The sequence below is a fragment of the Amycolatopsis bullii genome (assembly GCF_014654205.1).
In the GTDB taxonomy this organism is placed as follows: domain Bacteria; phylum Actinomycetota; class Actinomycetes; order Mycobacteriales; family Pseudonocardiaceae; genus Amycolatopsis; species Amycolatopsis plumensis.
The window spans coordinates 1-57,671 of sequence record NZ_BNAW01000050.1 but is presented as its reverse complement, the minus strand read 5'-3'; the positions used below and the strand labels follow the sequence as shown (position 1 = coordinate 57,671).

52 protein-coding genes and 4 pseudogenes (1 of these 56 running past the window's edge) are annotated in these 57,671 nt (G+C 67.7%); 30 read left to right on the top strand and 26 right to left on the bottom strand.

Going from position 1 to position 57,671, the window contains the following annotated elements:
* The 4 genes in view from IE317_RS36530 to IE317_RS36515 are tightly spaced (each overlapping or abutting the next) and all read right to left on the bottom strand, a layout consistent with a single transcriptional unit that may run on beyond the window.
* A protein-coding gene (locus IE317_RS36530) for a Wadjet anti-phage system protein JetD domain-containing protein (RefSeq protein WP_191315930.1) crosses the window boundary here: on the bottom strand, window positions 1–967 show its 5' portion. It extends 206 nt beyond the left edge of the window; the window shows 967 of its 1,173 coding nt (coding positions 1–967); it begins with the start codon at window positions 965–967; the stop codon falls past the left edge of the window.
* The gene (locus IE317_RS36525) at window positions 964–4,368 is read right to left on the bottom strand and encodes an ATP-binding protein (protein WP_191315929.1); all 3,405 of its coding nucleotides are present in this window, start codon (window positions 4,366–4,368) and stop codon (window positions 964–966) included. The genes IE317_RS36530 and IE317_RS36525 overlap by 4 nt, the downstream gene beginning before the upstream one ends.
* The gene (locus IE317_RS36520) at window positions 4,365–5,090 is read right to left on the bottom strand and encodes a DUF4194 domain-containing protein (RefSeq protein ID WP_191315928.1); all 726 of its coding nucleotides are present in this window, start codon (window positions 5,088–5,090) and stop codon (window positions 4,365–4,367) included. Before IE317_RS36520 ends, IE317_RS36525 begins: the two co-directional genes overlap by 4 nt.
* Window positions 5,083–6,591, bottom strand: coding sequence for a DUF3375 family protein (locus tag IE317_RS36515; protein WP_191315927.1), 1,509 nt, complete (start codon window positions 6,589–6,591; stop codon window positions 5,083–5,085). Before IE317_RS36515 ends, IE317_RS36520 begins: the two co-directional genes overlap by 8 nt.
* 112 nt (window positions 6,592–6,703) lie before the next feature.
* Here IE317_RS36515 and IE317_RS36510 point away from each other — a divergent pair, with 112 nt between their 5' ends.
* The 4 genes from IE317_RS36510 to IE317_RS44820 all read left to right on the top strand — a co-directional run bounded on the left by IE317_RS36510 (window position 6,704) and on the right by IE317_RS44820 (window position 7,810).
* A complete protein-coding gene (locus IE317_RS36510) occupies window positions 6,704–7,021 on the top strand; it encodes a hypothetical protein (RefSeq protein WP_191315926.1) in 318 nt (105 codons plus the stop codon).
* A gap of 34 nt (window positions 7,022–7,055) precedes the next feature.
* Window positions 7,056–7,295 carry a hypothetical protein gene (locus IE317_RS44830; RefSeq protein WP_229903086.1) on the top strand — a complete coding sequence of 80 codons (240 nt, stop codon included), beginning with the start codon at window positions 7,056–7,058 and terminating at the stop codon, window positions 7,293–7,295.
* 10 nt (window positions 7,296–7,305) lie between these two features.
* Window positions 7,306–7,506, top strand: a complete 201-nt coding sequence (locus IE317_RS44825) for a pyridoxal-dependent decarboxylase (RefSeq protein WP_229903085.1) — start codon at window positions 7,306–7,308, stop codon at window positions 7,504–7,506.
* Window positions 7,507–7,579: 73 nt separating this feature from the next.
* Window positions 7,580–7,810 (top strand): hypothetical protein, encoded by a 231-nt coding sequence (locus IE317_RS44820; RefSeq protein WP_229903084.1) that lies wholly within the window; start codon window positions 7,580–7,582, stop codon window positions 7,808–7,810.
* A gap of 500 nt (window positions 7,811–8,310) precedes the next feature.
* Here IE317_RS44820 and IE317_RS36500 read toward each other — a convergent pair whose 3' ends face one another.
* Entirely contained in the window at window positions 8,311–9,213 is a 903-nt protein-coding gene (locus IE317_RS36500) for an Abi family protein (RefSeq protein WP_229903083.1), read from the bottom strand.
* Window positions 9,214–10,752: 1,539 nt separating this feature from the next.
* Here IE317_RS36500 and IE317_RS36495 point away from each other — a divergent pair.
* Window positions 10,753–13,650 carry a tetratricopeptide repeat protein gene (locus tag IE317_RS36495; protein ID WP_191315925.1) on the top strand — a complete coding sequence of 966 codons (2,898 nt, stop codon included), beginning with the start codon at window positions 10,753–10,755 and terminating at the stop codon, window positions 13,648–13,650.
* A gap of 278 nt (window positions 13,651–13,928) precedes the next feature.
* Window positions 13,929–14,240: pseudogene (locus IE317_RS36490) on the top strand (AMP-binding protein); the annotation flags it as partial.
* A gap of 123 nt (window positions 14,241–14,363) precedes the next feature.
* Here IE317_RS36490 and IE317_RS44815 read toward each other — a convergent pair.
* Window positions 14,364–14,546: pseudogene (locus IE317_RS44815) on the bottom strand (AMP-binding protein); the annotation flags it as partial.
* A 285-nt stretch (window positions 14,547–14,831) separates the two neighbouring features.
* On the opposite strand from IE317_RS44815, the gene IE317_RS36480 reads away from it, so the two are divergent.
* From IE317_RS36480 to IE317_RS36470, 3 genes are read left to right on the top strand one after another with little or no spacing between them, the layout of a single operon-like run.
* Window positions 14,832–15,083: a hypothetical protein gene (locus IE317_RS36480; RefSeq protein ID WP_191315923.1), complete on the top strand. Its 252-nt coding sequence runs from the start codon at window positions 14,832–14,834 to the stop codon at window positions 15,081–15,083.
* Entirely contained in the window at window positions 15,080–15,655 is a 576-nt protein-coding gene (locus IE317_RS36475; protein ID WP_191315922.1) for an RNA polymerase sigma factor, read from the top strand. The genes IE317_RS36480 and IE317_RS36475 overlap by 4 nt, the downstream gene beginning before the upstream one ends.
* Complete coding sequence (locus tag IE317_RS36470) at window positions 15,652–16,887, top strand: tetratricopeptide repeat protein (protein WP_191315921.1); 1,236 nt, start codon at window positions 15,652–15,654, stop codon at window positions 16,885–16,887. The genes IE317_RS36475 and IE317_RS36470 overlap by 4 nt, the downstream gene beginning before the upstream one ends.
* A 371-nt stretch (window positions 16,888–17,258) precedes the next feature.
* Here IE317_RS36470 and IE317_RS36465 read toward each other — a convergent pair whose 3' ends face one another.
* Together IE317_RS36465 and IE317_RS36460 are read right to left on the bottom strand one after the other, a co-directional pair.
* Entirely contained in the window at window positions 17,259–17,531 is a 273-nt protein-coding gene (locus tag IE317_RS36465; RefSeq protein WP_191315920.1) for a hypothetical protein, read from the bottom strand.
* Between the two features lie 37 nt (window positions 17,532–17,568).
* Window positions 17,569–18,390, bottom strand: a complete 822-nt coding sequence (locus IE317_RS36460) for a hypothetical protein (protein ID WP_229903082.1) — start codon at window positions 18,388–18,390, stop codon at window positions 17,569–17,571.
* A 273-nt stretch (window positions 18,391–18,663) separates the two neighbouring features.
* On the opposite strand from IE317_RS36460, the gene IE317_RS36455 reads away from it, so the two are divergent.
* Together IE317_RS36455 and IE317_RS36450 are read left to right on the top strand one after the other, a co-directional pair.
* Complete coding sequence (locus IE317_RS36455) at window positions 18,664–19,326, top strand: hypothetical protein (protein ID WP_191315918.1); 663 nt, start codon at window positions 18,664–18,666, stop codon at window positions 19,324–19,326.
* Between the two features lie 22 nt (window positions 19,327–19,348).
* Window positions 19,349–20,476: a helix-turn-helix domain-containing protein gene (locus IE317_RS36450; protein WP_191315917.1), complete on the top strand. Its 1,128-nt coding sequence runs from the start codon at window positions 19,349–19,351 to the stop codon at window positions 20,474–20,476.
* Between the two features lie 283 nt (window positions 20,477–20,759).
* Here IE317_RS36450 and IE317_RS36445 read toward each other — a convergent pair whose 3' ends face one another.
* The 3 genes and pseudogenes from IE317_RS36445 to IE317_RS36435 all read right to left on the bottom strand — a co-directional run.
* Window positions 20,760–20,948: a diguanylate cyclase domain-containing protein gene (locus IE317_RS36445; protein ID WP_229903081.1), complete on the bottom strand. Its 189-nt coding sequence runs from the start codon at window positions 20,946–20,948 to the stop codon at window positions 20,760–20,762.
* Window positions 20,949–21,091: 143 nt separating this feature from the next.
* Complete coding sequence (locus tag IE317_RS36440; RefSeq protein WP_191315915.1) at window positions 21,092–21,940, bottom strand: hypothetical protein; 849 nt, start codon at window positions 21,938–21,940, stop codon at window positions 21,092–21,094.
* Window positions 21,941–22,975: 1,035 nt separating this feature from the next.
* A pseudogene (locus tag IE317_RS36435) lies at window positions 22,976–23,686 on the bottom strand (AMP-binding protein); the annotation flags it as partial.
* 139 nt (window positions 23,687–23,825) lie between these two features.
* Between IE317_RS36435 and IE317_RS36430 the strand changes: the two are divergent.
* The 5 genes from IE317_RS36430 to IE317_RS36410 all read left to right on the top strand — a co-directional run bounded on the left by IE317_RS36430 (window position 23,826) and on the right by IE317_RS36410 (window position 32,619).
* Complete coding sequence (locus tag IE317_RS36430; protein ID WP_191315914.1) at window positions 23,826–28,961, top strand: AAA family ATPase; 5,136 nt, start codon at window positions 23,826–23,828, stop codon at window positions 28,959–28,961.
* Complete coding sequence (locus tag IE317_RS36425; RefSeq protein WP_191315913.1) at window positions 28,958–30,106, top strand: hypothetical protein; 1,149 nt, start codon at window positions 28,958–28,960, stop codon at window positions 30,104–30,106. Before IE317_RS36430 ends, IE317_RS36425 begins: the two co-directional genes overlap by 4 nt.
* A 166-nt stretch (window positions 30,107–30,272) precedes the next feature.
* The gene (locus tag IE317_RS36420; protein ID WP_191315912.1) at window positions 30,273–31,220 is read left to right on the top strand and encodes an AbiTii domain-containing protein; all 948 of its coding nucleotides are present in this window, start codon (window positions 30,273–30,275) and stop codon (window positions 31,218–31,220) included.
* A gap of 135 nt (window positions 31,221–31,355) precedes the next feature.
* Window positions 31,356–31,610: an OST-HTH/LOTUS domain-containing protein gene (locus IE317_RS36415; RefSeq protein WP_229903080.1), complete on the top strand. Its 255-nt coding sequence runs from the start codon at window positions 31,356–31,358 to the stop codon at window positions 31,608–31,610.
* 16 nt (window positions 31,611–31,626) lie between these two features.
* Window positions 31,627–32,619 carry a hypothetical protein gene (locus tag IE317_RS36410; RefSeq protein WP_191315910.1) on the top strand — a complete coding sequence of 331 codons (993 nt, stop codon included), beginning with the start codon at window positions 31,627–31,629 and terminating at the stop codon, window positions 32,617–32,619.
* Between the two features lie 109 nt (window positions 32,620–32,728).
* Here the strand turns inward: IE317_RS36410 and IE317_RS36405 are convergent.
* A pseudogene (locus IE317_RS36405) lies at window positions 32,729–33,442 on the bottom strand (AMP-binding protein); the annotation flags it as partial.
* Window positions 33,443–33,623: 181 nt separating this feature from the next.
* Here IE317_RS36405 and IE317_RS36400 point away from each other — a divergent pair.
* The 7 genes from IE317_RS36400 to IE317_RS36370 all read left to right on the top strand — a co-directional run bounded on the left by IE317_RS36400 (window position 33,624) and on the right by IE317_RS36370 (window position 38,718).
* Window positions 33,624–34,337, top strand: coding sequence for an ESX secretion-associated protein EspG (locus tag IE317_RS36400; RefSeq protein WP_191315909.1), 714 nt, complete (start codon window positions 33,624–33,626; stop codon window positions 34,335–34,337).
* 46 nt (window positions 34,338–34,383) lie between these two features.
* Window positions 34,384–34,950, top strand: coding sequence for a DUF3558 family protein (locus tag IE317_RS36395; protein WP_191315908.1), 567 nt, complete (start codon window positions 34,384–34,386; stop codon window positions 34,948–34,950).
* Window positions 34,951–34,957: 7 nt separating this feature from the next.
* Window positions 34,958–35,524 carry a DUF3558 family protein gene (locus IE317_RS36390; protein ID WP_191315907.1) on the top strand — a complete coding sequence of 189 codons (567 nt, stop codon included), beginning with the start codon at window positions 34,958–34,960 and terminating at the stop codon, window positions 35,522–35,524.
* A gap of 212 nt (window positions 35,525–35,736) precedes the next feature.
* Window positions 35,737–36,102, top strand: coding sequence for a hypothetical protein (locus IE317_RS36385; RefSeq protein WP_229903079.1), 366 nt, complete (start codon window positions 35,737–35,739; stop codon window positions 36,100–36,102).
* 2 nt (window positions 36,103–36,104) lie between these two features.
* Entirely contained in the window at window positions 36,105–37,550 is a 1,446-nt protein-coding gene (locus IE317_RS36380) for a hypothetical protein (RefSeq protein WP_191315906.1), read from the top strand.
* A gap of 47 nt (window positions 37,551–37,597) precedes the next feature.
* Window positions 37,598–38,344 carry a PhzF family phenazine biosynthesis protein gene (locus IE317_RS36375; protein WP_191315905.1) on the top strand — a complete coding sequence of 249 codons (747 nt, stop codon included), beginning with the start codon at window positions 37,598–37,600 and terminating at the stop codon, window positions 38,342–38,344.
* Window positions 38,344–38,718, top strand: coding sequence for a YccF domain-containing protein (locus tag IE317_RS36370; protein WP_191315904.1), 375 nt, complete (start codon window positions 38,344–38,346; stop codon window positions 38,716–38,718). The genes IE317_RS36375 and IE317_RS36370 overlap by 1 nt, the downstream gene beginning before the upstream one ends.
* Here the strand turns inward: IE317_RS36370 and IE317_RS36365 are convergent.
* A complete protein-coding gene (locus IE317_RS36365; protein WP_191315903.1) occupies window positions 38,715–39,515 on the bottom strand; it encodes a metallophosphoesterase family protein in 801 nt (266 codons plus the stop codon). The genes IE317_RS36370 and IE317_RS36365 overlap by 4 nt on opposite strands.
* 37 nt (window positions 39,516–39,552) lie before the next feature.
* Complete coding sequence (locus IE317_RS36360; RefSeq protein ID WP_043776367.1) at window positions 39,553–40,347, bottom strand: HAD-IIA family hydrolase; 795 nt, start codon at window positions 40,345–40,347, stop codon at window positions 39,553–39,555.
* Between the two features lie 190 nt (window positions 40,348–40,537).
* Between IE317_RS36360 and IE317_RS36355 the strand changes: the two genes are divergently transcribed.
* The gene (locus IE317_RS36355) at window positions 40,538–42,313 is read left to right on the top strand and encodes a multicopper oxidase family protein (protein WP_191315902.1); all 1,776 of its coding nucleotides are present in this window, start codon (window positions 40,538–40,540) and stop codon (window positions 42,311–42,313) included.
* Window positions 42,314–42,358: 45 nt separating this feature from the next.
* Here the strand turns inward: IE317_RS36355 and IE317_RS36350 are convergent, their stop codons facing one another.
* The 5 genes from IE317_RS36350 to IE317_RS36330 form a co-directional block, all read right to left on the bottom strand.
* Complete coding sequence (locus IE317_RS36350) at window positions 42,359–43,426, bottom strand: sulfate/molybdate ABC transporter ATP-binding protein (RefSeq protein ID WP_191315901.1); 1,068 nt, start codon at window positions 43,424–43,426, stop codon at window positions 42,359–42,361.
* Window positions 43,423–44,187, bottom strand: a complete 765-nt coding sequence (locus IE317_RS36345; protein WP_191315944.1) for an ABC transporter permease — start codon at window positions 44,185–44,187, stop codon at window positions 43,423–43,425. Before IE317_RS36345 ends, IE317_RS36350 begins: the two co-directional genes overlap by 4 nt.
* Before the next feature lie 61 nt (window positions 44,188–44,248).
* Entirely contained in the window at window positions 44,249–45,061 is an 813-nt protein-coding gene (modA, locus tag IE317_RS36340; RefSeq protein ID WP_191315900.1) for a molybdate ABC transporter substrate-binding protein, read from the bottom strand.
* A complete protein-coding gene (locus IE317_RS36335; RefSeq protein WP_191315899.1) occupies window positions 45,058–45,462 on the bottom strand; it encodes a TOBE domain-containing protein in 405 nt (134 codons plus the stop codon). Before IE317_RS36335 ends, modA begins: the two co-directional genes overlap by 4 nt.
* Window positions 45,463–45,495: 33 nt before the next feature.
* Window positions 45,496–45,975 carry a MarR family winged helix-turn-helix transcriptional regulator gene (locus IE317_RS36330; RefSeq protein WP_191315898.1) on the bottom strand — a complete coding sequence of 160 codons (480 nt, stop codon included), beginning with the start codon at window positions 45,973–45,975 and terminating at the stop codon, window positions 45,496–45,498.
* A gap of 150 nt (window positions 45,976–46,125) precedes the next feature.
* Between IE317_RS36330 and moaA the strand changes: the two genes are divergently transcribed.
* From moaA to IE317_RS45340, 3 genes are all read left to right on the top strand, one after another.
* Window positions 46,126–47,133 (top strand): GTP 3',8-cyclase MoaA, encoded by a 1,008-nt coding sequence (gene moaA / locus IE317_RS36325; RefSeq protein WP_191315897.1) that lies wholly within the window; start codon window positions 46,126–46,128, stop codon window positions 47,131–47,133.
* Between the two features lie 10 nt (window positions 47,134–47,143).
* A complete protein-coding gene (locus tag IE317_RS36320) occupies window positions 47,144–47,395 on the top strand; it encodes a MoaD/ThiS family protein (RefSeq protein ID WP_191315896.1) in 252 nt (83 codons plus the stop codon).
* Window positions 47,396–48,266: 871 nt separating this feature from the next.
* Window positions 48,267–48,911, top strand: a complete 645-nt coding sequence (locus IE317_RS45340; RefSeq protein ID WP_191315895.1) for a transglycosylase family protein — start codon at window positions 48,267–48,269, stop codon at window positions 48,909–48,911.
* A gap of 649 nt (window positions 48,912–49,560) precedes the next feature.
* Here the strand turns inward: IE317_RS45340 and IE317_RS44800 are convergent.
* On the bottom strand, window positions 49,561–50,016 hold the full coding sequence (locus IE317_RS44800; RefSeq protein WP_229903078.1) for a MarR family winged helix-turn-helix transcriptional regulator: 456 nt from the start codon (window positions 50,014–50,016) through the stop codon (window positions 49,561–49,563).
* A gap of 54 nt (window positions 50,017–50,070) precedes the next feature.
* Here IE317_RS44800 and IE317_RS36305 point away from each other — a divergent pair, with 54 nt between their 5' ends.
* Window positions 50,071–50,520: a nitroreductase/quinone reductase family protein gene (locus IE317_RS36305; protein WP_191315894.1), complete on the top strand. Its 450-nt coding sequence runs from the start codon at window positions 50,071–50,073 to the stop codon at window positions 50,518–50,520.
* On the opposite strand, the gene IE317_RS36300 is transcribed toward IE317_RS36305, so the two are convergent.
* The 5 genes from IE317_RS36300 to IE317_RS36280 form a co-directional block, all read right to left on the bottom strand.
* Window positions 50,507–51,427, bottom strand: coding sequence for a molybdenum cofactor biosynthesis protein MoaE (locus IE317_RS36300; protein ID WP_191315893.1), 921 nt, complete (start codon window positions 51,425–51,427; stop codon window positions 50,507–50,509). The genes IE317_RS36305 and IE317_RS36300 overlap by 14 nt on opposite strands.
* Window positions 51,424–51,894 carry a cyclic pyranopterin monophosphate synthase MoaC gene (moaC, locus tag IE317_RS36295; RefSeq protein WP_191315892.1) on the bottom strand — a complete coding sequence of 157 codons (471 nt, stop codon included), beginning with the start codon at window positions 51,892–51,894 and terminating at the stop codon, window positions 51,424–51,426. The genes IE317_RS36300 and moaC overlap by 4 nt, the downstream gene beginning before the upstream one ends.
* Before the next feature lie 9 nt (window positions 51,895–51,903).
* Complete coding sequence (locus IE317_RS36290; RefSeq protein ID WP_229903077.1) at window positions 51,904–52,470, bottom strand: hypothetical protein; 567 nt, start codon at window positions 52,468–52,470, stop codon at window positions 51,904–51,906.
* Between the two features lie 44 nt (window positions 52,471–52,514).
* Window positions 52,515–53,903 carry an NAD-dependent malic enzyme gene (locus tag IE317_RS36285; protein WP_191315890.1) on the bottom strand — a complete coding sequence of 463 codons (1,389 nt, stop codon included), beginning with the start codon at window positions 53,901–53,903 and terminating at the stop codon, window positions 52,515–52,517.
* Between the two features lie 105 nt (window positions 53,904–54,008).
* On the bottom strand, window positions 54,009–54,188 hold the full coding sequence (locus IE317_RS36280; protein ID WP_191315889.1) for a hypothetical protein: 180 nt from the start codon (window positions 54,186–54,188) through the stop codon (window positions 54,009–54,011).
* Between the two features lie 89 nt (window positions 54,189–54,277).
* Here IE317_RS36280 and IE317_RS36275 point away from each other — a divergent pair, with 89 nt between their 5' ends.
* Both IE317_RS36275 and IE317_RS36270 read left to right on the top strand, forming a co-directional pair.
* Window positions 54,278–56,515: a helicase-associated domain-containing protein gene (locus IE317_RS36275; RefSeq protein WP_191315888.1), complete on the top strand. Its 2,238-nt coding sequence runs from the start codon at window positions 54,278–54,280 to the stop codon at window positions 56,513–56,515.
* Between the two features lie 56 nt (window positions 56,516–56,571).
* Window positions 56,572–57,135 (top strand): hypothetical protein, encoded by a 564-nt coding sequence (locus tag IE317_RS36270; protein WP_229903076.1) that lies wholly within the window; start codon window positions 56,572–56,574, stop codon window positions 57,133–57,135.
* Here IE317_RS36270 and IE317_RS44795 read toward each other — a convergent pair.
* A partial coding sequence (locus IE317_RS44795; protein ID WP_229903075.1) for a DUF742 domain-containing protein occupies window positions 57,132–57,671 on the bottom strand: 540 nt, incomplete at its 5' end. The genes IE317_RS36270 and IE317_RS44795 overlap by 4 nt on opposite strands.

Sequence of the window (57,671 nt, the reverse complement as noted above, 5' to 3'; positions counted from 1 at the left end):
CGGTGCCGAATCGCTCGTAGGTCTCGTAAGTCGCCCGGTCCATCAGGATGCTGCCGACTTCGACGCCATCCTCGCGCCAGCCGTTCAGGATCTCGTAGCCGTGCGTGTCGATGTCACCCCAGTAGCAGAGGCGGGGCGCGCCGGTCAGCCATGGGAACGCGGCCGCCGTCTTGCCGCCGAAGCCGTCGCCCTCCACCGCGATACCGCCCTCGACCGGCGGGAAGTGGAGGGCGGTGTCCTTGTTTTCGGAGATCACGACGACCTCGGGGCGGTAGGGCGGTGCGAAAGCGTCGCCGACCGTAGCGCTGTCGTGGTGGCGCCGGCCGGACTTGCGGTATTCCGGGTCCAGGTAGGTGAAGTGGATCCGAGCCGGATGCGGAGGCAGCAGGCCAAGTCCCTCCTGGCAGCTGAGCGCCGTGATCAAGAAATGATGAGTGTTCAACCACTTGGCATGCACCCCGGGCACGGGCACTTGCCGCGGCGTGAGCCCCGCGGCGTCGTTCACCTGGAACCAGCGAGCGACGGTCTGGAGGAGGTCGAAGTCGACGTCACTGTATTCGTGTACGGCCCGGATCACGGTGGCGAGGTTCTCCGCCGCTGGGAACGCGTCGGTCAAGCGCGCAAGCCGTTCTTGAGCCCGGCGACGCTTGACGTCCCAGCCGTCCCCGGCAACGGCGGCCGCCGCCTCGATCGAGTCGATTTCGACGTGGGTGGGGATGTCCTGAGTTGTGCTGTACACGCGTTTCGGAGCCGTGAGCAGCCGAGCCGGGCGACCGCTCATCCACTCGCGCCATTCTCGCCGCAGCGGTTCGTAGGTGGTTCGCCACTCGTTCTCTAGCGCGGTCTTCGTAGTCGTCCCCAGGGAGAAGCGGTGCGGCCAGGACACGGTCGTCCCCACCAGGTCGGTGGCCCACGTGTTGCCGAGCCTCCTGCGGATGTCAGCTGCGACGGCAGCGGGCGCCTTCACGCGGACTCCTCCGCCGCCAGCGCGCGCACGGCCCGGCGGGTCGTCGGTGGCAGTGGCTTCACCGACGAGTAGCCGCTGGCGCTCTTCGCCATGTAGAGCACGTGGTCGGCGTGCGGTTCGAGTGCGGTGAACTGGCCGTACGGCGCTCCGATGATCAGCTGGAAACCGAGCCCCTTCCACGCGTCGACGGCCCGGCCGGCGAACTCGCTGTCGGCCTTGACGAACCCTTCGTCGAGGAACACCGGTGCGAACCGCGGGCGTGCGTGGGCTTCGTCGCCCAACTGGAACCGGAGCGCGGCTCCGACGATGAAGGCGACCAGTTCCTGGGTCTCCCCGCCGGACTTGCCCCCGAGAGCTGCGTAGGTCGACCGTTCGCGGCCTTCGTCGTCGTAGGACACCGCGGTGATCTCGATGTGCTTGCGCACGTCGAGGAAGTAGTCGCGGTGGGACTTGCCGGGGACGTCTGTGCGGATGTGTCGCATGAAGCGGCGAAGCCGGGTGAACCAGTTCTGGACCTGCTCGTCGCTGAAGGTGTCGGTGTCAGCCCGGGAGAGGACGTTGAGTTCTCTCTTGAACTTGACGACGTCGTCACGGCGCAGCTCCCGGAGGTCGATCTTGAGCCGGTACCGGTGGGCGCCGAACGGGAGCCGGGCGAGGATCGCGTTGACCGGTTCGAGCCGGTTGCGGATGTCCTCGACCGCGAGGCTGAAGGCGCCGGCGAGCGGCACGAGGTCCTGGCCGGACCAGTCGGTGAGCCGCTTCGTCCACTCCCGGCGGCGTTCGTGCAATCCGGTCGCGGTGATCGTGTCGAGGATGCGCCGGAACGACGTGTGGTCCTCGACCGAGGTCGAGAGGCTGGGGTCGGGCCACCGTTCGAGGTAGTTGCGGAACGTCTCCTCAAGCGAGCGGGCCGCGTTGCCCGCCTTGTCGCGGGCCCCCTTACCGCGATCGGCGAGCTTGCTTTTCAGCCGGCCGGCACCGATCTGGAACCCGGCCCGGTCATCGACCGTCGCGACCAGCGCGAACTCGGCGGTCAGGAGCTCAGCCTGTTCTTCGGTCAGGGTGACGACCTGTTCACGCTCGATGCGCTGGATCTCGCCGACGACGTGGTCCTTGCGCTTGATGACTTTGCCGCGTTCCGCTTCCAACTTCTCGAGTCCGACTTCGAGGGCACCAATTTCCCGGCCGACGCTCGTCAACGCGTCCTTGAGGCGCTCGAGTTCCTCGCTGAGCGCCCGTAGCGCGTCGTCCGACTCGAGAAGAAGCTTCTTCTGCTCATGAAGTCGTTCGATATCCGCTCGGATGCTGTCCGGATCGATACTGCGCCACGCGGTCGCCAGCACGAGCTCATGTGCTGCCTTCTCGGTGTGAAGGCCGTTGAACTCGATCTCCACGGCTTGTCGTCGCCGGTCCAGGTCATGGAGGATGCCCTCGAGTTCGCCGAGCCGTTGCTTGATTTCGGCGACCCGCTCTTCCTTCGAAAAGCCGATCACATATGGGCCGCTGAGCTCACCATGAGCTCCGGAACGGCCTTGCCGGGTCTGGCCGTTGACTGTGACCCGGCGTCCCCCGCGACCGAGTTCTTCGGCGGTTTCGACGCATAGCGCGTCCGTGTTCGATGCGGTGATGCGGTCCTGCACCCATGTGGTGAAGGGCGTGTTCTTGAAGGCGAGCTTGCCCGACACGAACCGCGGGTCCATGTCCTCCGGTTCGAACTGTGCGAGGTCGATCCCTTCGAAGTTGACCCGCCGCGGCAGTCTGATGCCGTCGATCAGGCGGGAAACCCGGTCGAGATGCCGTACGTCGACGAGCAGAATCCGGGCGACGCCGAACAGCGTCGTTTCGACGGCCTTGCGCCACTGCTTGTGCTCGGGTCGGACGTCGATGAGCTCTCCGGCGAACGGGAGGTTCTTCGGTTCGATGCCGGTCGCTTCGGCGATCAGCATTCGGGCTTGGTGCAGGCCCGGGTCCATGCGCCCGTCGCGATCCCGCAGTGACCTGAGTTCTTCGCCGAGTTCCTTTCTCTCGTTGCTGGGCTCGTACAGGTCGGTGTAGAGCGCCGTTCGGCGTTCCTCGACAGCCTTGAGCGCAGACCCGAACCCGGCAAGGAAGTCATTCGCTCGCTCCTGCGCCGCACCGAATTCCGCCTCCGTGTCGATCCGCGCGCCGAGACAGGCAGTCAACCGGTCGAAGCTGCCACGCTGTGCTTCGGCAGCGAGGAAATCCTGCTCCAACACAGCGATGTCCGCATCGATCCGCTCGAGCGTCGCTTGGGAATCGTTGTCGCCGAGGTCGGTCTCGACAGCCAGCTTCTCCTTCTGAAGACGGGCTTCCCGCTTCTCCGCATCGGACTTCTGTTCCGATGTTCGCTTGTGCTGGTCCCGAAGGTCGTCCTCGGCCTCCTCGAGCAAGGTGTCCTCGGTAGTCAGCTTCCACAGCTCGAACGGGCTGTCTCCGGTGCGGTGGATCCCGAAGGTGTCGATGAGCCGGGCGTCCGCCAGCGCTCTTTCGCGTTCTTCGCAGAGTTCCGGCACCCGCGCCAGCGCCTCCGCCTTCTTCGCCTCGGTCGCCATGGCTTCGTAGGCGTCTTCGAGGTCCTTGAAGTGACCGATCGCCGCGTCGGCTGCCTGGTAGGTTCCTGGTGTCTCGATGACCATAGACTTGTACAGGTCGTCGACGGTGCGAACCTGCTGCCCACCTTGGATTCGGGCGAGCAGCCGGACGGCCTTGGCACCGTCACCCTGAGCCCCGATGCCGAGCCGTGTGAAGAACGCTTGGGAGAAGGCGCCGTAGGATTCGTGCATCTTCAAGTTCGGGAACCGGGCGGTCACGGCACGTTTGTCGAATTTTCCCTCGGCGAACTGTTCGAGTTCCCGCAGGTCGATGGCGCCGTCGATGGTGCACATCTTGCGGGTCAGATCGCTGTCTCGTGCAGCGGACCGCGGCACGTAGTACAGCCGCGCGAGGGTGTAGCGGCGTTCGCTGTCGTCGATGAAGGTCACCGCGAGGGCGCCCCAGGTCGCCGAGTCACGGCCGCGCAGAACCTGGTCGGAGAGCTCGCCGGTGCCGGCGTTCCGACCGGTGTCCAGTTTGCCGCGCAGGTACGAGACCAGGCTGCGTTGGTCGGCGCTGCGCGCCCGGCCGACGGTGGCGTCGTTCGACGCCCCGTTGAACGGCGTGTTCGCGTCCATGACCAGCGCGATGTAGCCGTCGAGCAGCGTCGACTTACCAGTGCCCGACGCACCGGAGAGCAGCGTCGTGGTGCTCGCGAACTCGACGGTGCAGTGGCCGTGGAACCCACCCCAGTTGACCAGCTGCAGCGTCTCGACCTTCCATTGCGCCGTTCCCTCGCCGGCTCCGGGAAGGTACCGGACCGAGGGCTGGGTCGCATCGGCCGTCACGACGTCATCTCACTCTCCGCCACAGCGGCATCGGCACGGTTCTCGTCGATGAGCCATTCCCACAGCTCGTGCAACCGGGACAGCGGCAGCAGCACCGCGATGACCGGGGAGACCCGCAACCGTGTGGGGTCGTTGGTCCGGGCGAGGACCTTCGCCTTGAGGAGGCTTTCAACCGCGTTGACGGCCTTCGCCTCGTCACCGGACCGGTTGGTCGCGGAGGCGGGGCGGAACGAGGCGACGTGGGCGATGAGTTCGTCCCGCTCGATGGTGACGTCGTCGTGCCCAGCAGCCTGCTCACTTTGGAACCGATGCCGGAGGAAGACCAGCATGATCGTCTCTTCCCGCGTGTACGCCGTGTCGTGCAGGAGCGTCGGGAACTCCTTCGCGCCGCCTTCCGCGACCGCCTGCCGCTTGAACGCGACCTCGAAGTGCCGGTCCAGGTGGAGGTCCAGGAACAGGTCGTTCAGCCGGGCTTTGATCGGCGCGGGATCCTCGCGGATGACCCGCCATTCCGCGGGGTGCTGCGCGGCCGAAATGAACCGGTTCTTGAGCAGGATCACCAAGGCGCGGCGCTGAGCGAGCGAGAGCCCACCCGTATCCCCCTCGAAAAGCGCGAACGTCGACTCGCCTTCTTCGGGCTCGATGGCGTCACCGGGTTCGTCGATGAAGCCGGTGTCGTCGTCGAACTCGGCGCCGGAAGAGCCGGCCGTTTCGTCACTCATCGCCAGCTCCTTCGAGCGACCAGCCATCGAGTGTCGCCGCCTCGTCCCGGGTGAGCGTGATGGCAGGCACCAGGAAGTTCCGGCGGTTCCCGTCTGGGCGGATCGCTTCGAAGACTTCCGGACCGGCGTCGTCCCGAAGAGCACCGATCCCGTTCACGACGTGCAGGAGTCCGAGCACCTCGACCGGCCGGCGCAGGCGCGACGGCAGCTCGTTGAACATCCGGCCGACGGTGCCCATATCGCCGGTCGCTAACGCGTCGACAAGGGCGAGCCGCAGTTCTTCCAAGGACGGACCGCCTCGCATGCGCAGCTCCTCGACGGTCGGTGGGTCCGGGGCGTCCTCCTCGACGTCTTCCAATGGTGGGGGTGGCGCCGCCGAGGCCGGATCCCACAAGCGCTCGCGGAAGTGACCGACCTTCGCGGTCGGTGGCAGGAGCCCGACCGGGACCGTCGCTCGAGGGCCGGCTGTCTCCATCCACGTCGCCAGTTCGCGGTCGATGCCGCGCAGTACCCGCCCCAGCTCACGCTCCTGGAGCACGTCGTGGTTCACGATGTGCTCCTTCAGCGTCGCGGTGAGCCGTCGGCGCTGCGCGAGCACGTCCTTGGTTCCCTGCCGGATCACCGCCTCCGCACCACGGATCTCGTTCAGGTCTTGGGTCTCTAGAACGGCCGCCGCGGGGTGCGCGAGGATCACTTGGACGTTATCCCGCAGCTCGAGCAGGAGCGCGTCATCGCGCAGCAGCACGAAGGCGCCGTCGAACGCCCGCCCTTCCGGCGTCGCCTTCACCAGCTCGTCTTGGTCGCGCAGGTATTCGTCGAGCACCTCGGCGACGGCGCGGTCCTCGTCACGAAAATCTCGGAGGATCTTGCGGTGCATGTCGAGCACCGACTCCTCGACGCGCTTGAAATCCGAAGGCAGTTGCCCGATCAGGTCGATGAGGTTCGTGTAGCCGTCCAACATCCGGTCGTCGGAGGCGGCGGCCACGTCACCACCCGATTCCAGGCGGTCACGCTCGGCTTCCAGCTCATGGATCTGCACGTTCAACCGCTCGATGCGTGCGTCGGCGTCCGGCGCGGCTTCGAGCGCCCATCTTCGGACGGTGTCAAGGATTGTCGTCAACCGCGACTCCGATACGAGCACTCGATCCCGGGACATGCTCTGTACGAGGTCGATCGCCTCCAAGGCGAACGAAGTCAGCGAATATTCCAGGCTTCCGTCCTGGGCGTTGTCCCGGAACAACCACTGGTCGTTCACCCACATGTTGCATAACGATCGTCCAGTCGTGTTCGGTGGCACATCGACGCCGTTCCCCTGCAATTCGTCGAGCAGAGTGTCGACCTGAACGTGCAGCCGGTCGGCTTGCACCGAACGACGATCGCGAGAGAAGGAGCACCGGAAGACCGCTACCCGGAACGCCGCCCACTTGCCGTCCAGCAGCCGGAGTGTGGGCCGTTCAAGGGCATCTCGCACCCGGGCGTGTTCGCCGACGACCTCGCTCACATACCCTCCCGTGCCGTGGACCCGAACCTCCCCGAGACGGTAACCCCGGCCACCGACATTTCGGTGCTTCCGCTTTCTTCGGTGGTCGCCAGTTTCAGGACGAGCGTTTCCCATGGCAGGCAATCGTTACGATCTCGTAGTACGGGAAGTGAATGTGCAACACGGCGGCAGCCGCGGACCAGCCATCCGGCCGATCCGAACCTGCATTCCGACCGATGCGGGTGAGGCCATCCACAAGCAGTCATCGGCGCCGCGTCTTTTCGATCTGATCACCGATGCGGAAGCGAAATGCCTGTTCAGAGTAGGCGCGCGGCCCGCAGGCAAGATCGTTTCCGCGATACTCTCCGGACTGCTGCTCTCATTAGCGCCAGGTATCGCCGCCGCGGACGCGCCGCAGTGGCGCCTCCGCCGGGACATCGCGAACTGCTGACCGTCGAGGACGCTCCGCATGTGCGACGGTGACAGTGCCTGCTGACTACGCGAAGCCCGACGGCCGGACCATCGACGTCGCGATAAACCTGCCGAAGGCCTCCGTCAGGCGTTACGGCGTTATCCTCTTCAACCCCGGCGGCCCGGGCGGCTCCGGGATGGAATTGCCCAATAACATCCTGCAGTCGCCCACGGCAGGCACCGCGGCACATCACAGCGTCACTCGCGCGGCCTGGCTGCTCGGACTGCCAGTGCCGGTGGTGGTCTCGGGCTGAGACGATTGACTTGGCCTCGTCGACGCTGGCAGAGATTCTGGATGCACTGACCGCGCTGGCGGTGGTGATCGCGACCGCCGGCACGACCGACACTGGACAGCTCGACCCGCTGGCCGGCATCGCCGAGATCTGCCGGAGGACGGCCACGCGGCTGAACGTCGATGCCGCGTACGGCGGGCCTGTTCAACGGGGCAGCTCCGACCCCGACTGAGCGGCCTGGACCTGGCCGTCTTGGTCACGCTGGACATGCACAAGTTCGGCTGGCAGGCCGTGGCGGCGGGGCCGTGCGCGGTCCGGACCTCGCGGACCCGGGCGCGTTCGCCATCTGCGCTGACTACCTGAACGCCGCCGACGACACCGAGGCGGGGCTGCCGGACGTGCTCGGCCGGTCGATCCGCACCTCACGGCGGCCGGACGCATTCCGGATGCTGGTGTCGGTGGACGCGCTCGGCACCGCCGAGCTAGGCGGGCTCGTGGAGCGGTGCTGCGCCACGGCGATGGGCTACACGAGCTGATCGAGCGGCACCCCGCGCTGCAGGCGTGGGCTGCTTCCAAGCTATCCACGGTCGTGTTCCGTCCGGCAAGGGCCGGTGACGCGCTCGTCGCGAAGGTTCGCCGGGTGCTCCTCGAGTCAGAGCCGCCGTGATCGGCCGGGCGACCCTGCCGACAGGGACCGGTGGCATGCCCGAGGTCCGGCTGAAGCTGACACTGCTGTACGCCCACACCACCCCGCCCGAATACCGACCGCTCCTGGACCTGATCGCGACGGCGGCGAAGCAACCGTCTTTCAAACCGTCGAACAGGTACCTCCCCGCTCACGTCGGCGGTCGCGGTGTCCGGCACATCTAGGGCGACGCCCCGCCGGCATCCGGGAGTCGGTCATCTCACAGCAACTGCCGGCGGCAATGCGGGACTTCCTCGGCTGAAGCAAGCCTTCGGCGGCGGCGCCCGGCGATCGCGCGCGGCAGTTCCGCGTTCGCGGTGTGACCTGATATGGCGCCCGCCATGAAGTGACTCAGGCGCCCCACAACGTGCTCGTGCTCCACCAGTCGCTCGCCGCTCCCATGTGCGTGAGTGAGACTATTGGGACAGACGGGAAGCTCTTCACCACAGCAGGCAAGAGCGTCTTCCTCCCCACCTGAAGTCGATCAAGAAGGAACTGAATCAGCGTCAGCTGACCGAAAGTCCGGTTCCACTCCGTCGTCGCCGCCTCAAGGTCTGGGTGCTTTCCACGCTTTGGCAGCTTCGGGGTGATTGTGTGAACGCGGTTAAGCAGGCGACCGTGGTGCGCGCACGTATTGCGGACAAGGTTCAGCGCCTTGAGCCAGCTCGTCAGCTGCGGCGCACTTAGCCCGCACACGTCGGCGATCTTGTCCTGGACGCCACGAGGCGCGAAGCCGTATAGGTACGCCAATGACCCCCAGTCAAGCAGCTCGACCGCTGCCCAGACTGGCAAGCGACCTCCATACTTTTGGTGGTGGTGCTTGACGAAATCCTCGCGGGACTGCTGCAGCTCTGCCTCGTACTTTTTGAGCCAACGGTCATAGCCGGCACCGCTCCGCGCCGTGGGCCCAAGCTTGCTGGGATCGAGGTGCGCGCACGGGTCGACTTTTCCCAGCTCATGCCCGAGCAGTGCTCGGATTGCCAGCTCGACGGGGGCAAGTGTCGAGAAGGTGGCCGCACGGAGCCTCGCGTCGAAGTCGTAGAGCGAGACGACGTCGCTTAAGCGCGCCCCAGAGTAGAAGTCGTCATGACGCCCCGTATCGGCTTGCTTGCGGAATGGATACCAATAGCCGCTGAGACGGTAGTAGCTGACTCGCCGCAACGTGGCAACGGCTTCGCGGCGGTCCCCGACATCCATCCCGCGCTGGGCGAGCAGCTCGACCTGCTGGTCGTAGTGTCGGTACTCCTTGACCACTCCGCCCAAGCACGCCTCCAGAAATAATGAAGACCGGCCCTGGACCTACCGAAGTAGGCGGAACCGGTCATAGTGTATCGAGCATAGCCCTGGTGCTAACGCGCCGCAAGTCTCACGTAGACGCTTGGCGCTGGGGGAGCCCGCTTAGTGATCCGTGGCGAATCGTGCCCGTCCGGAAATGATCACTGGGCCTGACCGCAGCCGGCGGCCGAGTGACGTGGTGCGCTGATGCCCTCACATGCAAGTGGGCGCCTTCGGCGCGCCTTCACAGGGCCCGTCTCGACGGCGTCGTTCGTATGCGCCCCGGCCGGCGGGCTGGCCGCGGACCGGATCAGGGCCAATCATGCCTCTCCCGCTCGTCCGGCTTCGACGCGGGATGCGAGTCGATCTCCACGACCGTGATCCCATCCTCGTCAATCCTGGCGAGCCGACTCCCGTCGCGTAGCCGACCGACGGCTGCGCAGGTCAGCGCTCTGCGCAGCCGGACCGCAGTGCTCGGATGCACGAGCTACGGTCCCGAGGCACAGCCGGACCGGCACGACCTGCTACGGGCACCGACAGCAGCGACAGAACCGGCCGGCGAGCCTCTGGAGGGTGGACCGGGAAGCCCGCTCGGAGCGCCGCGGCGGACTGCACTGCCGAGGTCTGGGGGCATCGTCCTGGCCGGCAACTCAGCCCCCAGGGCGTGCGGTACGAAACCCGTGGAAAATCGAGCGAGTCTTGCGGCCGTTCGGCCCCTCGGCGCGGGCGATGCCTACATCCCGCCTCCCGAACTCGATCTCTACGTGGCCGCCCAACGGCACGGCGCCGATCCGGTGCCGGTTCGCCACTGGTCCGCGCCGCGGGTCGCGGAGTTGAACGGAGACCGCTCGAGTCGTGCGGCTGCTTCGGGTCGCCGCAAAGGCCTGGACCCGAATGCGCTGATCATGTTGGCTTGGCTTCGCCGCCAAGCCGCCGAAGCCACCGCCAGCCCGGCACTACTCGATCACAAAACTCCGCTACACCGGAATGCCGATCACGCTGGTCCCCTCATTCAGCCCAATGACGATCGCGGCGAGACGGAGCTGATTGGCTAGAAGGTCCGCTGGTACGCTCCCTCCCGGCACCGGCGCCCCGCTGAGGTCGAATGCATCAATTCGAGCAACGCCACCGATGCCGCCCCGCCGGAGAGGTAAACGATGCGTCTGAACTGGGCGCACGTGACGAACGGTGCCTGCTCTGCGTGACGGCGAGCGGGCACCGTCCGTCCGTACGGCACGAGTGCGACCTCAGTCGACTACCCTCGTGCATTAGCTCAGCGCAGCGCGGGGTTTACCGTTGTCGGCGTAACCAGCGGCGGACGCGGCGCACCAGCAGGGACACTGTAATGGTGAACCCAACCAATGCCGTGCAGAACTTGAGCACGACAGTAATCTCGGGCAGCCACTGCCAGACAGTGACTATCGTGGACCACATCGGTAACCTCCAAGAGAAAGCGAACGACGACGTGGTCGACGGTGCAGCCAGCGGCGTTCAGCCCCGTCCAGATCTGGATTCTGGATGGCGGGCACCGTCGCGCGAAGGGCGGCCTTGATGCGTGACGAGCTACGTCGCCTCCACGAGTTGGCTGGCTCTCCCACGAAGGACCGGCTGAAGGAACATGCCGACGGGACCGGTCACAGCGTCAGCCGCGCCGCGCTGGCGGCGGTGACCATGAATACCGGCAGTGCGCCCCGGTGGGCGACGGTCGAGGCATTCATTGACGCCTGCGTCAGCTACGCCAGCGCTCGTAGACGGCCGCTGCCAAACCATGAGATCGACATGCTGGCCTGGAAGACAAGGTACGACCGGACCTACCCCGGACAGCGCAAGAATCGGACGTCGAACGTAGTCTCTATCGGGGTGGTGCCGAGCCTGGCGGGCTGCTTCCAACCCCGGGGCCTTATCGACGAACTTGCTCAAGCGACCAGGGGTGGGGGCACCGCTGTACTGTTCGGCTCTGCCGAGGGCACCACACGGCTGTTATCAGGGATGGCAGGGGTAGGTAAAACCCAACTTGCCGTCCACCTTGTCCACCAATTGCGTGAGACTGGGCAACTAGACGTGCTGGTATGGGTTCACGCCACATCTCGCCAAGCGATCACGGCCAGCTACGGCCAAGCCGCAGTCGATCTCACCATCCCCGGCGCTAGCGGCACCGACGCCGAACGGGACGCAGCCCGATTCCATGCTTGGCTGGCAAACAGTAACCGACGTTGGCTTGTGGTACTCGATGATCTGATCACCCCGGCGGCCGCTAAGGGACTTTGGCCCCCGCCCTCGTCCAATGGTCGAACAGTGGTCACTACTCGCTTGAGGGGATCAGCGCTGACTGGGCAGGGCCGATGCCTGGTGCCGGTTGGCGTGTTTACTCACACCGAAGCCATCGCCTATTTACACGCTCGGCTAGACGACCACCCCGAACTTGCAGACGATATCGATGGGCTTGCTGTAGCGCTGCAACATTTACCACTCGCTCTATCCCACGCCACAGCCTACATGATAGATGAGCAAGTTTCTTGCAAGGATTACAAGCGAAGACTCTCCGACCACCGACACCGACTCGACGATCTCGCTCCAACTTCCGAGGACCTACCCGACGACTACTTTCACACCGTCGCAGCAACAGTATTCCTATCCACTCAGGCGGCGGATAAACTGCGCCCTACTCACTTAGCCTTACCTTTACTACAGCTCGCCAGCATGCTCGATGGCGGCGGATTTCCTGTGTCCATTTTAGCGACTACTGCGGCTATCAACTGGCTTTCCTGCGCCCGTGCGTATTCGTCACACGAGAACGACAACTTCGATCTTGGTGAGACTGAATTTGAAACCATCCGCTCTGGAGTGCGAAGCCTTCACAGATTAAACCTAGTCAACATTGAAGCCGACTCGGTTACAATCCACAGCCTCGTCCAGCGTGCCATCCGCGAACAACTCACTGACGACAAAGTCGCCGAGTGCGCCTGGGCAGCCGCCGATGCGCTCCTAGAGACCTGGCCGAACCCCGAACTCGATCCAACATACGCACAGATGCTGCAGGCCAACGCTGCCTCTATTTGCGAGAATGGCAACGACGCATTATTTACATCCGGAGCACATCAGGTACTCTTCAGAAGAAGCGATAGCCTGTACACCTTTCAAGGTGCAGTCCCCGCAGCAGCCGCCTATCATCAATTATTCGAACACTGTCGGCGCATCCTGGGCCACGACCATCCCGACACCCTGAAAACGCATGGCCTGTTTCTACATTGTCGGGGTTCGTCTGATCCCGCTTTCGCAGCACAAGCCCTCGAACAACTTGTAGCCGAGTTCCCGAGGATCCTAGGCCCAGACCATCTCGACACGCTGGGCATTCGCAATCTGCTCGCCTACTGGCAGGGCAGCGCAGGCGACCCGGCCGGTGCAGTACGAACACTCGAACCCCTCCTCGCGGATTTTCTGCGACTGCTAGGCCCAGACCATCCCGACACACTGACGACACGTGTCAACCTCGCGAAGTGGCGCGGCGAGGCAGGCAACCCAGCCGTAGCCGTAGCCGATTACGAGCAGCTAGTCGCTGACCGGGCTCGAGTACTTGGATCCGACCACCCCAATACCCTCGATACCCGAAGTCAGCTTGCTTGGTGGCGCGGTGTTGCGGGTAACCCGGCAGGGGCCGTAGTAGATTACGAGCAGCTACTCGTTGACAGGATCCGAGTACTCGGGTCTAACCATCCCAACACCTTGACCACCCGCTCCGACCTCGCGAACTGGCGGGGCAAAGCCGGCAACCCGGCTGACGCCGTGGCACTTCACGAGAAACTACTCGCCGACTGCGAACGCTTGCTTGGCGCGGATCACCACGACACCTTGACCACTCGCTCGGACCTCGCGACCTGGCGAGGTCGGCTCGGCGATCCGGCTGGCGCAGCCGTTGACTATGAAGAACTTGTCACCGACTCGCGGCAAATACTCGGTGACGACCATGTGACGACGTTACTCCTGCGTGGTTCCCTCGCCCACTGGCGCGGTGAGGCCGGCGATCCAACTGGTGCCGTAGCACTCTACGAGAGGCTGCTTGCTGACTACCGACGAGTGCTCGGTCCCGGCCACCCGAAGACTCTCACAGTCCGCGGCAACTTCGCCCATTGGCGTGGTAAGGCTGGCGACCCAACCGGTGCCGTGGCCCTATACGAGCAAGTGTTGGCGGACTGTTCATCCCTCCTGGGGACCGAGCACGGCGACACTCTGACGATTCGAAGTCGACTCGCCAATTGGCGTGGCAAATCCGGGGACCCAGCCGGCGCCGTCGTCGCATTCAAGCAACTACTTGTCGATCAAGAACGAGTCCTTGGCCCCGATCACCCCGATGTTGTCGATACCCGCGACAAAGTCGCCTACTGGCACGCCGACACATCAACAGGCGATGACATTTAGCTAGCTGGCGCCGTCCGCCACACAACAAGACTGGACGAGCCGTACTCAGCGCGATCGCATTGCCAGGCAGACTTGCGCTCGATGCGCCAGCGAACTGCCGTCCGACGTACTGAGTCGCATGGATTTGTCGACACTCCGGACCCCCGCCAAACTAGCTGCCGCCCCGGAACGATACGTAGCGAGAACTCGCCTGCGTCACCGTGCCACCACGACAGCAGGCGAGCTCGGGGTGGCAAGGCATTCACGGTCGACGCACCGGCACGAGGACATCGCTCCCATCGGACTATCCGGCCATGGTCGAGGAGGTTCGAGAGAAGTGCGCCGCGCTGGAGCACGTCGTGATCCTGGGCGGCGAGAGCTGGCAGGCCTTGAGCGACGCTGGCTGGCAGGGCGATCCCGCGGTGCTGGCCGAGAAGCAGGCTGCGCTGTCTCCGGATGACCCGATCAACATCCAGTACACCTCGGGCACGACGGGCTTCCCGAAGGGAGCCACGCTCAGCCATCACAACATCCTGAACAACGGCTTCTTCGTCGGCGAACTGTGTGACTACGATCACAATAATCGTGTTTGCATATGTGTTCCGTTCTACCAATGAATCTTACCGGATAAACGGAGTGATCCATCCGTTATTGGGTCCAATGTATGCCGCGCTGCAGTTCTCGGGGTAGTTGCATCACGATTGTTCCGCTCATGGACGAAGCCTGGTCTGGTGGACGCAGGTCCACTCCCACCGGTTCGGCGACCAAATCCCCACCCGGTCACCCTTGTCGATCCCGAGGGAGAGCAGCCCGAGCGCGACAGCGTTCACCTCCGCCGCGAGATCCCGATAGGTCCACCTGCGGCCGAGCTGCAAGACTTCGCGCAGGTCAGCGCTCTGCACGGCCTGGCCAGCCATGGCTCGCACGCGCGAGCTGCAGCCCTGAGCCACAGCCGGACCGGCATGAGCTGCTACCGGCACCGACAGCATCGACGGAACCGGACACCACGTTCGCCGCCGATCGCTCGGAGGGCAGACCGGGAGACCCCGCTCGGAGCGCGGACTCTACTGCCGTCGTCCACCCGGTTCTGCAGGAGAGCGGAGCTAATCAGGCAAAACAGAACTGGTCCAAGATTCTTTTCCGAAAGTGATTCTCGGGCGGGGGCCACGTCGGTATCACCATCGACAGGAAGGAGGCCGATCATGGACTGGGACCCCTCGGACACGGATTTCATCCGGATCCCACGCCCGCGTAGCGTGGCGCGCGTGCTGCTCGACGTGGTGCGTCTTCGCACAGCCCGGGCGATGGCCCGCGAACGCAACGATGCGATCAACGCGGTCGCGCAGGTCATGATCCGCTCTGGCGGCAATGCGCGGGTAGTCAGCCGAGACCCGGCCGGCGACTGGTCGATCACGGTTGGGGCAGTACCGGCGCTGCCCGCGGAGCACACGTGACCGACGACGACCAACCGGATATCCCCTTCTGCCGGGCCGCGATCGCAACCGTCGTCGGCGACCACCTCGGGAAGGCGGTGGCCATCGTGCGGCAGATGGGGCTCACCGACGGCACCGCCGAGGATATCGTCCAGCAGTGCCTGATCGAGCTCATCCGGACCTGGGAGCGCGAAGGCGCGCTCAACAACCCGGAGTTCCTGCTGTTCGCCACCGCACGGCGCCGGACGATCGACGAGTTCCGACGCCGCGGCCGGCCGAAAATCGCCTTGATTGACAGCGCCGATCTGGCTGAGCTGACCGCCGAGCAGGTGAAGGACATGCCGGAGTTCCTGCCCGGCATCGACGGGCTGTTCACCACCACCAACGTGATCATGGCGCTGCGGGCGTTGCCCGTGCGCCAGCAGGAGATCCTCCTGCTGCGCTTCGGCCTCGACCTGGACATCAAGACCGTCGCCGCGTTCATGGCATGCACGGTCTCCGACGTCAAGAACGCCCAGGCCCGTGGCTTGGCGAAACTGCGGAAATCCCCCTATCTGAACGGATACCCGACCCTGCCGGAGGTGCACCAGTGACCCCCACGACGCCCGACACCGGTCACGGCGGCGATCGCCGGTTCGACGTCGACAACCTCATCGCCGCTGCCAGGGCCGCGGACGCCGCCGAGATCGCCGCTCACGGCCGGGTCCTGCGCACGATGGTCGACGACACCGTCGTCGCATACCGGGCCTTCGAGATCGGGGTCTGGGAGACGATGCACGACAACCACGCCAAGGCGCTGCGGTGGCTGCGCATCGCAGTGGACAGCGACATCGAGGAAGCCGAGCCTCTGCTCCAGATCTGCGCCGAGGTCCTCGATTCCATCCCTCAGCGGCGCGACGCCGCCCAGGACGAACGCGATGACCGACTCGCCGAAATTCAGGTCGAGCTGACGCAGAAGACTGACGTGTCGACCGCCGCGGTAACAACGCCGATCTACGACTGGCTGATCGCCCGGATGCACCACGATCACGGCGAGCTGTCCCGGACGGAACTCCCCGAACCGTCGGAAAGTCAGCAACACGATCCCAAACCCGCCGAGCCCTGCTCCCTCGAGTTCCGATTTCAGCCGGGCAGCCGGTGGAGCTGGACGTCACAGCGACCAATGCCCGCGCTCCTGCAGACTGCGTGCGACGCGTTCACCACCGATCTGACGCCCTGGCCCTGCGTGTCCGGTGCTTTCGAATCACTGCGGACGCCAGGCGGCCTCGTCGGCAACGGCTGGAATGGCACGGCGCGGCAACTGCTAGGGCGGGTTCAGTGGGCAATCTGGAACACGAGGGGCGACGAGCGCACGGACCCTCGGCGCCAGTACCTCAGCCGCCGGGACGTGCGGTACGAAGCCCTGAAGATCGAGCGGATCTTACAGCCATTCGGCTGTCCCGGCGCAGACGACGCCTATGTCCGGCTGCCCGATCTCGACCTGTACGTGCCCGATCAGCGGCACGGCGACGATCCGGGCGCCGGCTCGGCGCTGGTTCGCGCCGCGCGGGTCGCGGAGTTGAATGGAGACCTGGCTCGAGCCGAGCGGCTGCTTCGGGTCGCCGCAACCGGCTGGGACCCGAATGCGCTGATCATGTTGGCTTGGCTTCGTCACCAAGCCGGAGACCACCACGAAGCCAACCTGCTTCTCCGGCAGGCCGCCGAAGCCACCGCGGCCAGCCCGGCACTACTCGATCACGAAACTCCGCTACGCCGGAATGCTTGTCACGATGATCCCTGCATTCAGTCCGACAACGATCGCGACGAGACGGAGCTGATTGGTTAGCAGGTCGGCGGGTGCGATCCCTCCTGGCACCGGCGCCCTGCTTGGATCGAATGCATCTAGGTCGAGCCAGGAGAAGGCGGCGCCAACTGGGAGTTCACGAGGGCCGCAACACCTTCGGGCGAACCAGCTTCGCGCTCAGTGTCTGGGCCACGGGATAGAGATGCCAGCACTGCGGGGTCGCCCTGCAAGCCGGCATCAATCGCCAGGCCGTCCGCTTGCGGCATCGTCGGCGGCCTGGTTCGTGCAGAACGTGGCACCAGCCGCCCGGCAGCAGGTGGACTGCCACACGATGCTGGGGACGGTCCCCGCTCGGCGCCGGCGCGATCATCATCTCCGCGGGCTCGCCGAGGCCAGCCTGTGCAGCGAGTGTCCTACTCCTCGGCAGCCCGCGTGAGCGCAGCCGGAGCAGGATCCAAAGGCCGTCGGCCATCAGAGATGGTGAGTTCCGATGGTCCCCGGTGGGATGTGGTTGGGGTGCTGGTATCGCGTTCAAGGCGAAACTTGAGATCAACGCGTTTCTCGGCTCGCGCGTTGATTTGTAGAGAGCGCAGCTTGGCGTTGTGGTCGAGCCGGACCACAAGCCAACATCCAAGGGCGGCGAGGGCCAGGACGCCAACGCAGACCACGATCGCGATCACGACCATGAGGTACACCCCTCTCCGTGTTGGTCTCGGCCGGTGCTCACGGCTGGAGGTTCTGCGCTTGTGTGGACGGGACGTGGCCGAAGTTGGGTACTTCGGCAGGCTCGACGCGGACCCAGCCGTCGTCGTCCTGGTAGACCGCCGTGATGCCGACCCGGGCGAGCAACTCCAACAGGTCAGGACGAGGCCGTGTCGGCACGAGCAGTGCCAGGCTCTCGGCCTCGACGAAGCGTGCGCCGTCGAGCAAGGTGCCGATCCCGTTGCGCACCTGATCACGGGTCACCTGGACCCTCACGTCGACCAGTTCGCGGCTGGTGCGGTTCCACAGAATCGGGGCGAACGGTTGCGCTTCTCCCGGCGGAAGTATGCGCAGGGTGCGGACGTCATGTCCGGCTCGTTCGAGATGGAGCATGTACTGATCGACCAGTTCGGCTCTCTCCGCGCGGGTGCTGCGTCGAAGGCGCTGTCCCGTTCGAGGGATGAAGCGAGCTTCTTCCAGGACCGGGCCGGTGGCGGGCACATAAGCAGCTTTGGGGAGGTCGATGGGCAGTTCGCCGAGTGGCTTCAGCTGGAAGACGATGAGCTGGCGCAGCAGGTGGGTGTTGATCTCGTCCGGGGCATCGACCCGATAGTGGCCGGCGTACTGGAACTCGCCTAGATACGTGGCGCCGGACCGGCCGATCGCGAAGCCTTCAAGGGTTCGGCCGTCGCGCCGGTGGTTCAGGATGGCCTTGTTTCCCTGGGTGAACTGCTGGTCACCGCCTTGGCCCTCGCCTGTGTAGTGGACGAAGCCATCGGTCCCCCACCCGTCGAAGCCGGAGGAGTCCGGGCGCGGGGACAGGGTGACGAAGAACATGACCACGTTGGCACGACTGGAGGGACTGATCCCGCTCTGCGGCCTGCCGCCGAACCGCTTGTGGATCTCCGGACGAGACAGCTGTGTCCCCGGAGTCATCCCTGCCAACACTACTTACTCCTGACTTTTACCCCTGACTTCTAGGGTAAATATACACAGGTACTGGAGCCAGTGTGGAGGCCTCCGTGAGAGCCAGCTGCAGCGACTCGCCGGAGTCAGCAATAAATGCGACCTCGATCGAGGTGTGCTCTATAGTCGCCTTGACTCTGAGGAGGCCGCTTGACCCACGCACATGCCCTGCCGGATCCCGATGACCTGGACGCGTGGCTGGCCTGGGCCAACCAGCAGCTCGAACCGCGCGACCTCACGGTCGACCTGCTACATCGTGTGGTCGAGAGCAGCCAGCGTAAGCGGGATGCGACGAGTCGGCTAGCGCCCGCGCAGACGCCTGGTCAGGACCAGTGGAGCGAGGCGGTGGTCAGCTTCCGGGAACAGACTGGCTGGGATCTGGACGAGGTCGACGGACTGTCCCGCACGTGGCACCCGTCGAGGACCTTCTACGTCGTGGTGCGTGCCGGTGATGACAACACCGGCCTGTTCGGCCGAACGCCCAGTCCGAAAACCCGGTTGCGCAGCGTTCTGAGTGACCTGATCGACGAGGTTCCGCACACCGCGCCGCTGTTCGACGTCATCAACGCCGGCAAGTCGGCGGCGGCGTTCCCGGACCGTCCCGAGCTGTGGCTGTTCATGTACTCCTACCGCGACGGCGTCCTGTACTCCGAGCTGTCCCGGCCGGCTGAACGCCTTGACAACAAGATCACGAAGTACCATCAGCAAATTCCGCTGCCACCGCTGCCCTACACGCGCGCCGACACTAGTGTGATCATCACACCGGACGACGATCTGGACACCGGACCAGACATCGACGTCCAACCCATCTAGTGCTCAGGAGCGGAGTTCTCGCGTGTCCGTCTCACCGTCACGCCTCACGCTGGCGCGCAAGCTGCGCGGCTTGACTCTGGCCGAGCTCGGCCGCATGACGGACCTGAGCCCACAGACGATCAACCGCTGGGAAAAAGAGCATCAAGACCCGACTCCGGAGTGTCTCGACCGCCTGGCCGAGGCACTCCGGCTCCCGGTCGAGTTCTTCACACAGCCGGAAATCGAACCGATCCCAGTCGAAGCGGTCAGCTTCCGCGCGTTGACCAAGACCCCGGCCTTCCGACGTGAAGCCGTGCTCGCAGCCGGCGGCATCGCCCGAGAGATCGCAACTTGGATCTCCGCGCGCTACCGGCTGCCTGCACCCGACGTTCCGTCGCTCAACTTGCCCGTCGATGCCACACTGCACGACGTCGAGACCCTCGCCCTGCGGGTTCGCAGCCAATGGGACCTCGACCAACGGCCGATTCCCAACATGATCCATCTTCTCGAGGCACACGGCGTACGGGTCTTCTCATTGGTGCAAGAAGTGCGGGACGTCGATGCGTTCTCCCTGTACATCGAGAGTGAGCCGTTCGTCTTCATCGACACCGGGAAGACCGCGGAACGGCAGCGTTTCGATGCAGCCCATGAACTCGGACACCTCGTCATGCACCAAGGTCGGGAACGGGTCCAGAGTCGGGAAGCCGAACGCCAGGCCGACCGATTTGCCGCTGCGTTCCTGATGCCCCGAGCCGATGTCCTTGCCCACAACCTCCGCAACGCCAGCCCCGACCAACTCATCGAAGCCAGTCGTCGATGGCGCGTGTCCGCCATGGCGCTTGCCCACCGCCTCAGCGAACTGGGGCTGCTTACCGAGTGGGGCTACCGCAGCACGTGCGTCGAGCTGGCCAAGCGTGGCTACCGGCGCAGCGAACCCGGCAGCCACCTCGTCCCCGAGTCATCCCAAGTGCTCGAGAAGGTGCTGGCACACCTCCGATCCAACGGTACAGGGGCCAGGGCGATCATTGAGGACACGAAGCTGACCTACGAAGAGTTCAACAGGCATGTCTTTGGGTTGGCGAAGACGGTGAACTTCGGGGGCGTCGCCGGGACCACCGTGACAGCTCGACAGAGGACCCAGCATCTAAGAGTGGTAAGTAGCCGCCCCTAGGAACTGCGGCCCGTAGTTGTATTCACTGTCGTCGATCCCCCGGTTCGATGAGGCGTTGAAGGTCGGCAGGGCCAGGCGGCAGTGTGACGGTGGACCGTGCCTAGGCGGCGTTGAGCACCTTCAACTCCCACGCGCCGCCACGCCGGACCGACACGGTGGCTGGTGGGGTGGTGACGCTGCGCGCTGATCGCCCCCCGACCACCCGCGCAAGGTCACCGAAGAGGGTCTCGTGCACCTGTTCGCTAGCAGCGAGGACCCGCGCGTCTCGTCCGGTCAGCCAGCGCTAGTGGGTCGAGGCAGTGACGATCTGGTCCCGGCCGCGGTCCTTGGAACGGTAGACCGCGTCGTCGACAGCCAGCAGCACCGTGGTCAGGTTGGACCCATGATCGGGGAATATCGCGGCGCCGACCGACGCCGTCACCGTGATAACCGAGTCCTGCAGGTCTGCTGGATCGAGGCTCGGCAGCAACACCAAGAATTCCTCTCCACCCCAACGGAAACCCCTCAATCACACATACTAAACCGGCAGTGCACTCGGACAACCGAGCCAAAAACCAGGATGGCCAGCTGACGAGCCCGACCGATCGACGCTGCGCTGGCCGCCTGACGACCACGTCATTTACCCGATCGACCGAGTTTGACCTTTGGAGCGTAGTTAGCTGCAACAGCGCTGTTCATCTGGTCGAGTAGCTCCCGAAAGCGTCGGCACTCCGCGACGTTGTCCTTCACGCCAAGCCCACGTCGCGCTTGATCGAACCTCTCCGTGAAGCTGTCATAGCTGTCTTGGATTTTCTTGATACATTCCATGACCGCGACGTTCCCAATAGCCAATTTTGCGGTAGTTCTCGCAATAAGGAACTCCCTGTCGGCGACGTTCAGTTTCTCCGTGTGACGGGCCACAATCTCCGCCAGTCCTTCGTCGTGGACCTTCAGAGCCATGTACTGAACGCAGTATTCGGCTGCCCGGACCCAGGGTATCGCTGCGGCCAACATCGCAGCTGCGTAACCAAGCTCCTCGCGCCGTCGAGAGTCGGCGGCATCGGCCTTGGCCCGTTGTTGGGCGAAGACGTGCGTCGCCACGGCAGCGAGAATCGCCGAGAGGACAGGCAGGATCAGGGTGATCACGGTCTGCGCTGTGGAGGGCGAGGGAGGCGGATTGACGATTACATCCGGAACCGGCGGATTGACCACGATGGTCGGAGGCGGTGGTTGCTGCATCTCCCGAACCCTAGCTTGACGCCGTGGGTTCAAGACGCCCCAGGTGCGCAGGTCGCCGATGCTGACGGTGTCGACGTCGATGCGGTCCGGCGCAATCGCCTTGACGTCGGCCAGCAGGGCGACGTTGCGGCCGGTACCGAGGACACGGGTGCGGCCCAGCGCGAGCGCGACCAGGCAGGCACCGAGCCCGACGGTGCCAGAGATGCCCTCAATTGCACGTGTAGTCGTTGCAGTTCTGGTCTTCACCGCGACAGCAGGCGCGGCAGGCCCCGCAGGACAGGCCCGGTTTGACCTCGCGAACCGGCTCGGTGATCTGGGCCGGCACGACGTCTGGCTGGCGACGGTGTGCCGGTCATGGGCAAGGCCCAACTGGAGACGGGGTTGGCCGCGTTCAAAGCCGCTCCCGCCGCGATCCTCGGTCTCGCCAATCGTTACGGCGGCCTCGGCATCCCCGGCGCTGCTTGCCGCATCGTGGTGCCCGACGGGAAGCCGGACGCTGCGAGCCGGTGGCTGAGCACGGCCCCGCGTGGAGTGCACACCACAAAAGGCTTCCCGCGGCAGGCGACGGGCGACTTGGTGTACACACCAAGAGCAAGAAAGACTAGGTGGCAGCGTCTGGCTCGTCGGACAAACTCGGGCCGGACACCGCCTCCACCTGAGTGGACCGGTTGAGTCGCAGCTGCATCGGCGGGTGAAGGGCTTCAGCGATCCGGGGTACATCCTCCGGACGCGCCTTTGCGGTGAGCGTCCTGGCTGTCAACCACCTAAACAGCGGGTGCGTCATAGCCCCAAGTGCTGCACCACTACCCGCGAGGATCGCCACCAATTCGGCTACACCAGCCATGCATCCACCCCGTCTGCCTGCTCGACCAGGCTGACAAAGCGAACGCCAAAGCCTGGTCGGCGTTTCCACCGGACAAGCTAAGGGGCCCGAATCTGCCTTAGCACGACTTTCGTTGGTTGAACGCTGTTTCTGGGAGGGGGCTACTTTACCCAGACGTCCAGCCTGCCGCAGGCGAGACGCTACCAGATTGGCGCGGTACACGGCGCGTCGCTGTGGCGTACGCACCACAGAAGGGCATCCGCCGTGGCTGGCCAAGACGCAGTAGAGCGAGACTGCCGATCGACTCATCTCCGCGTTCGTATTGGCGACGCCCGGCGGATTAACCGCTCCGCCGAGCCCATACAGAGCCGCGATAGGTCAACACGGAGAGGGGTCTCGCCATCCCCTCCGCAAGGACAAACGGAGCGAACAATCCACTTGAACCTGCAACTTCACTGGTAGAAGGGAACACATATGCAAACACGATCATTGTAATCATAGTCACACAGCTCGCCGACGAAGAACCCGTTGTTCAAGATGTTGTGGTGACTCAGGGTCGCGCCCTTGGGGAAGCCCGTGGTGCCCGAGGTGTACTGGATGTTGATCGGGTCGTCCGGGGACAACGCGGCCTGCTTCTCGGCCAGCACCGCCGGATCGCCCTGCCAGCCGGCGTCCACCAGCGCCTGCCAGCTCTCGCCACCCAGGATCACGACGTGCTCCAACGCGGCACACTTCTCCCGGACCTCCTCGACCATCGCCGGGTAGTCCGACGTCTTGAACGCGTCCGACGCCACCAGCAACTTCACCCCGGACTGGTTGAGCACGAACTCCAGCTCGTGCGACCGGTAAGCCGGGTTGATATTGACCAGGATCGCGCCGATCTTCGCGGTCGCGTACTGAACGCAGGTCCACTCCCACCGGTTCGGCGACCAGATCCCCACCCGGTCACCCTTGTCGATCCCCAACGACAGCAGCCCGAGCGCTACAGCGTTCACCTCGGCCGCGAGATCCCGATAGGTCCACCGGCGGCCAGCGTACCGGTCCACCAGCGCGTCCTGATCCGGGAACGCGGCGACCGTGCGGTCGAAGTTGTCACCGATCGTGTCACCCAGAAGCGGGGTCTCGGAGATCCCCGAGGCGTAGCTCGGCAGGGCGGGCGCGTCAGGCATGGTGCCTCCTGAAGTCGGCAGTGACTCCGGCCGAGTCTAAGAACACGGACGCCGGGGAGCCATCCGCACACCACAGCGAGATGCCGGACACCGTCCGCATACTGTGGACGAGCACGTTCCCAGCCGAGGAGGAGATGCCGTGGATCTGCGGCCGACCCACCGCGGCTACGCGTACCAGGACGCGTTAACAGCGATCTACCTTGTCGATGTCGCCCTCGGCGAGGCAGACGAAGTGGTCGTCGACACCAAGCTGTTCGACGGCGACCGGTTCGACGACGTGACACGTAAGAGCCGCGACGGATCCCGGAAGCGGATTCAGATCAAGCACTCCGTCGAAGAGCGCGCGCTGACTGTGGAGACCTTCACCACCGAGCGGCGGAGCTTGCGGGTGGACTTGCTCTTCGCGTCTCTCGATCAGGACTTACGGGATCATCCGGACACCGAGTACCGGCTTGTCTTGACTGACATCGAGCCGGAAGATTCCGACCTGACTGCGGTGCTCACTCCTGTCTCCCCCAGCAACGACCCAGGACCCGCGTTCTCCGGCGTGCCCAGTACCCGGATGAAGTTCGACGCCGAGGCGCTGCTCGGTCACCCCCGCTGGAGCAGGAAGCTAGTCGGCACGAGCGAGGACCTCGTGCGGCGCGCGTGCGCCCAGCTGGTCGTGGACGTAAATATGCCGGGGATCTCGCTGGACATCCACTCCCCCGGCCCGGTCGAGGCAGTGCTGCTGCGCCGCGTCTCCGCCGAACTCGGCGCGGGGCGTCCGCCGAACCGCGACGTGTCCCCTATTGAGGTCGCGCTATCGCTCATCGAGGCGGCGAAGGCCGCGCGCAGCGGAACCGGGACCGTCACCTTGACCTGGTTGAGGCCGCGGATGGGGTTGGTCGTCGACTTCGGCGCCGTCCAAGAAGGCAATCCGGTCGATCCGGCCGTCGCGATCATGCGCCCGGACGTGCTCTCCGCCCTCATGGAGACAGCGAAAGGCATCTCCGGCGAGGGTGGCGTGCTGCTGCTCACCGGAGATCCGGGAGCCGGCAAGTCGTGGTTGTGCGAACAGGTGGCCGGCGAACTCCGCCCGGAGTGGATCGTGGCACGGCACCACTGCTGGCTGGGCTCAGAGGACGCCGAACGCGACAGCCGTGTCCTCTCCGAGGTCGTCATCGGCAGCCTGCTCCGGCAGTTGGAGGCCGTCTGCCCCTCTTTCTTCCGAAACCTCCGGCCCCGGTTCGCGGCCACGAGTGAGGCGCTCGGCGCAGCACTCAGGGGAGTCCGGAGCGCCATTGCGGATCGTCCGATCCTGCTGATCGTCGACGGACTTGACCATGTCACCCGTGTGCTCGGCCAAGTCACCGGTTCCGCGTTCCATGTCGCGACCGACCCGGCGCGTGCTCTCGTCGACGAGCTGGTCACGGTGGATCTCCCGGCGAACGTCGTTCTGCTGGTCGCCAGCCAGCCCGGCGAGCATCTGGCCTCACTCGACGGCCGGTCGATCACCGCCTCACCGTTGACGCGTGAAGACGTCGGCGCGCTAGCGGATCGGCACGGCGTTCTGCTACCGAACGCTGGTCAGGACGCCGAAACCGTCGTCGACTTGATCCACACGCGTTCCCGCGGGAACGCGCTGTACGCGACCTATCTGTGTCGCGAGGCAGAAGGGCCAGACCCCCTCGGCCGGTTGCGAGCCGTCCCCGAGTCGGCGAACGACCTCGACGCCTATTACCGGTACCTCTTCGACGGGCTCACCATCGACCAGCGCATGGCCGTGAGCCTGCTGGCCGTCTGCGACTTCGCGGTAACGGCTGAAGAACTGCAGGAGATCTTCCCGCTCGCGCCGATTCACGCTGCCTTGACAGCGGTCGCGCCGATCGTCTCGCGACAACCCGGCATTGGTGGCCTCAAGATCCACCACGAAAGTTTCAGCCGCTTCATCCGCAACGCGACGCCTGCCACCATGCTGGCGACGGCTCGTGGGAACGCGGTGGAGTGGTTGGCGGGGCGTGGGTTCTTCATCGACGCGAGGTCCTTCCGACACCTGCCGGAGCTGTTGGCCGAGCTCGGCCGTGACGATGAGCTGAAGGCCTTGGTCCAGGTCGATTTCGTGTCCCGGGCGATCGCTGGCTTTCAGCCGCCGTCGGCTCTCACGGCCGTTCTGGGCACCGTGGCCCGACGGGCTGCCGCCTTGCTCGACTGGCCGTTGCTGGTCCGATGTGTCGAGCTCCGGCGAGCCGTCGGTACGTACGACGACAACCTTCCCGACGGTGTCGCCGGCTACGGTGACGTGCTTGTATCCCTGCTCGGCGCGGACGCGATCGCTGCGGGTCTGCTGTACGACGGTGAGCTGACCATGCAGGCTCGGTGGGGGTTGCTGTTGTGCGCGGCAGTCGATCGAGCAGGTGGGGCCGCGCCGTGGGAGGCCTACCTCGCTGGCTGGGAGGAACAACAGAACGACAACGTCGCCTACGGCGAGGAGAGCGACGCAGATGTCTCCGTCGCGATTCTGCGTGGTGATCTACGGCTCGCAGTCCGGCGCTCCGCGGATGACGAACAGGAGCAGCTCACAGCCGAACGTATAGCCGAAATCATCGATGACGAAGATCACGCGACACTCGATCGGGTGCTCACCGTGTTCTCCGACTGCGTCGATTACGACGTCCTGTTCGAAGCGGCACCTCAGGTCGAGAACCCGATCGCGCGGGCGAGGGTCCGCTTGCACCTCGCGGATCTCGCGACGGCTCCGGACGTCGCTGCCGGACTCGCCGTCCGAGCTTGGGCCGACGCGCCCGGGCTTCGACCACAGCAGATGCTCCGGCTCGGTGTGCCGCTCGAGGACATCGTCAGCGAGCTCCTCGGGCCGGAAGCCGAGGAGACGCTCGAAGCCGCAACCGCCGATATCCTCAGCGATCCACACCCAGCCAGGGCGGTCGCGATAGGGCACTGGCTGGATCTGCTTACTGTCGCACAACACCATGATCACGGACTACCGCCAAAATTGCTCCCCCGGCTTGACGGGGTTGGCTTCTACCGCGCGTGGCTGCGTTTCACGATCGCACTGCTCGGGTTAAACGGGGACGTGGCTGCCGGCGCTGTCGCTCCTCAGGCTGCGTCGGCTGCGGTCCGAACGGCCATTGAACAGCTCGCGATGGCCGCCGAGCCGTTCACGGGAAAGCCCCGAGCGTGCGATCTTTGGGACATCCGGCACCACGTCCACGACACCGTCCAGGCCGCCGTGGCTCTGCTGTCCGGCGAGGACTTGGAGCCGGCCCTCGGTTCGCTCGTGGCCATTAGTGACGGCACGACCACTTCGCTGTCCGGCATGGCGACGACCGGCCCGCTCCACACCACGGATCTGCTGGCAATTCTCAGCCGGACTGTCGACCACTCCGGCGCCGCGACCGTTCACACTCTCATGCGGCGGCTGCGTGAAGAGCGTGGCGCCCTGAACGCGATCTACGGCCAAGAGGCAGAGTTCGAGCTCGAGATGGCGAGGATCAGCCTTGACGCGGGCGACGTCGGCGAGGCTCATTCGTGCTGGGAGCGCGCCTCGCACCTGCTCGCATCCTACGGAAGCCATAAAGATCCGACGATCTACGAGCTGCTCGATCCCTTGCCGGAGCTCGCCACCGTCGATTCTCGCCGCGCGCACAGCTGCGTGGCCCGCCTCCAACCCTTCACTTATCTGGTCGCGGCGCGCACGGATGGCCGCGACACCTCTAGCACACCGCTTGCCTGGTGGCGCCAGCTCACAGCTCAGGACCCTCGGGCCGCCGCGAGCATGGCCGCCGAAATCCTGCTCACCGAGCCCGGTCTGCCTGACAGTCGTGCGGCCGCGGTCCACACCGCCCTGCTCGACGAACAGAGCGACACGGCGGACGCCGTGGTACTCGCCGCGTTGAGGATCGCAGCCGGCGCGGAGGGCCGGCACCTCCAGCGCGACACCGCCCTTCTTGCCCGGCTCGCCGACCTGCCCGACGATGACCAGGCCCGCTCCCGCGGCGCCTTGCCCGTCATCTCGAACGCCGTCACCTCCACTTATGACGATCAGCAGCTCGGGTACACGCTGAACGCTGACCCTGCACCGATACGCGACCTGGACCGGCTCGCCACGCTTCTCGGGGGGGAAGGCGTGGCCCTCCCGCTCGACGTGCCGGCGACCAAGAACCAGCTCACCGGCCGGCGCCATGCTCGGTCCATGATCGACGCGGTCCGCTCGCGACAGCGCCCATTTTTACCCCCCGGTGCCGCCGGTATCCCGGCCGCGCTGCGCGATCACGCGATGACAACTCGCGAGACGGGGCCCGACTCACGTCGCCGGGCTCTCGATTCCTTGGTCGCCGCGCTCGGTTGGCGCCTGCTCGAGCTTGCTGCCGAGGGGCGCGACGATGTTGTTGTCGCGCAACTGCATCGCATTTCCGAAGAGATCGACCGGCTTCGCGACAGCGCGGCCTTGACCGAGATCGCCGAGGGTCTCGAGCTGCGCCGGGAGATCGATCCGGAACGCTTCGACAGGTTGGCCGCCACCGCTTTCACCCTCGCCTTCACTCGTACTCCTGGCCGGGGTGGCTGGCTGACCTTTGCTGGACGCAGCAGGCTCGATCTGTGGGAACGCGCTCATGCTTTAGACGCTGGAACAGCATCCGCCGTCCTCGCTGACGAGGTCGTCGCGACCATTTCGGGTAAGGACCACTACACCATCGGCGTCACGCAGGCACTCGTCGCGGCCTTCTCAGCGCGACGGCCGAATGCCTGCAGCTCGGAACACGCTGATCCATTTTCCTGCTGGGATGCAGCATTCGACGTGATCTCGCACCGCCTACCGGGGGAAGTAGATCTCAGCACCAGCACGTACCGCCCCGGACCGGAGTCAGCCACCCAGGGTGAGGTCGATTCGGCGCTCGCCACTTTGGCGCTGGCCACCGTCGCCTTGCCCGACCGTGGAGACCGGCGACGCGCATTGGTGGCCGCCGCAGTGCTCGGTACGAGACCCGAACTGCTGCAGGCAGCCGCTACTCGAGTGCTCGGCGCGCCTATCGGCGCCGGACCGGTGACCTGGCTGCTTAACGTGCTGAGAGAGCAAGCTCAGCACTGGCCGCTCACTGACGGGCTGGTCGCCAGGCTGATCGACTTGACCGGCACAGAATTTCTGTCCGTCCGAACCGAAGCTGCCTCGATTTTGACGGACGCCGGCCATACACCGCCCGGACCTCCAGCGACACCCGCCCATCCTCGCCTGATCGAGACACCGACCGACACCGAAAATGGGCTATCGCCATGACTACCGGCCACGAAGATGTCGCTAAGTACCTCGTTCAGGAGCGCCTGGCGCACGTCCTTGAGGACGTCCCGATGCTTGGCCGAGCGGCAACCGAACTCACCGCGGTTGCCTTGGCTGAACACGCCGACAACCTCCTCAGGGAGCAACTCGAACGCCTCCGCGGTCGGGGAAGCCAGCGCATTCCGGATGCGTATTTCGCGGACGAAGCGGCCGCTGAAGACTCGCTTCAGCGAGCGGCCGCTGGTCTTCGTGCGGCGATGGCGCAGACCGGCGCTCTGACGGACCCGCACCGCTTCGAACGGGCTTGGACCGACTACTTGACCGACGACGACCAGCTGTCTGTTCGCGCGGAGCTCGCCCGAGTACCGCGTCCCGCGACCCGACCTGAGGCGCTGACGTGGTCACTGACATCGGCGCCCTGGTTCTCTGAACGTGACAACGACGACGCGTGGCCACCCTCCGGCATCGAAGCCGTCGCGCACCTCAGGAGCCTGCCCGGCGATCCACCGCCGTTGGCTGAAGTCGCCGACGGACCGCACGCCGGTTGGCTCCAGATCGGCTTGGTCGAGGCGCACCATACGCCGGCTCGCAGCTACCCTGCGCAGCCGGAGCGCAAAGTCCTCATCGTCGCCGGATTGGAGGTCGTCGACGCCGCACCGCCGGCCGGATCCGCGCCGTTCACCGACGCTCCATGGCAGCTGTGGACCGTGCCGTGGGATGAGCTCGGGTTGCGCGCCGAACAACAACTACCGGCTGGCGCGTTTCCTGCGGCTGCGCTTACGAACGGCGGTCGGCGCGCGCGCCGCGGCGGTAACAACGGGCCTGGCCTCCCCCTACTTCTCCTGGCACCTGCCCCTTATCTACTGCCTGTACTCGGCCTGCGCCCGACGTCGGGATCGTTCAATGGCTTCAGCTTGAGTGATAGCGACGGCCCGGGGATGGTGTGCCGCCAATGGCGAGGACACCTCGTCCACGACGGCAATTACGAGCCGCTCACCCCAGCGGTCGAAGGCTGCGATCTGATCCTGCGCCCAGACCTGCTGGCCCGGCTCCAAGAACTCGCCTGCACCCGTCGTCTGCAGGTCGGGATCGACATCTCCTTCCGGCCTAAGTCATCCGACCACGGTACGGGCCGGATTGCCTGACCCACCACGCCCCGCGCGCCAGCCGAACTCCGCTGGCAGCCGACCAACCGCATACCTTGTGTCATCAGATTGCGCCGCTCCGTGCAACACTGAGCAGGTCACTACATCGCACTGACTACGGCGCGCCTCTGATCGTGCGATCGCCGCGGCTGGAAAACTAATCGTCATGGCACAGAGCTTGCTCGCGCGGATCGAGGCTGGGGTACTCAACAACGAACCGCTCCCGGACTTGCTGCAGAAGTGCATCCTGCTCGGCGGCAAGGCCGGCTCCGAGAAGATGCGAGACTGGGCTCGCCAGGAGCTAGGCGGCTATCCGGGCATCCCGGCTATCCCGGAGTACCGGAAGCTGCACGCGCAGGTGAAGGTCGTTCTCACCAATCCCTCGGGGTACAACCCCCAGACCCAGTCATTCTCGACCGGCCAGCTCCCAGACCGCCTGCGAGAGTTTCTGTCGAAAATTGGTGCTCCCCTCGAGCAGGTTCCGCTGGGCATAGGAATCGGCGATCTGGACGCGATGGCCAACAGTGGAGACAGCGAACACCGCCTCGTCCCGTGGTGGTCCGACAACATGCTTGCTCTGCTCAACGAGCACTATGTCAACAGGGAGACCACCACGGCTCGGGATATCTACTGGTCACTGTCTAACACCGCCCTCAAGGGCTTACTGGTGCAGGTGCGCACTAAGCTCGCCGAGCTGGTTGCCGAACTCGACGTACTCACACCTGACGACGTCCTGCCGACAAAGGCCGCCGCCGATGCAGTCACGATCTTCATCCTCACAGGTGACCGCAACGAAATCAACAACGTGCGCCAGGACGTCTCCGGTGGCACGGCGATCGCTTCCCACGGCGAGGGGAATTCGGTGGCCGTCACCGGCGACGGCGGAACTGCGACCGGCAGCCAGACCGCTGGCGGCGACGGCTCCAGCGTGATCGGCAGTCAGAACGTCAGCGGCGAAGGCAACACGGTAACCGGACGTGACTCCAGCGGGACCGGGCCCGAGAAGAAGGAAGGCTTCTTCAAACGATTCCGCAAACGCGGGATCATTGTTGGGATCGCAGGCATCGTCAGCGCGATCGTTGCAGTCCTGGAATGGGCACCCTGGCAACGCTGACTGCACGATATGTCCGGGGGCGATCGATATCCTGCACTCGGTGTTGCAGCTGGCTACCAGTTCGGCCGCAACGGCCCGACTCCGGTGCAAAAAATGTCCGACTGCGCCACTCAAATCACCGCTGATGCCGCGCTGATGACTTTGCTCCACAACGTCGTCGAAGCCGCCTCCGACGACGACGGCTGCGCGCCACTGTCCTCGGTGGGCAACATCGTCACCAAACAACGTCCGGACTTCGACTCCAACACCTACGGCTACGCCGAACTCAGCGACTTGACCACCGCGGACCACCCAGTTCGAGATGAACCGCCGCAGCCCGGCGACAGCAAGCCGACCGTCATCTACGTCCGCGACCGGCGTCTCCCAGGCCACACCATCCTGACCGACTGAGAGGGTCTCCGCTCGCATGAAGCCGCTCACCGACGCCGTGGCGACGTTCGCCGCTTGGTTCACCTCCGACCACATCGCGTTGGTCTCCCTCATCGTGGCAGCACTCGCGCTCGGCGCTTCGTTCTGGGGAACGCTCGTCTCCCGGAAAAACGTCAAAGTTGCCTTACGCAGCGCAGCAGCCGCTGAAGAACAAGCAGCGGCAGCGATCGACCAGGCCCGCGTTGCATCCCAGCAGTCCTCCCTCGCCCACGACACCGCGGAAGTCGACGCGCTTTCCGCCGCCAAGGCCCGCATAGACGAGGCCGCACCGAACGTCACCGTCGTTCTCTCTCCGATGGACGACGCACCTCGCCTGGTGCCCCGCGACGAGCAGATCCCCATTCCCCATCCCCCGGTCGAAGAACCTAACGAACGCACGCTGGACTACGACGAACACCGCAACGATAGCGTTTACTTCGTCCACTGCGGCATGCTGATCAACGACGATGTTCGAACCGTTCGAATTCACTCGACCTACGCACGGCTTTACGCCGGCCGTCACCCCATCACCGGCGCCGACATCCCGCTACCCCTCTGGTCAGCCGCCGAGCGCTGCCACGTGCTGGAAGCGGGCCAGACGGCGCTGTTCGAGCTACGCGTGGAAAAACGGGTCGATGACATCGTCGAACAAGCCGATCAGAGAGACGACCAAGGCGACGAACGTCCATTCTCACGCGACCAGATGATGTTTCTCCCTGGAGCTCTCGACGAACCGCGACTGATCGTCACTATTTCGACCTATGCGAACCCGTTCAAGGAACGCTACGGCTCCGACATGAGCGCACCGCTGATTATGCGATCCTACGGGCACGTCCAGGTCGTGATCAAACGCGAGCCGACGTACCCGAAATCTTTCAAACACATTCACGCCGAGCTACTCCGCGACGACGAGAAGCTGCGATCGCTGGAGTACTTCGACGAGCTCCGACGGGCACTCGACCGCCGCGAACAGCGCGGTGGCACAATTTGACTATGCCCGCAAGGCCACCGAAAAGCCGCAGTAATTCAACACCGAGAGACATTACCGCCACTTCGCAGTTACAAACGGATCAAATACTCCGCTTAAACCTGTGACTTCAGTGGTAGAAGGGCACCGGGATGCAGACCTTGTCCGCTTCCGTGTAGTTGCAGAGCTCGCCGACGAAGTAGCCGTTGTTCAGGATGTTGTGGTGGGACAGCGTGGCGCCCTTGGGGAAGCCCGTGGTCCCGGACGTGTACTGGATGTTGATCGGGTCGTCGGCCGACAGCCCGGCCTGCAGGTGCGCCAGCCGCGCCGGGTCACCTCCGCGGCCGGCGTCGATCAGCGCCTGCCACCCCTCGCTGCCGAGGATCACGACCTGTTCCAGCGCCGCGCACTTCTCGCGCATCTCGTCGGCCATCGCGGGGTAGTCGGACGTCTTGAACTTGTCCGACGCCACCAGCAGCCGGATCCCGGCCTGGTTGAGGACGTACTCCAGCTCGTGCGCGCGGTAGGCGGGGTTGATGTTGACCAGGATGGCGCCGATCTTCGCCGTCGCGTACTGGAGGAATGTCCACTCCGCCCGGTTCGGCGACCAGATCCCGACCCGGTCGCCCTTGCCGATGCCCTGCGCGACCAGGCCCAGCGCCAGCGCGGTCACCTCCGCGGCCAGCTCCCGGTAGGTCCACCGCTTGCCGGCGGCCCGGTCGACGAGGGCGTCACGGTCCCCGAACGCGGCCACCGTCCGGTCGAAGTTGTCGCCGATGGTGTCCCCGAGCAGGGGGACTTCGGAGGTCCCCGAGGCGTAACTCGGCAGGGCGGGCGCGTCAGGCATGGTGCCTCCTGAAGTCGGCGGTGACTGCCGCCGAGTCTAGGAATCAGGTGGCGGGTCAGCCAGCGGGTGGCCGGACTCCCTTTTCTCGTCGTCGGCGGCGGCAGGGCGGCCGGCCGGGTGAGGTTGCCGGGGACGGGCGTTCGTCAGCTGGAAATCCGACGGGTTCCGCTAGGCTCGAACCGTGCCGGAGGAATTCTCGCTGGGCTTGCCGGAAGTCATCGCCGCGATCCGCCGCACGGGCCTCCCGCAGCACTGGCACCCGTTCGAGATCCGCAGCCCGGGCCACACCCTGGAGGAACACGACCGCATCCTGGCGGCGGCGTGGGAGTCGATGCGGGCGCGCGGGCTGGCGGGGCCGGAGAAGCTGGACATCGAGGTGGAGCAGACGCTCCGGGCGTGGACCCAGCCGGAGGTGCTGATCATCGTCCGGGCGGCGGAGGTGGCGGACGGGCGCCAGGTGTTCTACCGAGCCACTATCGGCCACGGCCTCGGCGTCTACTCGGAGCTGGTGCCGGACGGGATCAATTTCGTCCAGATCCGCCCCGACCACCTGGTCGACGCGCTGGTCGGCATCCTCCCCCGCTACGGACCGCTGCCGGTGGCCCCGGTGACGTCGACGGTGGGCCCGAACCGGCCGCCGGACGCGGAAGCGTTGCGCGAATACGCCCAGTGGGCCCCCCACCGCCACGGCACGTTCGAACTGTCCACCCGCCTGGGCCAGGGCAGCCTCCGCCCGGTGGGCACGGTGACCTTCGTCGACACCGACGCAGGCCGCTACCTGACCTTCACCGACCCCCTCCCCGGCGGCGAGTCCCGGCTGAGGTTCACCCCCTCGGACGGGGGACACCTGAGAGGGTGGTTGCACGAGCGCATCGCGGAGACGACCCACCGGTGACCGGCGTCCTCGCCTCGGTGCGTGATCTACCCGTAGTGTTCAGGTCGTGACCCGAGCAGTTCGCCTTCGCGCCACCGTCCTCGTCCTGGGCATGTTTGCCTTTGCGCTGAGCGCCTGTGACAGCAAGGTGGGGGGTACGCCGCAGGCTGCGGACACGCCTTCGAGCAGCGCCTCCACGACCAAGCCGAGTGGCGCTACGGGCGACAACCCGTTCGGGGACATGAAAGCCTGCCCCACCCTCGACCAGGCGCTCAGCGGTCAGGGTTACTCGTTCTCCACGCCGACCACGGCCGACGCGAAGCGAAGCTGCACGACCGAAAAGAAGACCGGCGACGAGTCGATCGGCGTAACCCTCTCCTTGCACGCCGGTCAGACGATCAACGAGAACATCGCGGACCCCAGCAAAGCCTCGACCGGCACGGTCAACGGCCGGTCCGCCGTCCAGGTGCGGGAACCCATCGGCGCGAAGGGGCAGTGTGCCATCGCGATGGAGGTCAAACCGCAGTCACGGGCTGCCGTATCGGTGACCCTGAGTTTCGGCACCACCGACCAGGCCTGCGCGGACGTCAACGACATCGCGACCAAGGTCGAGCCGCTCCTGCCCCGGTCCTGATTTCGCGATGCGCGACGTGCGAACCGAGACGCGGCCGAGCTTCAGGCACCGGACTGCCTTGGCCGGTTTCGTCCTGCTCGCCCTGAGCGGCTGCGGAAGCGAAATCGCAGGGAACCCCCGAGCAGTTGACACGCCTTCGGGAAGCACGCCGGCGACGCCCCCGCCCCGCACAGGAAACGACCCGTTCACTCAGCTGAACCCGTGCAAGCTCCTCGATCAGGCACTTACGGGGCGGGGCTACTCCGCCGCGAAGCGGAGCGATGTCGATGCGGCTCACAACTGCGACGCGAAGAAGACCGACTACGGCACAATCGGCCTTGCTCTCCAGCCCGGGCAGACGATCAACCAGACCATCGCCGACCCCGGCAAGGCCGTGGCCGGGGACGTCAACGGGCGACCTGCCGTGCAGGAGCGCGAGGCTCTCGGGGGCACGGGTTCCTGCGACATCTCCATGGAGGTAGCACCGAACTCGCGGGCGACGGTCTTGGTCACCCTCCAGACAGCGGGCACCGATGAGGCATGTCGGCTGGCCAACGACGTTTCGACGAAAGTAGAACTGCTTCTGCCGAAATAGCGACGAGGCGAACAGTGACACGAAGCGCAGTCACTACTACAGTACTAGCTCGACACAGAGGGTGATGGACGTCGCCCGTGCCTTGGGAGGGCTCGATGGCATCAGGAGCACAGTTCGGGGGGCCACCTCCCACGACACCAGCTGGCGACGCCGGGAACAACTTCCTGTCGAACCTCCTTGACGTTCCGCTGGACACGGAGGGCGCGAAGCGGGTGAACGAAGGCGCCCAGCAGTTCAAAACCCTCGCCGAGAGCGGCGGATTCACGATCAACGAAGCGGGTTTCGAGCATTACCGCAAGGTGTGCGACACCTTCATCGACGGGTACAACAGCATCCGTCGCGACCTCCACGTACTCAGCCTCGCTGCGCAGATGGGTGGCAGTGACTACGCCAAGCAGGTAGCGAGCTTCAACGTCAAGGTCGCGGTGAGCGACCACGAGTCGCTCGTGCCGAACCTCGAGCTGCTCTCCGAGGGGTTTAAGCAGGTCCGCGAAGCACTCGAAATCGCTCGCAAGAACTACCGCGAAACCGAAGACGCGCACAGCCAGACCTTCGCCAAGCTCCGCGGAAGCGAGTGACCATGGCTCACGAGCACGCGGAACATCGCCAGTACGAGGGCGATTTCTACGCCCAAACGCAGCAGAAGCTGCAGCAGAACGTGCAGCACTTCGGTGCCGAGGATCGGGGTGAGGCCAGCACCGGGGTCACGCCTCAGACGGAGAACCAGGCAGCCCAGTACTCCGTGGAGCAGGGCAAGGTGCTGCTGCAGAACCAGGCGACCCGGGGCGACGCGCCCGCGCCTGGCCAGAACTACGCGGCCAGCTCACACGAAGACCTCTACAACATGGTCCACGAGAACATGAGCCCCGGCGACCTCGATGATCGCGGCCGGGTCGCGAACAAGCTGGGGAACTGGCTCGCGGACGTCTCCAACGCCGCGAACGAAGCCGTCAACTCGAGCGAAATCCAGTGGCAGGGCGATGGTGCCGCGAAGGCGCACGGGTTCTTCCAGAACACCGCCAACTACACCGCCGAGACGGCCAACGCCGCGCAGCTCAGCTCCAACCGGTACTCGCAGCAAGCGGCTGCCGCCGACTATGCGCAGAAGAACATGCCGGAACCGACCGGGTTCAACCAGCAGACCGAAATCGCCAACGCCACCAAGCAGTACCTGGCCGGTGATGTCGTCGGCGCGACGCAGACGATGAACAACGTCGCCGCCAAGCAGCAGCAGGCCGATGCCGCGCATCAGCAAGCCGTCCAGGTGCTCCAGAACCTCGACTCCACCTACCACGAAACCGCCAGCACCCAGCCCACCTACACCCCGCCGCCCCAGCTCGGGCAAGGGGATTCCACCTCCGCCAGCGGCTTCCACGGCACCGGCAGCAGCGGCTTCACCGGCACCCCCGCCATCGGCGGCACCGGCCCGGGTACCGGGCCCGGTGGCACCACCGGAACCTTCGTCCCCGGCGGGCCGGCCGCGACCGGAACGACCGGGCCAGGGCCGACCCCGGGCCCCAACCCGCCCGGCACCGCCTACATCCCTCCGGGCACGACCAGCGGCACCGGCACCTTCAACAGCAACAGCAACTTCCGCGCCACCCCCGCCGCCGGGACGTTCGGGCGTCTGACGCCCGATGGGCTCGCCGTGCCCGGGACCACCGCCGGCGGTGGCTCGCCGAACAGCGGGGACACCGTCCGCGGGAAGAGTGCCGGGCGGGCCGGGACCGGGTTCGCCGGGTCGCGGGTGTCCGGCAGTGCCGGCACCGCTCCCAAAGAAAGCGAAGGCGCCAAAACCGGGAGCAAAACCGGCGAACGGCTCGAGCGCGGAGCGACCGCGGCCGCCGCGGCCAAGGGCAAAGGCGGCACCGGTGCCGCCGCCCCGGGTGCGGCCGGCAAGAAGAAGGACGACGACAAAGAGCACAAGAACAAGTACGCCGTCGACGAAGAGGTCTTCGATCTCAAGGCGGAACGGGGACCCGATGGCGAAAAGGTCGTGAAGCCGACCATCGGGGAAACCACCTAAGGGACAGACCCGAGGGAAGCCGCAAAAACCATGGCTACTCTGGTGACATGCGCTTCTTCATCGTCGACGCCTTCACCGATCGCGCCTTCGCCGGGAACTCCGCCGGGGTCGTCCTGCTGGACGAGCCCGCCGACCCGGCCTGGATGCAGGCCGTCGCCGCCGAGATGAAGCACGCCGAGACCGCTTTCTTCGTCAGCGCAACGAAGTCGCTCCGGTGGTTCACCCCCGCCGTCGAGGTCGCCCTGTGCGGGCACGCCACCCTCGCCGTCACGCACGTGCTCGGCGGCGAACAGACCTACACCACCAAAAGCGGCGAACTGCGCGCCAAGGCCGAAGACGGCTGGGTCGAGATGGATTTCCCGTCCGACCCGCCGCACCCAACCGACGACGACCTCTCCGAAATCCTCCCCGGCGTCGAGATCGAGTACACCGGCCGCGGCGTCGAAAACCTCTTCGCCGTCGTCAAAGACGCCGAGACCGTGCGCACCCTCGAACCGGACCTCGAGAAGCTCAAGCACACCTGGACCGGACGGCTGCTGGTCACCGCGCGAAGCGACGAAACGGACTACGTCAGCCGCTTCTTCGCCCCCGGCGTCGGCATCGACGAAGACCCCGTCACCGGCTCCGCGCACTGCATCCTCTCGCCCTACTGGTCCGAACGGCTCGGGAACACCGAACTCACCGGTGAACAGGCCTCGGCACGCAGCGGCATCGTCCGCACCCGCCAGGACGGCGACCGCGTCCACCTCGCCGGCCAGGCCGTCACCATCCTGAGCGGAGAACTGCACGTCTGATGCGCACCCTGCTGAACATCATCTGGCTCGTCCTGTGCGGCTTCTGGATGGCCGTCGGCTACCTGATCGCCGGCGTCATCTGCTGCATCCTCATCGTCACCATCCCGTTCGGGCTGGCGTCGTTCCGGATCGCGCACTACGCGCTCTGGCCGTTCGGGCGCACGGTCGTCGACCGGCGAGACGCGGGCGCCGCCTCGTGCATCGGGAACGTCGTCTGGTTCGTCTTCGCCGGGTGGTGGCTGGCCATCGGGCACGTCGTCACCGGCATCGCCCTCTGCCTCACGATCGTCGGCATCCCACTCGGCATCGCCAACTTCAAGCTGATCCCCGTGTCGCTGGTGCCGCTCGGCAAGGAGATCGTCGAGATCGCCTAGGACTCCGGCGCGAACGGCAGCTCGACCACCAGGCACGGCCCGCCGACGAACAGGCCGCCGTCGACGCCGAGGGCCTTGCCGCCCGCGTACAGGAACGGGCCCTCGATCTGCGTCGGGTGGATGCCCAGCTGGTCGGCGATGACGCTGTGCCCGTGCACGATCCGCGAGCCGCCGAGGACGTCCATCAGCTTCTGGGCGTTTTCCTCGCCGTCCGGGCCGCGGAAGGCGTAGCGCGTGGTCATCCGGCGCCAGACGTCCCACCACGCCTCGATGTCGCTGCCCTCGAGGATCTCGCGAGCCGCCTCGTTGATCTCGTCGATCGACGAGCCCCAGTCGAGGTACTCCAGCGTGTCCGAGTGCAGCAGCAGGTGGTCGGCGGCGACGGCGGCCAGCGGGCGCGCGGTCAGCCACTCGATGTGCTCCGGGGTCAGCCGGTCCTGGTCCGACAGTAGGCCGCCGTTGATCTCCCAGCTGCGGGCGAAGCTGCGCGGGCCGAAGTCGGACGGCACCGGCTCGTCGCCGAAGTGGTACATCCCCAGCGCGAGGATCTCGTGGTTGCCCAGCAGCGTCTGGACCTGGCCGCCGGCCTCGGCCGCCTGCTCTTCGAGCCGCATGACCAGGTCGATCGCCCCGACGCCGTCCGGACCGCGGTCGACGAAGTCGCCCAGGAACCACAGCTGGTCCTCGCCACCGGACCAGTTGTCCTCCTCGTCGACCAGGCCTTCGGATCTCAGCGCGTCGGCGAGTTCGTCACGGTGGCCGTGGACGTCGCCGACCACGTACGTCGACTTGCTCATCCGCTGACGATATGCCCTGTGGCCGGCCGCCCCACGGTCAGCCTTCGCCGAACGGGTCCAGGGTTCGCCCGATCAGGTCGGCGACCGAGTCGATCACCATCGTGGGCCGGTACGGATAGCGTTCGGCCGACTCCGGGGTGGATATGCCGGTGAGCACCAGGATGGTCTGCAGGCCGGCCTCGATGCCCGAGTGCACGTCGGTGTCCATCCGGTCGCCGATCATCAGCGTCGACTCCGAGTGCGCGCCGAGCCGCCGCAGCGCCGAGCGCATCATCAGCGGGTTCGGCTTGCCGACGTAGTACGGCGAGCGCCCGGTGGCCTTCTCGATCAGCGCCGCGACGGACCCGGTGGCCGGCATCGAGCCCTCCAGGCTGGGGCCGGTCGCGTCCGGGTTCGTCGCGATGAACTTCGCGCCGCCCTCGATCAGCCGGATGGCGCGCGTGATGGCGCTGAAGCTGTACGTGCGGGTCTCGCCCAGTACGACGTAGTCGGGGTCGCGCTCGGTCAGCACGTAGCCGACCTCGTGCAGCGCCGTGGTGAGGCCGGCCTCGCCGATGACGTACGCCGAACCGTTCGGTCGCTGCGACGAGAGGAACTTCGCGGTCGCCAGCGCCGAGGTCCAGATCGACTCCTCGGGGATGTCGAGCCCGGTGCGCTCCAGCCGCGCCCGCAGGTCGCGCGGGGTGTAGATGGAGTTGTTCGTCAGCACCAGGAAGTCGATGCCGTTCGCCTTCAGCTCGGCGAGGAACTCGTCGGCCCCCGGGACGAGGTGCTCCTCCTTCACCAGGACGCCGTCCATGTCGGAGAGATACGTCCAGCGGCGTTCGCTCATGGTGCGAAACCTATCACGCGCGCGAGACACCTGCGTGATACGCCGAAAAGGGCTACCATCGGAATTACCGGTAACGCGAGGGGAGTCGCGTGCCCGGTCACCGAGGGGGTTCGGGGGAATACTTTTCGACGTCGACGGCGTACGCGCCGCCGCGCAATTCTTCCTGCCCCCGCACCGAAGGGGGAGAACCATGACCGAAATCATCGAGCGCCCGGCGGCGACCGGGCCGATCACCGCACCGAACTGGGGACTCACCAAGTTCCTCGACCCGTTGCGCGTTCCACCCGTGTTCCGGCCGCGCGGCCGGGAATTGATCACCATTCCCATGGTGACCCAACGGCAGCGGCTGCACTCGGAATTGCCCGAAAGTACGTTGTGGACGTACGCGGGCCATTTCCCGGGTCCGACGATCGAAGTGCGCAGCGGCAAGCAGCTGCGGATTTCGTGGTCCAACGAAATCGAGGGCGAGTTCCCGCTCGTGGCCGTTCAGGGCCCGCTGGCCGACGCGCCGGCCGGCCGTCCGGGCCGCGAACTGGACAGAACGGGCTACTCGATCATCGACGGCGTCGCCGACCTGCCGGCGTGGACGGTCGTCCACCTCCACGGCGCGCGCACGAACGCGGGCAACGACGGCTGGGCGCACAACGCGGGCCTCGCGGGGACGTCCCAGCTGGCCGAGTACCAGAACCGCCAGCAGGCGATGCCGCTGTGGTACCACGACCACGCCATGGCGATCACCCGCTTCAACGTCCACACGGGCCTGGCCGGGATGTACCTGATCCGCGACGACGAGGAGGACGCGCTCGGCCTGCCGCACGGCGACCACGAGATCCCGCTGATCATCACCGACCGCAACCTGGACATCGACCCGGCGACCCAGTCGCTCACCGGGCAGCTGCTGTTCAAGGTCCCGGCCCTGCCGAACGGCACGCTGATCCCGTTCACCGGGCCGTTCACCCTGGTCAACGGCGTGATCTGGCCGCACCTGGACGTCGACGCGCGCTGGTACCGCTTCCGGCTGCTCAACGCGGCCAACTCGCGGTTCTACACGCTCAACCTGGTCGACGAGCACGACCAGCCGGTCAACGAGGCCGTGCGCCTGATCGGCACCGACGGCGGCCTGCTGCCCGCGCCCGCGGAACTGCCGGCGAACGGCCTCACGGTCGCGCCGGCCGAGCGGTTCGACGTGCTGATCGACTTCAGCCGCTTCAAGGGGCAGAAGCTTAGGCTGCGCAACGCCGACCCGCAGCTCGGCAGCGTCGAACCGGACCTCATGGAGTTCCGGGTGGACGGCCGGGCGAAGCACGACCCGTTCACGCTGCCGGAGAAGATCTCGACGTCCTACACGCGCCTGGTGCACGGCTCGACGCTGCCGGAGGACCACGACCACGTCTGGGTCGCGCTCCTGCTCAACGCCGAGGGGCACCCGGAGATGTGGGACCTCCAGGAGGTCGACGCGGACCCGGGCGGCCCGGGGATCATCCAGCTCCAGGACCCGAACGGCGGGCTGAAGACGTTCCGGATGACCGGCCGGCTCTTCGACGACACCACCGGGATCTTCATCGACCACGACCGGTGGGCGGTGTGGAACCTGGTGCACGTGGCGAACGGCGGTCCCGCGCACCCGATCCACATCCACCTGACGGAGTTCCAGGCGCTGTTCCGGCGCAGCTTCACCACGACGTTCGACCAGGCCACGGAGCGGACGACGGCGCCGATCGACGGCTTCGCCGACATCCCGCTGGAGAAGTACGAGGAGGGCTGGAAGGACACGATCATCGTGCGGCCCGGCCAGTGGGTGAGCGTCGCCGGGCAGTTCGGCGGGGGAACCGGCGAGTTCATGTTCCACTGCCACATCCTCGACCACGAGGACGAGGGCATGATGCGGCCGTTCGTCGTGCACCCGCCCGAGGTGGCGAAGTTCCACGTCCACCCGGGCGGCGGCCACCACCACGACGCCGCCTGACCCACCCTCTTGAGTGGTAAGGCGGGTTCTAACCCGCCTTACCACTCACGAGGCTGCGGCCGGGTGGATCGCCACGGTCGCGGCCTTCACCGACAGCGTCACCGCCGAGCCGGGCTCCAGCGCGAGCTCGGCGACGGCGGCCGGGGTGAGGTCGGCGGTGAGGCCGTGGGCCCAGCCGCCGCCCTCGGCCCGGAGCCGGATCACCGGCCCGTGCGGTTCCAGGGCCGCGACGACGCCGCCGGTCGTGTTGCGCGGGCTGCCGCGGTGCTCGCCGTCACGGGAGTAGACGGCGACGGCGTTCGGCGGGAACACCGCCACCGCGGGCTCCCCCGGCACCACGTCGGCGGCGTGGATCCCGCTCACCACCTCGCCCGACGCCGTCCGCAGCCCTTCGGCGACCGCGGTGCCGGCGACCAGGTTGAGCCCGGCGATCCGCGCGGTGAACGCCGTCCGCGGCGCCGAAAGCACCTCACGCGTCGGGCCGCGTTCGACGACTCGGCCCTCGTTCAGCACGGCGACGTGGTCGGCGAGCGCGAGCGCGTCCAGCGGGTCGTGCGTGACGAGCACGGTCGTCGGCCCGGTCTTGAGCACCCGCCGCAGCAGGCCGCGGATGGCCGGGGCGGCGTCGACGTCGAGGGCGGCGAAGGGCTCGTCGAGCAGCAGCAGGTCCGGTTCGGCGGCCAGCGCCCTGGCGATCGCGACGCGCTGGGCCTGGCCGCCCGACAGCTGCCCGGGCCGCCGGTCGGCGAGCGCGACGGCGTCCACTTCGGCCAGCCAGAGGAAGGCGCGCTCCCGGGCGGCCCGGCGGCCGGCGCCGGTCGAGCGCGGCGAGAAGGCGACGTTGTCCACTGCGGACAGGTGCGGGAAGAGCAGGGCGTCCTGGGAGAGCAGCCCGATCCCGCGGCGGTGCGGCGGTACGCCGGCCAGTGCGCGCCCGGCCACGGTGATTTCCGCCGACGCGGGCGTGATCAACCCCGCCAGGCAGCCCAGGACGGTCGACTTGCCCGAGCCGTTCGGGCCGAGCAGCGCCAGCACGGTCCCGGTGGGCACGTCGAGGTCGACGTCGAGGGAGAACGAGCCGCGGACGGCGGCGATCCGCGCGGTCAGGCTCACCGGAGGCCGCCTTCCCACGAGCGCGGCCGCGCGACCGCGATCACGATCACCGCCACCACGATGAGCAGCAGCGAGAGCGCGACGGCGCTGTCGATGTCCACTTCGGCCTGGGTGTAGACCTCGAGCGGCAGCGTGCGGGTGACGTCTTCGAGGCTGCCCGCGAAGGTGATCGTGGCGCCGAACTCGCCGAGCGCGCGGGCGAAGCTGAGGACCACCCCGGAGCCGAGCGCGGGCAGCAGCAACGGCAGCGTGACCCGGCGGAACACCGTCCACGGGCGCGCGCCGAGCGTCGCGGCGACCTGCTCGTAGCGGTCGCCGGAGCCGCGCAACGCGCCTTCGAGGCTGACCACCAGGAACGGCATCGCGACGAACGTCTGCGCGATGACCACGGCGGCCGTGGTGAACGGGACGGGCTCCCCGGTCAGCGCGGTGATCAGGGCGCCGAGGAAGCCCTTGCGGCCGAGCAGGTAGAGCAGCGCGAGGCCGCCGACGACCGGCGGCAGCACCAGGGGCAGCAGCACGATCGAGCGCAGCAGCCGGACCCCGCGGAAGCGGGCCCGCGCGAGCACGACGGCCAGCGGCACCCCGAGCAGCACGCAGGCCAGCGTCGACAGCGCCGCCGTGATCAGCGACAGCCGCAGCGCGTGCCACGACGACGGCGTGGCGACCAGCGACGGCAGCCGCGTCAGGTCCGAGCGCACCAGCAGCCCGACGACCGGGAGGACGACGAGGGCCAGCGCGAGGGTGGCGGGGATGCCCAGGACCCACGGAACCCGTGAGCGGCCGGCCGGGACGGATCCCGGCCGGCCGCTCGAGGTGCGCTTACTTCGCAGGGCCGAACCCGGCCTTGCCCAGCTCGGTCTCGCCCTCGGCACCGAGGACGAAGTCGTCGAACTCCTTGGCCAGCGCGCTCTGCCCGCCCTTGACCACGGCGATCGGGTAGCTGTTGATCGCCTGCGCCGCCTCGGGGAAGTCGACCTTGTCGACCTTGCCCGCGGCCGACGTCGTGTCCGTGACGTAGACCAGGCCCGCGTCGGCGTCACCGGAGGCGACCTTGTTCAGCACCTGCTTGACGTCCTGCTCCTCGCTCTTCGGCTTGAGCGTGACGCCGGTCGCCGTCTCGACCTTCTTGGCGGCCGCACCGCACGGCACCTGCGGGGCGCAGGTGATCACGGTCAGGCCGGCCTTGTTCAGGTCGGCGAAGGACTTGATGCCCTTGGGGTTGCCCGGGGCCACGGCGATGGCGAGCTTGTTGGTCGCGAAGACCGCCGGCTGGCCGTCGATCACGCCGCCCTGGACGGCCTTGTCCATGGTGGCCTGGTCGGCCGAGGCGAAGACGTCGGCCTTGGCGCCGTTGGTCAGCTGCTGGACCAGGCCGGACGAGCCCGCGAAGCTGAACTTCACGGTGGTGCCGGGGTGCTTGGCCTCGAACGCCTTGCCGAGCGCGGTGAACGACTCGGTGAGCGACGCGGCCGCGAACACGGTCAGCGTGCCGCCACCGCCGGCGTTCCCGGCCCCCTTGGGCGCGGGCGCGGTGACGGACGACCCGCCGGTCTGCGTGCTGGGCTCGTCCGAGCTGCTGCACGCGCCCGCGAACAGGGCGACCGCAGCCACGACGAGAGCGAGCTTCTTCATGAACTTCCCTCCGGTGTTTCCACCACAACAGTGGTCGCTTTGACCACCGCCACCGCGAGCACGCCAGGGCGCAGACCCAGCTCGCGGACGGCTTCCGTACTCATCAGGGACACCACGCGGTGCGCCCCGCACTGCAGTTCCACCTGGGCCATCACCTTGTCGGCGATCACCTCGGTGACCAGCCCCACGAACCTATTGCGGGCGGACCGCCCGACCGCCGACGGGTCGTCGGGTGCGGTGGCCTGAGCCCGGGCGAACCCGGCGAGCTGGGCGCCGTCGACGACCTTGCGGCCGGCGGCGTCGTCGGTCGCGGTCAGCTGCCCCGCGCGCACCCACCTCCGGACGGTGTCGTCGCTGACGCCGAGCAGGCGCGCGGCCTCGGACAACCGAAATTGCGGCATGCCGCAGACGTTATCTCCGCAGTTGAGGAAAAGCTACGCGGGGCGCGCATCCCCCATGAATTCGGCGCGCAGCTGTTCGAGGATGACGTTCTGATAACGTTCGATCACTTTTCGCTCAGCCGGGGAGAACTGCGCGAGCTGCTCGCGGAGGGCGTCGAACGCCGACTCGAAGAGCGGCGCGAAGCGGTCGGCCGCCCCCGGAACCACCTCGACGAGGACCTTGCGGCGGTCTTCGGGGTCGCGCACGCGCCGGACCAGGCCGACCTTCTCCAGCCGGTCGATGACCCCGGTGACCGCACCCGTTGACAGGCCGGTCAGCCCGGCGATCCGGCCGGCCGTGAGCGGGCCGCCGGCCTGGATGACCAGGTCGAACGTCTTGTGGTCGGTGCCGGACAGGCCCATCCGCTCGGCGATCCTGGCGTGCCGCAGGACGGTGAACGTGCTGCCTTGGCGGCCCAATTCCGCGAAGCGGAGGAGTTCCTCTTCGGTGACCGGGTAAGTCTTTTCCGTCACGGGCCCTCGTTGGTTCGGCTGCTGAACAACTCAGTGCACAAAGTATCCTAGAGAAGACGTCAGGCCGCCCGTTCCGGAGCTACGCTGTGCGTAATGACGGCAGTGGATCTCGGGTTTCCTCGCGTCCCCGGTACACGAGGGTCATCTCGCGTGCCCAGGCCCGAGAACCCCCATCTCATCGACACCTTCGGCCGGGTGGCCACCGATCTGCGGGTTTCCCTGACGGATCGCTGCAACCTGCGCTGCACCTACTGCATGCCCGCGGAAGGCCTCGACTGGATGCCGGGCGATCAGGTGCTCACCGACGACGAGCTGGTCCGGTTGATGCGGATCGCCGTCGAGCTGCTCGGCGTCACCGACATCCGGCTCACCGGCGGGGAACCGCTGCTGCGGCCGGGCCTCGAGGGCCTCGTCGCGCGGATCACGGCGCTGTCGCCGCGGCCGCGGTTGTCCATGACCACCAACGGGATCGGGCTGGCCAAGCGCGCGGCCGGGCTCGCGGCGGCCGGGCTGGACCGGATCAACGTCTCGCTCGACACCGTCGACCCCGAGCTGTTCAAGACGATCACCCGGCGCGACCGGCTTTCGCACGTGCTCGCGGGCCTCGCGGCGGCGCGGGACGCCGGGATGTCGCCGGTGAAGGTCAACGCGGTGCTGATCCGGGGGCTCAACGAGACCGAAGCCGTGCCGCTGCTGAAGTTCTGCCTCGACGAGGGCTACCACCTGCGGTTCATCGAGCAGATGCCGCTGGACGCCCAGCACGGCTGGAACCGCGGCGAGATGATCACCGCGGCCGAGATCCTTTCGCTTCTCGGCACGGCGTTCTCGCTGACGCCGGCCAGCGAGGCGCGCGGCGGCGCGCCGGCCGAGCGCTGGCTGGTCGACGGCGGGCCCGGCGACGTCGGCGTGATCGCGTCGGTGACCAGGCCGTTCTGCTCGGCCTGCGAGCGGACGCGGCTGACCGCCGACGGTGCGGTGCGCTCCTGCCTGTTCAGCAACGACGAGACGGATCTGCGCTCTCTCGCGCGCGCGGGCGCGCGCGATGAAGAGATTGCGGACGCCTGGCGGGCGACGATGTGGGGCAAGCTCGCCGGGCACGAGATCAACGACGCCGGGTTCGCGCAGCCGATCCGGCCGATGAGCGCGATCGGCGGCTGACGTGGCGACGGTGACCATCGTGGTGCGGTACTTCGCGGCGGCGCGGGCGGCGGCGGGCACCGAAGAGGAGAAGGTGCAGCTGCCGGCCGGGGCGACGGTCGCCGACGCGGTGGCCGAGCTGCGCCGCCTGCACCCCGCTTCCCTGCCACGGCTCCTGGACGCGGTCAGCTACCTGCTGGACGGCATCGCGGTCCGCGACCTGACCCGTCCGCTGCGGAACGGCGCCGAGCTCGACGTCCTTCCCCCCTTCGCCGGCGGCTGACCGCTCGCACTCGTGATCGAAGGCCGACACGCGGCACCACCTGGGCGAGCTTGCGCCGAAGCCGGCAAAGGCGTGCTCCGTTCGGCGTAGCCCCGCGCACTTCGCCTCCCCTGTAAAACGGCGACCGCTCGGGTACGGCGGCCGACCGCTCGGCGACCCGCTTCCGGGCCTCCGGCGTGGCGCGTCACCGATTCCGGGTGTTCGCGGGAAGCTGATCGCGCCCGGCCACCACGCCTTACGGTGACCTGTTTCACCTGGTCCGTCGCCCTCCGTCGGCGTCGGCGGGCGGGTCCGGCGGTCGCCGTCGCTTCGACCGGGTCGCGAAACCGCTCGAACGGGTGGGACTGCTGTGACTCTTGGGGTAACTGGTGCAGGATTGTCAAGTCTGGCGCGGTACCCCCGGCACCCATAAGATGCGCGCTTCAATCGCGATCCGGACGGCGCGAATGGCCCCTTCGCCCCGCGAAACACGTGATGCAAGCCTCACGATCCGTGTTTTATCTCGGGGAGGAAACGGGCAGATAACGGCCGCCTGACCTGCACAAACAGTCATATCGACGGGGGTTGCGTGCCGTTACTGTGACGTAGGTCACGCCCCGAATAATTTCCGATCACGGCCGTCGTTACGTACCGTCGCTTTTCGGTTGGCCCCGACCGACCGAAGCAAGACCGGGAATCCGTAGCGCCTAGCCCTGTCCGACGGATCCCCGGACCCATACCCCGAGCGAAAGCATTTCCGGACAGGGACGAGGGGACGAGGAAGACGCGTCGTGCGTCGGAGTCGTCTGCCGGCCTGGGATGGCCGGCGCCAGGACCCCGAATCCTGACCCTCACACCGGTTCGTAGGCGCTGGAAACCGAGAAGCATCCAAATGTCTTACCGAGGCAAGCACCGCAAGATGTCCGCTGCCACCCGCACCGTCGCTCGCGTCGCCATCGCGGGCATTGCGGTCGGCGCTCCCCTCGCGATCGCCGCGACCCCCGCGTCGGCGACCAACTGGGACGCCATCGCGCAGTGCGAGAGCAGCGGCAACTGGAACACCAACACCGGCAACGGCTACTACGGCGGCCTGCAGTTCTCGCAGAGCACCTGGAAGGCCTACGGCGGCACCGGCAGCGCGGCGAACGCTTCCCGCGAGGAGCAGATCGCCGTGGCCGAGCGCGTCCTGCAGGGTCAGGGCATCGGTGCGTGGCCGGTCTGTGGCAAGAAGGGCGGCGGCTCGTCGGCCCCGAAGGCCACCGGCAACACCACCAAGAAGGTGACCCCGAAGAAGAGCACGGCCCCGGCCGCCCCCAAGAAGGCGGCGGCTCCGGCCCCGGCGGCCGCCCCCGCGGCGACCGGCGTGAGCAGCTCCAACCCGGCCGGTGACTACACCGTCGTGGCGGGCGACACCCTGTCCAAGATCGCCAAGCAGTTCAACGTCCAGGGCGGCTACCAGAAGCTGCAGGAGCTGAACGCGAAGTACATCCCGAACGCGGACCTGATCCTCGTCGGGCAGAAGATCGCCACCAAGTGACGATCTCGCAGTGATGCACGAGTCCGGCCTCGAGCCGTGACCTGAAAGGGCTCCCACCGCCGATCCCCCGGGCGGTGGGAGCCCTTCACGCGTTCCGGGCCTGGTGCCGCGGAGCCCGGAACTGTCGGTGGCCGCCGGTAGGCTGGCAACCGGGGGCCGGAGGCCAAGCCAGCGGCCGCCACAGGCGCCTGGCTCGCCGGCTCGGCCAGGCTCGCCGGGCGCGCCACACGCGAGCAGACTCGTCGGCAGGCGCCTCAAGACGCGACATCGCCCTTCGGCGCCAGCGGATCGGCCTCTGAAGGCGCGCATCGCCCCCTAGAGCCGCGCATCGCCCCTCAGAGCCGCACACTGCCCCCTCAGGCGGGCACTGGCCTCTCAGAGCGCGCCAACCTGCCCCCGCCCTTGGCGATCCGGACAGACCCACTCAAAGAGCCCGCTCCGCGCCCGCAGGCGGGCACGCACCCTGGCCCACCGCTTCGCGGGCATCACAGCCGCCCCGGCGCCCGCCGCCCGGCAGTCCGCAGCCCCAACCCGCTCGGCACCCCGGCCCGCACGGCCCGCCGCCCGGCAGTCCGCAGCCTCAGCCCGCCCCGGCGCCCCCAGCCCGCATCACCCGCAGGCCGCCCTCCGCAGTCACCCAAGACGCCCCTCACCGCGCCCGGATCCGCTCCGCCTCCGCCAGCTGCATCCGCTCCCCCTTCCGCAGCACCTCGATCACCACCTCCAGCTGCTCCGGCGCGTACTCCGCCAGCAGCGCCCGGCCGGCCCGCTCGATCGGCCCGTAGACCTCCTCCAGCAGCTCCGCGGCCTTCGGCGTCAGCTCCACCACCGCCCGGCGCCGGTCGTCCGCGTCCGTGCGGCGCGTCAGATGGCCGGCGTTCGTCAGCCGCTGGATCGCCGTCGTCGTCGCGGCCGGGCTCAGGTTCGCCTCCGCCGCCAGCTTCCCCGCCGTCAACGTCCCCGCCGCCGCGACCAGGCCGATGATGCGCAGGTCCGTGCGGTTCACGCCGAACGCCGCGGCCGCCGCCTCGTCGACCACGTCGTTCGCCGCACCGAACGCCGCCGCCGCGTGGGTTGCCTCGGTGACCAGTGATTGCTTCGACACTCGAAAGAGTCTACCTTGGCCGGTAAGTATTTCGATCGTCGAAAGGATTTCCCCGTGCCGACCACCCGCCAGGCCTTGCCCCGCTGGCTCCGCCCCGCCAACCGCGTCGTCCGCCTCCTGACCCGCCTGGGGCTGCGGCTGGGCACCGTGCACGTCCTGACCGTCCCCGGCCGCCGTTCGGGCGCCCCACGGCCCACTCCGGTCTCGCCGCTCACCGTCGACGGCGACCGGTACGTCATCGCGGGGCTGCCCGAGGGCGACTGGGCGCGCAACGTCCGCGCCGCGGGCCGGGGCGAGCTGGCCTACGGCCGCCGGAAGCAGGCCGTGACGCTGACCGAAGTCACCGATCCAGGCGTCCGCGAGCAGGTCATGCGGGACTTCCCGCGCGAGGTGCCGCACGGCGTGCCCATGTTCGTCAAGCTCGGCCTGGTCACCGGCGCCGACCCGGACGAGTTCGCCGCGGCCGCCGACCGGGTCGCGGCGTTCCGGATCACGGCGAGTTGACCCACTCGTCCGTGCCGTCGGTGAAGTGCTGGTGCTTCCACACCGGCAGCCGCGCCTTGACCTCGTCGACGAGTTCCGAACACGCCGAGAACGCCTGCCCGCGGTGCTCCGCCGCCACGGCGCAGGCCAGGGCGACGTCGCCGATCGTCAGCGCGCCCAGCCGGTGGCTCACGGCGACCGCGCGGACGCCGGCCCAGCGCGCCGACAGGTCCGCGACGACGTCCGCGATCACCTGGCCCGCGCTGGGGTGGCCTTCGTAGGTCAGGTCGCGGACGCCCTTGCCGCCGTCGTGGTCGCGGACCACCCCCGCGAACGTCACCACCGCGCCCGCCGCGTCGTCCTCGACCAGGCGTGCGTGCTCCTCGACCGACAGCGGCTCCTCGGTCACCAGCGCCCGCGCGACGCGCACCTCGGAAGCCGGTGCCGCGGGCCGCGGGTGGTCGCCGCCGGCCAGCTGGTCGACGGCGTGCTCGAGGATGCCGTCCAGGACGCCCAGGCCGTCCTTGACGCCGCCGCTGGAGCCGGGGAGGTTCACGACCAGGGTCCGCCCCGCCACCCCCGCCACCCCGCGCGACAGCACCGCCGTCGGCACCTTCGGCAGGCCGGCCGCGCGGATCGCGTCCGCGACACCCGGCAGCTCGTGGTCGAGGACCGCGCGGGTGACGTCCGGGGTGCGGTCGGTCGGCGAGATGCCGGTGCCGCCGGTGGTGAGGACCACGGCGACGCCGTCGGCCAGCGCGGCCCGCAGCGCGACGCCCACCGGGTCGCCGTCTTCGACGACGACCGGCGCCGGCACGTCGTACCCGCGGTCCGTCAGCCAGGCAGCGATCACCGGGCCGGTCTTGTCCTCGTAGACGCCTTTCGCGGCGCGGTTGGACGCCACGATCACGCGCGCGGTGCGCTTCACGGCCGCTCCCAGGTTCCGGTCTTGCCGCCGTCCTTGCGGAGCAGGCGGACCTCGTCCAGCGTCGCCGCCGGGTCGACGGCCTTGATCATGTCGTGCAGCGTCAGCCCGGCGACGGCCACCGCGGTCAGCGCCTCCATCTCGACGCCGGTGACGTCGGTGGTCTTCGCCGTGGCGCGGATGCCGACCTCGGCCTCGCCGAGCGTGAACTCGACCTCGACGCCGGACAGCGCGATCTGGTGGCACAGCGGGATCAGCTCGGGCACCCGCTTGGCGCCCATGATCCCGGCGATGCGCGCGGTGGCCAGGGCGTCGCCCTTGGGGAGGCCGTCGGTGGCCAGCAGCCGGAGCACCTCGGCGGTGGTCCGCACGGTGCCGGCGGCGAGCGCGGTGCGTGCGGTGGCGGTCTTGCCGGAGACGTCGACCATCCGGGCGGCGCCGGATTCGTCGACGTGGCTGAGTTCACTCACGAGCCGAGGCTACTTCCGCGGCCCGCGAAGGCCACCGGCGACGCCCGGCGCGGGGTGCCACACCTCGGTGATCGTCGCGGTGCCCGCGACCGGCCGCCGCTCGTGCATGGTGATCGAGTCCCCCGGCGTGAGGTGGCGCCAGCTCGGCGGGGTGAGCGGCGCCAGCCGGACCGAGCCCCGGCCACCCGGCTCGAGCTCGGGAGCGGACTCGACCCAAACCTTCGCGATGTGCAGGTCGGCGGTGGACCGGCCGATCGCCCACATCGGCCGCAGCAGCCCGTCCCCGGGGACCGGGAGGCGACGGCCGCCGGCTTCGGGAGCGATCAGCCGGAGCTCGGCCCGGATGATGCCGTGCCGGGTTTCCCATCCTCGCCACTGGCACCAGGCGGCCCGGCGCTCGAGGTACATATGCCGGGCGGCCTCCTCGAGGAGGCCCCAGTATTCGACCGTCTGCCAGCCGAAGCCGTCGAGGTCCTCGAGGATGCCGAGCGCGAACTCCCAGTCGTCGTCGCGGAGGCAGTCCAGGACGTCGGCGGCGCCGAAACCGGCGTCGCTCCGGGCGGTGGCGGGAACCATGCCTGCGGCGCGTCGGAGAAGCTTGGAAGTGTCCACCCGGCGGCTCAGCGCTCCGCGAGCACAGCCTTCCGGACCGCCTCGGCAACCGCCGGCGCAACCGCGCTGTCGAACACGCTCGGCACGATGAACGAAGCGTTCAGCTTCCCGTTGTCCACCACGTCCGCGATCGCGTCGGCCGCGGCCAGCAGCATCGAGTCGTCGATGTTGTGCGCGTTCGCGTCCAGCAGGCCGCGGAACACGCCCGGGAACGCCAGGACGTTGTTGATCTGGTTCGGGAAGTCGCTGCGGCCCGTCGCCACGACCGCCGCGTGCTTCTGGGCTTCCAGCGGGTCGATCTCCGGGTCCGGGTTGGCCAGGGCGAAGACGACGGCGTCGGACTTCATCGTCGCCACCTGCTCGGCTCCGAACAGGTTGGGCGCCGAGACGCCGATGAACACGTCCGCGCCCGCCAGCGCCTCGTGCAGGGTGCCGCTCACCTGCTCCTTGTTCGTGTGCGAGGCAATCCACGTCAGGTTGTCGTCGAGGTTGCCGCGGGCCGAGTGCACGATGCCGTCGATGTCCGCCGCGACGATGTCACCCGGGTTCTTCTGCAGCAGGAGGCGGATGATCGCCGAGCCCGCCGCGCCGACGCCGCTGACCACGATCTTGCAGTCCTCGATGTTCTTGCCCACCACGCGCAGGGCGTTGCGCAGCGCCGCCACGACGACGATCGCGGTGCCGTGCTGGTCGTCGTGGAACACCGGGATGTCCAGCTGCTCGCGCAGGCGCTTCTCGATCTCGAAACACCGTGGCGCGGCGATGTCCTCGAGGTTGATGCCCGCGTACACCGGGGCCAGCGCCTTGGCGATCAGGATGATCTCCTCGGTGTCCTGGGTGTCCAGGCACACCGGCCACGCGTCGACGTCGGCGAACTTCTTGAACAGCGCCGCCTTGCCCTCCATCACCGGCAGCGCCGCCGCCGGGCCGATGTTGCCGAGGCCGAGCACCGCGGAGCCGTCGGTGAGCACCGCCACCGTGTTGCGCTTGATGGTCAGCCGGCGCGCGTCCTCGGGGTTGGCGGCGATCGCCTGGCAGACGCGGGCGACGCCCGGGGTGTAGGCACGCGAGAGGTCGTCACGGTTGCGGAGCGCGACCTTGGGCGTGACCTCGATCTTGCCGCCGAGGTGGATCAGGAACGTCCGGTCCGAGACCTTGCGGACCTTGACGCCGGGCAGCGAGTCGAGGGTCTGGGTGATGTCGTTCGCGTGGTTCTCGGACAGCGCGTTGGCGCTGATGTCGACCACGATCGAGTCGGAGTGGGACTCGACGACGTCGAACGCGGTCAGCACGCCACCGACGCGGCCGACGGCGGCGGTCAGATCCCCGGCCGCGGTGACCGAGGCCGGGGCCTCCACCCGGACGGTGATCGAATATCCGGGACCGGGAACCGGCATGGCACTACCCCCGTGGTGGGAAAGGTCGGCTGGGACGGGAGGAAACCTACTCCCGTGACCGCCCTCACGAGGGGCCGATACCGGTACTGACCAGTAACTATGCGGTCAGCGGTTGATCTCGGTCTCGGGGTGCACGTAAGGCACCGTGTCGAGCGGGAAGGTGACGTCGCCGAACGGCGACAGCGCGCCCTGGCGGTCGGACGCGAGCTCGGTCACGGGGTGCTCGCCGGCCTCGCCCGGCCACGTCGGGTCGATGCCCTTGTGCTTCTTCTCACCCTTGGCCACAACGTCCTCCACAGCCGTCCACGGTTGTACGCAGACAGTCTGCCTGAGCCCCGGCGGCCCGGCGCAACCGCCCGGTATCCTGGTCTTCTATGCCCGCGACCTCTTTGGCGGACTGGCTGCGTGCGGAGTCCGACGACGCACTCGCCGAGCTGCTCCGCACGCGGCGCGACCTGTCGACGCCCCCGCCCTCCGACAGCACGGTGCTGGCCACCCGGGCCGGCACCCCCGGCTCGGTCGCGCGCGCCTGCGAAGACCTCGACACCTTCACCCTGGCCGTGCTCGAAGCGTGCCTGCTCGCCGGCGCGGATCGCGATCCGGTCCCGGTCGAAGAGGTCGCGAAGCTCGTCGGCACCGACGTCGCCGCGCCGCTGGCCCGGCTCCGCGCGCGGGTGCTGATCTGGGGCCCGGACGACGCCCTGCGCGTGCCGCCCGCCGCCCGGGAGGCCCTCGGGCCGTTCCCGGCCGGGCTGGGCGAATCGAAGCCCTCGCTGGCGGACGAGGATCTCGGCGCGCGGCTCGCCGAGCTGTCCGACGACGAACGCGGCGTGCTGACCGCCCTCGCCGCCGGGCCGCCGATCGGCCGCACCCGCGACGCCGGGCTCGACCTCCCGCTCGAGAAGGCCGGGACGCCGGTGCAGAAGCTGCTCGCCCGCGGCCTGCTGCTGCGGCGCGACGACCAGACCGTCGAGCTGCCGCGCGAGCTCGGCATCGCGGTGCGCGGCGGGGCGTTCGCGCCCGGCACGCTCACCGAGCCCGAGCTGCCGGTCCACCCGCACCAGCCGTCCACTTTGGACGAGGCGGCGGCCGGTGAGGCGATGGAGTTCCTGCGCCACACCGAAGCCCTGCTGCGCGCGTGGTCGGCGGCGCCGCCGCCGGTGCTCAAGTCCGGCGGCCTCGGCGTGCGGGAGCTGAAGAAGCTCGCCAAGGACCTGGAGATCGACGACACCCAGGCGATCCTGGTGGCCGAGCTGGCCGTGGGCGCCGGGCTCGTCGCGGACAGCGAAGCGAGCGTGCCCGAGTGGGTGCCGACGACGCTGACCGACTCGTGGCTCGCGTCGCCGACCGCGCAGCGGTGGATGACGCTCGCCCAGGCGTGGCTGGAACTGCCGCGCCTGCCGGGGATGGCCGGCGGCCGTGACGCCAAGGACAAGCCGATCGCGCCGCTGTCGGAAGACCTCCGCCGCCCGCTGGCGCCGGTCTCGCGGCGGCGGATCCTCACCGCGCTGGCCGACCTGCCCCCGGGCGCCGGTGTGAAGAGCGTCGACGAGCTCGTCGCGGTGCTGGCCTGGCGCGCGCCCAGGCGGGGTGGACGGCTGCGGGACGAGACCGTCCGCTGGACGATGGCCGAAGCGAGCGCACTCGGGATCGTCGGGCTCGGCGGCGTCACGACGGCGACGCGGGCGCTGCTCGCCGATGACCGGCCGGGTGCGGTCGAGGCCATCCTGGACGCGCTGCCCGCACCGGTGGACCGCGTGCTGCTGCAGGCCGATCTGACGGTGGTCGCGCCGGGTCCGCTGGAGCCGGAGCTGGCGGCGGAAATGTCCGCCGTCGCCGACGTCGAGTCGGCGGGGCACGCGACGGTCTACCGGATCACCGAGGCGTCGGTGCGGCGCGCGCTGGACACCGGCCGCACGGCCGACGAGCTGCACGCGCTGTTCAAGGCGAAGTCGGCGACCCCGGTGCCGCAGGGGCTGAGCTACCTGATCGATGACGTCGCCCGGCGGCACGGACGGCTGCGCGGCGGCGTCGCGGCGTCGTTCCTGCGGTGCGACGACGAAGCCCTGCTGGCCGAGGTGCTGGCCCACCCGGTCGCGGCGGAGCACGCGCTGCGGCTGATCGCGCCGACGGTCGTGATCAGCCCGGACCCGCTGCACGAGGTGCTGGCGGCGCTGCGTGGCGCCGGGTTCGCCCCGGCGGCGGAAGGCCCGGACGGCCGGGTGGTCGACATCCGCCCCGGCGGCCGCCGCCTGCCGGCGAAGGCACGTGCGGCCCGCCGCAGCCCGGGTGAGCAGGCGGTGCTGACGGACGACCAGGCGGTCCGGATCGTCTCCAACCTCCGCGCGGGCGACGCGGCTTCGGCCCGCCGCCGGGGTTCCGCGGTGCGGGCACCGGTCGGCGGTGGCGCGGACACGTCGGCGACGCTGGAACTGCTCTCCCGGGCGACGCTGGAACGCCGCGAGGTGTGGATCGGCTTCGTGGACTCCCGCGGAACGGCGAGCCAGCGCGTGGTCCGGCCGGTGCGCGTCGGCGGTGGGGTCCTCGAAGGCGAGAACAACGAGCGCTACTCGCTCCACCGGATCACGTCCGCCGCGATCGTGGAGGACTGACGCCGGATCCGGTGAATCCCCCGCCGGACCGTCCGGGCCGGTGGTAGGCCTGGATCATGAAGTGGGGAACGCGCGTGACGGCGCTGGCGGCCGCGGCGGTCGTGACCGGGACGGGCTTCGCCGCGCCGGACCACTCGGCGTACACCGTCCGCGGGACAACGCACATCGCGAAGCCGGACGCCGATCTCGAGCTCGGGCCGGGCCGGTTCGACCTGGACAGCGGGCCGGGCACCTTCGCCGGCACGATCACGCTGCCACCGGTCGAGGTCACCCGGTCGCTGCCCGGCGTCGGCAAGGTCAGCGGCACCATCACGCTCGGCCCCGGCCACGCCGAGGGCTCGCTGTCCGGCGGCTTCTCCGGCTCGGCGACCTGGCCGGTGGTGCTCTCCGATGTCCGCGTCAACGGCGTGTCGTACGACGTCGGCGACGGGTGCGGCACAGCCGAGCCGCTGAAGACCGAGCTGACGTCGGAAGACTTCGCCGTCGGCCGGGGCGGGCGCCTCGAATCGACCTACGCGATCGGGGCCTTCGAGAACTGCCGCTCGGCCACGCCGCTGATCAACGCCGTCGTCCCGGGCCCGGGCAACACGCTGGTCCTCGACCTCACCGCGGCCGGTTAGAGCGCGCGCAGGCCCGCCAGGACGCGTTCCATGAACTCGCGGGACGACCGGTCGCCGAGGATCAGCTCGGTCTGGTGGATCAGCACCAGGCCGATGTCGGCCATGTCGCCGACCAGCACCTTCACCACGCCCAGGGGCAGCCGCAGGTGCGCGGCGATCTCCGCGACGGACCGGGTGTCCAGGCACAGGTCGCAGATCCGGCGGTGCTCGACCGAGCGGACCCCGCGGTAGCGGCGCCCGTCGTCGGACGTCGAGACCAGCGCCTCCAGCGCCAGGTTGTGGTCGGACCGCGTGCGCCCGCCCGTGCGGGTGTACGGACGGACCCGCGAACCCGGCGAAGCGGCGGGCGCCGGGCTCGCCACCCGGGCCGGCTCGTTCCAGGCCGGGTCCTCCCACGGTTCCGGGTTCGGGATCCAGCGGGTCTCCGGGTCCGGCGGCGGCGTCCAGGCGGCGGGTGGCGGCGGGGCCCACGCGGGCGGAGGTGCCGCCTGCGGCGACACCGGCGGGGCCACCGGGTGCGGCCGCGAGACCAGATC

Coding starts and splice junctions, on each gene's coding strand:
- IE317_RS36520 (WP_191315928.1), bottom strand. CDS start 5,090: ATGAGTGACGAAACGGCCGGCTCTTCCGGCGCCGAGTTCGACGACGAC.
- IE317_RS36510 (WP_191315926.1), top strand. CDS start 6,704: ATGGCAGGCAATCGTTACGATCTCGTAGTACGGGAAGTGAATGTGCAA.
- IE317_RS36495 (WP_191315925.1), top strand. CDS start 10,753: ATGGCGGGCACCGTCGCGCGAAGGGCGGCCTTGATGCGTGACGAGCTA.
- IE317_RS36480 (WP_191315923.1), top strand. CDS start 14,832: ATGGACTGGGACCCCTCGGACACGGATTTCATCCGGATCCCACGCCCG.
- IE317_RS36465 (WP_191315920.1), bottom strand. CDS start 17,531: ATGGTCGTGATCGCGATCGTGGTCTGCGTTGGCGTCCTGGCCCTCGCC.
- IE317_RS36425 (WP_191315913.1), top strand. CDS start 28,958: ATGACTACCGGCCACGAAGATGTCGCTAAGTACCTCGTTCAGGAGCGC.
- IE317_RS36420 (WP_191315912.1), top strand. CDS start 30,273: ATGGCACAGAGCTTGCTCGCGCGGATCGAGGCTGGGGTACTCAACAAC.
- IE317_RS36415 (WP_229903080.1), top strand. CDS start 31,356: ATGACTTTGCTCCACAACGTCGTCGAAGCCGCCTCCGACGACGACGGC.
- IE317_RS36410 (WP_191315910.1), top strand. CDS start 31,627: ATGAAGCCGCTCACCGACGCCGTGGCGACGTTCGCCGCTTGGTTCACC.
- IE317_RS36390 (WP_191315907.1), top strand. CDS start 34,958: ATGCGCGACGTGCGAACCGAGACGCGGCCGAGCTTCAGGCACCGGACT.
- IE317_RS36380 (WP_191315906.1), top strand. CDS start 36,105: ATGGCTCACGAGCACGCGGAACATCGCCAGTACGAGGGCGATTTCTAC.
- IE317_RS36375 (WP_191315905.1), top strand. CDS start 37,598: ATGCGCTTCTTCATCGTCGACGCCTTCACCGATCGCGCCTTCGCCGGG.
- IE317_RS36370 (WP_191315904.1), top strand. CDS start 38,344: ATGCGCACCCTGCTGAACATCATCTGGCTCGTCCTGTGCGGCTTCTGG.
- IE317_RS36365 (WP_191315903.1), bottom strand. CDS start 39,515: ATGAGCAAGTCGACGTACGTGGTCGGCGACGTCCACGGCCACCGTGAC.
- IE317_RS36360 (WP_043776367.1), bottom strand. CDS start 40,347: ATGAGCGAACGCCGCTGGACGTATCTCTCCGACATGGACGGCGTCCTG.
- IE317_RS36355 (WP_191315902.1), top strand. CDS start 40,538: ATGACCGAAATCATCGAGCGCCCGGCGGCGACCGGGCCGATCACCGCA.
- modA (WP_191315900.1), bottom strand. CDS start 45,061: ATGAAGAAGCTCGCTCTCGTCGTGGCTGCGGTCGCCCTGTTCGCGGGC.
- IE317_RS36335 (WP_191315899.1), bottom strand. CDS start 45,462: ATGCCGCAATTTCGGTTGTCCGAGGCCGCGCGCCTGCTCGGCGTCAGC.
- IE317_RS45340 (WP_191315895.1), top strand. CDS start 48,267: ATGTCTTACCGAGGCAAGCACCGCAAGATGTCCGCTGCCACCCGCACC.
- IE317_RS36290 (WP_229903077.1), bottom strand. CDS start 52,470: ATGGTTCCCGCCACCGCCCGGAGCGACGCCGGTTTCGGCGCCGCCGAC.
- IE317_RS36285 (WP_191315890.1), bottom strand. CDS start 53,903: ATGCCGGTTCCCGGTCCCGGATATTCGATCACCGTCCGGGTGGAGGCC.
- IE317_RS36275 (WP_191315888.1), top strand. CDS start 54,278: ATGCCCGCGACCTCTTTGGCGGACTGGCTGCGTGCGGAGTCCGACGAC.
- IE317_RS36270 (WP_229903076.1), top strand. CDS start 56,572: ATGAAGTGGGGAACGCGCGTGACGGCGCTGGCGGCCGCGGCGGTCGTG.